This window comes from Enterobacter sp. HSTU-ASh6, assembly GCF_026319105.1.
GTDB classification, from domain to species: Bacteria; Pseudomonadota; Gammaproteobacteria; order Enterobacterales; family Enterobacteriaceae; genus Enterobacter; species Enterobacter sichuanensis.
Map to the genome: position 1 here is coordinate 173,015 of NZ_WSPD01000009.1, position 57,671 is coordinate 230,685.

Genomic DNA, 57,671 nt, shown 5'->3' on the forward strand with positions numbered 1-57,671 from the left:
ATCCGGATAAAAGCCGCTACGCTTTAAAGAAAGATCAACCTCCGGGAGCAGATATGAAAGAAGTGGGTGAAGAAAAAATTGGCGAGAGTAAAGAGGAGATTGAAATTGAAAGCGAGGAGAAAGCGCGCGGCGAAAAGATAGAAATTGATGAAGATCGCCTCCCTTCCCGCGCGATGGCCATCCACGAACATATACGCCAGGATGGCGAAAAAGAGATGGAGCGCGATGCCATGGCCCTCTTCTGGTCGGCTATCGCTGCGGGTCTGTCAATGGGGGCGTCCCTGCTCGCAAAAGGGATATTTCATGTTCAGCTGGAAGGTGTGCCCGGAGGCTTTTTACTGGAGAACCTCGGCTATACCTTTGGTTTTATTATCGTCATTATGGCTCGACAGCAGCTGTTTACCGAAAACACGGTCACCGCCGTTCTGCCGGTGATGCAAAACCCTACCCTCGGCAATTTCGGTCTGTTAATGCGTCTGTGGAGCGTGGTGCTGCTGGGCAACATCATCGGTACCGGCATCGCGGCCTGGGCGTTTGAATATATGCCCATTTTTGACGAACCCACCCGGGACGCATTTGTGAAAATCGGTATGGACGTGATGAAAAACACGCCCGTCGAAATGTTCTCAAACGCCATCATCTCCGGCTGGATTATTGCCACGATGGTCTGGATGTTTCCTTCTGCCGGTAGCGCAAAAATTGTGGTGATCATCCTGATGACCTGGCTGATCGCCCTGGCCGACACCACGCACATTGTGGTCGGTACCGTGGAGATCCTCTATCTGGTCTTTAACGGTACGCTGCACTGGAGCGATTTTTTCTGGCCGTTCGCCCTGCCGACGCTGGCGGGAAATATCTGCGGCGGGACGTTTATCTTCGCGCTGTTAAGCCATGCTCAAATCCGTAACGACATGTCTAACAAACGCAAAGCTGAGCGTAAGGCGCGGGAAAATGATGATAAATCGACAAAAAAATCGACCTGAATGGTGACTCTTTGAGCAGTCAGGCGGCGATGCGCTTAACGCAAAGTGTAAATAACGCTATACTCGTGCCGCCTCGTCCCCTTAGTTAAATGGATATAACGAGCCCCTCCTAAGGGCTAGTTGCAGGTTCGATTCCTGCAGGGGACACCATCTATTCCGCACAACGATAAACCGGCACGCGCCGTGTCGTTGCGGTCAGATTGTCAAATACCTCTGTTTCAGCCGTTGCAATCCTCATCCCCGACTTTCTCAGACGCGACACCTCGGCGGCAATCCTCTGGATGCCAAACCAGAAAAGCGCATCCAGGGCGGTTACGTCCAGCCCGCTCAACAGCGCCCGCTTCAGACGTTCGACGGGAGACTTAATCTCTTTCGCAATAAGTAAAAAAGGTTCCGCGGTCTGCCGGGCCGCCCCCAGTCGCCGGATACGGGTAGACAGACGGTACTGAAAACTTTCCGGAACGTCGCTCAGATCGGTTTTCACGCTCCAGACACAGCCGAAGCGTTTCCCGTTAAACAGGACATTTTTCTGGCTGAGCTGGAGCTCATGACGCAGTCCAGCAATTAACTGGGGCGTGCGAACAAGCAGCAAGCGGAATGGCAGCTCAAAGCTGGTCACGTAATCGACATTGAGCAAAGCAATACGCAAGCGCTCCTCTGCCCCGGCTTTACTCTCCCTGCACTCGCGCAAAACATCACTCCACTGCTCTGTAAGGCGAGGGGATTCATTTACTTCCGTAAAACTGTACTTTTCAATCTGATAATCGATCCGCTCAGTCACCCGGTTATTCCTGTCAGTTACGTTGTCGTCCTAAAACAGACTTTACCAGCCTCCATTGTTACGCTCCAGAGCTGACGCAAGACAATGTTGAGAACGATAAAAACTGCAAAATCAAGCACCTTTCATTCTGCCGCTTTTTTAATCAAAAACGAGTAATAGCACATATCGTATAACGGTGCTACATTACGCCGCCCACCCAAATCAGCAGTGGCCAGGTAACGCCGTAAAGTTCGGTAAAGCCTGCAACCATCACCTTGAAGAACGGTCTTATCGGCACGTCGTATCGCAAACTCTGCGCTACCTTTACAGGCTTCATATAGGTTTCACTATTTTGTCTCAATCCAAATTTCAACGTGCGTTCTTACACCCGCGTTACTGGTTTACCTGGTTTGGTCTTGGCGTTCTCTGGCTGCTGGTTCAGCTTCCCTACCCCGTTCTGCGTTTGCTGGGGTCGAAGCTGGGCAGCGCATCCCGCTATTTCCTGAAACGTCGCGAATCCATCGCGCGTAAAAATATTGAGCTTTGCTTTCCACAGTACAATGCCGAGGAACGCGAGAAGCTCATCGCTGAAAACTTCAAGTCTATCGGCATGGCGCTGCTTGAAACCGGTATGGCCTGGTTCTGGCCGGATGAACGTGTCCGTAAATGGTTTGACGTGGAAGGGCTGGATAACCTTAAACACGCGCAGATGCAAAAACGCGGCGTAATGGTTGTTGGCGTTCATTTTATGTCTCTGGAGCTGGGTGGCCGCGTGATGGGACTTTGTCAGCCCATGATGGCCACTTATCGTCCTCACAACAGTCCGCTGATGGAGTGGGTACAGACGCGTGGCCGCATGCGTTCCAATAAGGCAATGATCAGCCGTAACAACCTGCGCGGTATGGTCGGAGCGCTGAAGAAAGGTGAGGCTGTCTGGTTCGCCCCCGATCAGGATTATGGACGCAAGGGAAGCAGCTTCGCACCGTTCTTTGCGGTTAAAGACGTTGCGACGACCAACGGCACCTTTGTGATTTCGCGTCTGTCGGGCGCCTCCATGCTGACCGTGACCATGGTGAGAAAAGCGGATAATTCAGGCTACCGTCTGCACATCTCTCCTGAAATGGCTAACTATCCACAAAACGAGTGCGAAGCAGCGGCGTTTATCAATAAAGTCATTGAAACTGAAATCATGCGTGCGCCAGAGCAGTATCTCTGGATGCATCGTCGATTCAAAACGCGTCCTCTTGGCGAAGCCTCGCTCTATATTTGATCGCTTTATAAAGGTTAGTTTCGCTAAGAAACTAACCTTTTCAAACACCTGTCATCACACCGCACTCCCCGCGTTCATTGCGTCGCTCAAAGTGATTTTATTGCGCGGCGAAATCAAACTGTCGCCGTTCCACGACACCCGTAACTATCGGAATTTATTTAAAAAAATCCCTCTTGCCACCCTCCATTTTTAGGCGTACATTAGCGCCGTCTGGCATCAGGAAAGCACAGAATTCTGAACTGGAGTTGGCGGCGTAACGGGAAAATTCTCATTTCCGTTTTGACCGGATTTCAGTTCTCTATAATCAGGTGGACTCTGTTTTTAAATGCGTACCACAAGATACGCGGAGCGATGAAACGTGAAATATTTCTTTATGGGCATTTCGGTGATTGTTTTAGTCTGGGCCGGAACCTTCGCCCTGATGATCTAGTGAAGAACATGCTGTCAAAAAAACAGGAGCCATTGGCTCCTGTTTTTTTATGTCATGACGACGCGGGGGTTTCAGCAACGCTCTTTGAGGAGAGTAGACCGTCGGCGCGGAACATACTCTTGATGCCCCTTACCGCCTGACGAATACGGTCGCTGTTTTCAATCAGGGCAAATCGCACATGGGTATCGCCATAATCACCAAAGCCAATGCCCGGTGACACACAGACCTTTGCATCCTGGAGCAGTTTTTTGGCAAACTCCAGCGACCCCATCGCCGCATACGGCTCCGGAATTTTAGCCCAGACGTACATGGACGCTTTCGGCATTTCTACCATCCAGCCCGCTTCATGTAACCCTTTGACCAGCACGTCGCGACGGCGCTTATACTGGGCAGCAATATCATGAACACATTGCTGATCGCCTTCCAGGGCAGCGATAGCCGCAACCTGTAGCGGCGTGAAGGTGCCGTAATCGTGGTAACTCTTAATGCGCGCCAGTGCACTCACCAGCGTTTTGTTACCCACCATAAAGCCAATACGCCAGCCCGCCATGTTGTAGCTTTTCGACAGGGTGAAGAACTCTACCGCCACGTCACGCGCGCCCGGGACCTGCATAATGGATGGCGCTTTCCAGCCATCATAGACGATGTCAGCATAGGCTAAATCGTGCACCACCAGCACGTCATAACGCTTCGCCAGCGCAACCACTTTCTCGAAGAAATCGAGCTCCACGCACTGAGCCGTTGGGTTCGACGGGAAACCGAGGATCATCATCTTTGGTTTCGGATAGCTTTCGCGAATCGCACGTTCCAGTTCGTTAAAGAAATCGACACCTTCCACCAGCGGCACCGAACGGACCTGCGCCCCGGCAATCACCGCGCCGTAGATGTGGATTGGGTAGCTGGGATTCGGTACCAGCACCGTATCGCCATGATCCAGGGTAGCCAGCATCAGGTGTGCCAGCCCCTCTTTCGAGCCGATGGTCACAATGGCTTCACTTTCAGGATCGATATCAACCTGATAGCGATCCTGATACCAGCGCGAGATCGCGCGACGTAAGCGAGGAATACCGCGAGACGTAGAGTACCCATGAGTATCCGGACGCTGCGCTACCGTGCAGAGTTTCTCTACAATGTGCGCTGGCGTTGGGCCATCAGGGTTACCCATACTGAAATCGATAATATCTTCGCCGCGCCGACGTGCAGCCATCTTCAGTTCAGCGGTGATATTGAAAACATAAGGGGGGAGACGATCGATACGCGTAAAACGGCGTTCAGGACTGAATTCAGCCATAGATTCCTCAGATTAACGTTAGCGCCCGGACCGTCCGAGCGACGCTGCCACTGATGTGGCGTGTTTAGAAAATAACCTGAAAAAAATCATGCTGTCGAGAGGGAAATGAAAAAAAAGCGTTCGCACAAAAACCGGAACATTGCTGTGGCTAAAAGCGGAAGCCTTTGTTTCAGGACTGTCTTTCTGATAGCTGTTATTTAACACAATGATATCAAAACAGTTACCTGACGCCTGCCCAACAATCGCAAGTCAGGACGCGTCAATCCTCACCCGATAATCCCCTTTGCAAATTATGGTTTTTCCTCATTTGATAAACCTGACGGATAGCTGGTCAATACGCGCCAGGTTTTTTATCATGGTTCTTTCCCGTTTTCCCAGGTCTGCTCGTGCACGAAATATTCACTATGCTGCTGGCGGTATTTGACCGTGCGGCATTAATGCTGATTTGCCTGTTCTTCCTTATTCGCATTCGCCTGTTCCGCGAGCTGTTGCACAAGTCTGCACACTCGCCTAAGGAGCTGCTGGCCGTTACCGCCATCTTTTCGCTGTTCGCCCTGTTCAGCACCTGGTCCGGCGTGCCGGTAGAGGGCTCGCTGGTTAACGTGCGCATTATCGCCGTGATGTCAGGCGGAATTTTGTTTGGCCCGTGGGTGGGCGTTATCACCGGTCTGATTGCCGGAACCCATCGCTACCTGATTGATATCGGCGGCGTAACGGCGGTGCCGTGCTTTATCACCAGCATTATCGCCGGGATATTGTCCGGCTGGATCAGCCGCAAAATCCCGAAAAAACAGCGCTGGCGCGCCGGGATTGTCGCGGGCATGGTGTGTGAAACGCTGACCATGATCCTGGTGGTTGTCTGGGCCCCCACCACCGCGCTGGGGCTGGATATCGTCTCGAAAATCGGTATTCCTATGATCCTCGGCAGCGTCTGCATCGGTTTTATCGTGCTGCTGGTGCAGAGCGTTGAAGGGGAAAAAGAGGCCAGTGCCGCGCGTCAGGCCAAGCTGGCGCTGGATATTGCCAACAAAACGCTGCCGCTTTTCCGCCACGTGAATGCCCAATCGCTGCGTCAGGTCTGTGAGATTATCCGCCACGACATTCATGCCGATGCCGTCGCCATCACCAATACCGACCATGTGCTGGCCTACGTCGGCGTGGGGGAGCACAACTATCGCGACAATGATGACACCATCAGCCCCACCACCAGGCAGGCGATCAACTACGGTAAAATCATCATTAAAAACAATGATGAAGCCCACCGAACGCCGGAAATACACTCCATGCTGGTGATCCCGCTGTGGGAGAAAGGTGTCGTAACGGGCACGCTGAAAATTTATTACTGTCACGCGCATCAGATCACCTCCTCTCTGCAGGAGATGGCCATTGGCCTGTCGCAGATTATCTCCACCCAACTTGAGGTCTCGCGGGCAGAACAGCTGCGTGAAATGGCAAATAAGGCAGAGCTGCGCGCGTTGCAGAGCAAAATCAATCCTCATTTCCTGTTTAACGCCCTGAATGCCATCTCCTCATCCATACGTCTTAATCCGGACACCGCCCGCCAGCTGATTTTCAACCTGTCGCGCTACCTGCGCTACAACATCGAGTTGAAAGATGACGAGCAGATCGACATCAAAAAAGAGCTGTATCAGATCAAAGACTACATCGCGATTGAGCAGGCACGCTTTGGCGACAAACTCACGGTTATTTACGATATTGATGAAGAGGTCAACTGCGTGATCCCAAGCCTGCTTATTCAGCCACTGGTCGAGAACGCGATTGTTCACGGTATTCAGCCCTGTAAAGGCAAAGGCGTTGTGACCATCAGCGTCACCGAAAGCGGTAACCGCGTGCGCATTGCCGTGCGCGATACCGGCCACGGGATTGATCCAAAGGTCATTGAGCGCGTGGAGTCTAACGAGATGCCCGGAAATAAAATCGGCCTGCTGAATGTGCACCACCGGGTGAAACTGCTTTATGGCGATGGACTGCATATTCACCGTCTTGAACCGGGCACCGAAATTGCTTTTTACGTCCCGAATGAACGCACTCCCGTTCATACATCACCATCACTGTTACCGTTGGGTGAGTAATATGAAAGTCATCATCGTAGAAGATGAAATTCTGGCTCAACAGGAGCTAAGCTGGCTTATCAAAACCCACAGCCGGATGGAGATTGTGGGCACCTTTGATGATGGTCTGGACGTGCTGAAGTTTCTGCAGCATAACCGGGTCGACGCCATTTTCCTGGATATCAATATCCCGTCGCTGGACGGCGTACTGCTGGCGCAGAACATCAATCAGTTTGCCCATAAGCCGTTTATTGTTTTCGTCACCGCCTGGAAAGAGCACGCCGTGGAGGCCTTCGAGCTGGAGGCGTTTGACTATATCCTCAAGCCTTACCAGGAGTCGCGAATAGTCAGCATGCTGCAAAAACTGGAAGCCGCATGGCAGCAGCAGAGCGCCCCCGCCAACGCCAGCCCAACAGTGCGGGAAAACGACACCATCAACCTGGTGAAAGACGAGCGCATCATCGTGACGCCGGTCAACGATATCTATTACGCTGAAGCCCATGAAAAAATGACGTTTGTCTATACGCGGCGGGAATCGTACGTGATGGCGATGAACATCACCGAGTTTTGCAGCAAGCTGCCGGCGGCACACTTTTTCCGCTGTCACCGGTCGTTCTGTGTGAATTTAAACAAGATCCGCGAGATCGAACCGTGGTTTAACAACACCTATATTTTACGCTTAAAGGATCTGGATTTTCAGGTGCCGGTGAGCCGCAGCAAGGTGAAAGAGTTCCGTCAGCTGATGCATCTGTAAAAGCCCCTCTCCCGGGGGAGAGGGCTGTGTCGTCAGAGGATTTGACCGAGAACCTGACGCAGGTGGGCACCCGAGCCAAGCAGGCCTGGGTTGTCATGCACAATAAGATAAACAGGAATGTCCTGTACGTAACTTCTGAAACGCCCTTTATCTTCAAACCCGCCGCGGAAGCCGGATGCTTTGAAGAACTCCAGGAAGCGCGGCACGATGCCGCCGGCAATGTAGACGCCACCAAAGGTGCCCAGCGTCAGCGCCAGGTTGCCGCCGAACCGCCCCATGATCACACAGAACAGCGACAGCGCGCGACGGCAGTCAATGCAGCTATCTGCCAGCGCGCGTTCGGTAACGTCTTTCGGCTGCAGATTTTCCGGCAGACGGCCGTCCGATTTCACGATCGCCCGGTACAGGTTCACCAGCCCCGGACCGGAGAGGACGCGCTCGGCAGAAACGTGGCCGATCTCCGCACGTAACTCTTCGAGGATAATCCCCTCTTCTTCACTGTTTGGCGCAAAGTCCACGTGGCCTCCTTCACCCGGCAGGCTCACCCAGCGCTGGGCAACATGCACCAGATGCGAAACGCCCAGGCCCGTACCAGCCCCGTAAACCGCAATCGGCTTGCCTTCGACCGGTTCAGCGCCGCCAAACTGGATCAGATGCTCAGGCTTCAGCATCGGGATCGCCATGGAGACCGCGGTGAAGTCGTTGATGATTTCAAGATGCGCAAAACCGAGGTTTTTTTTCATCTCAGCGATGGAGAATGCCCAGGTATGGTTGGTCATGGCGACCCAGTCACCGGTTATCGGGCAGGCAATCGCGATGCAGCCATCTTCGACGCTGATCTGATGCTCTTCCAGATAGACGCGGACAACGGCCTCAAGGGAGGGATAATCCAGCCCCGAGTAGGTTTTCGCCCGGGAAATTTCACCGCTACTTACATCGCACAATGCGAGGCGTGCGTTCGTGCCGCCCACATCACCTACCAAAGCATACTTTGTCATTCTTCTACTGCTCCGCTAAAGTCAGAATAAATCTTTTGGGACACTGTAAATTCAAGGCGTGATAACAACAACGACCGGAAGGTGAATGCCCGTGGATTATCGATCTTCGTCACAGAATAACTTTACCGTTTCAGCACCTTTTGCACTATTGCCATAAGGCTTAATGTGCAAAGTAACGTCATTGCGTTTTGTACAAGGAAATCATCATGCTCCACCCGCGAGCCAGAACCATGCTGTTGCTGGCCATTCCGGCGTTAATCATTGGTGTGGTCTCAAGTCTGGTGCTCATTGTCGTGATGAAAGTCGCGTCGGTGCTGCAAACCATGTTATGGACGGCGCTTCCAGTAAAACTGGGGGTCGCCGCCGATTCGCCTGCGTGGATCGTCATCATGCTAACGCTGACCGGTATTGCGGTAGGCCTGGTGATCCGTTTCAGCCCCGGGCATGCCGGGCCTGACCCGGCGCAGGAGCCTCTGATTGGTGCCCCGGTGCCCCCTTCAGCGCTGCCAGGGCTTATTATTGCCTTGATTATGGGTCTGGCAGGCGGCGTCAGCCTGGGCCCTGAACATCCCATCATGGCGGTGAATATTGGGATGGCGGTGTTCCTCGGTGCACGCATTTTGCCCCGCGTAAGCGCGCTGGACTGGACCATTCTCGCCTCCGCAGGCACCATCGGGGCGCTTTTCGGCACGCCTGTTGCCGCTGCGCTGATCTTTTCTCAGACGCTCAGCAGCAATAATGATGTTCCGCTCTGGGATAAACTCTTCGCCCCGCTGATGGCCGCCGCCGCCGGGGCGTTGACGACCAGCCTGTTTTTCCATCCCCATTTTTCACTCTCCCTGCCCCACTATGGCCAGATGCAGATCGCCGATATTTTCAGCGGCGCCATCGTGGTCGCCATTGCCATCGCACTGGGAATGGTGGCGGTATGGTGCCTTCCACGCCTGCACCGTCTGGTGCATAAGCTCAAACACCCGGTGTTGATTCTGGGAACCGGCGGTTTGATTCTCGGTCTTTTAGGTGCCATCGGCGGGACGATAACGCTGTTTAAAGGTCTGGATGAAATGCAGCAACTGGCTTTCAGCCAGGTGTTTAGCGTATCCGATTATCTGCTGTTTGCGCTGATAAAACTCGCCGCGCTGGTGGTGGCTGCTGCCTGTGGTTTCCGCGGTGGACGCATCTTCCCGGCGGTGTTTATCGGCGTTGCGCTGGGGCTGATGCTGCATGAACATGTCGATGCCGTACCGGCGGCGATTACCGTCTCCTGTTCGATTCTGGGGCTGGTGCTGGTGGTGACGCGCGATGCCTGGCTGAGTCTGTTTATGGCCGCCGTGGTGGTGCCGGATACTACCCTTATCCCGTTACTGTGCATCGTGATGTTGCCCGCCTGGCTCCTGCTGGCGGGCAAACCGATGATGATGGCCTGGCGAAACGACAGGTAATCAGGCGCTATTGCGCGCCTCCAGCGCCCTGGTAATCGCCCCCAGCAGCGGCGGGATGTCCGCTTTCGGCAGCATCACTTCAACCAGCGAGAGCCGCTCGTGGTGCGCCACTTTTTCGAGGACGTCCGCCAGTTCCTCCGCTTCACTGACCCGCCAGCACTGGGCCTGAGGATCGAGGCTCAGTGCCTGCGGAATTTGCGTCCAGTTCCAGAGCGCAATGTCGTTATACCGCTGCTCAGGTCCATGGATCGCCCTTTCCACCGTGTACCCTTCGTTGTTAAGCACCAGAATGATGGGGTGCTGTTTATCCCGCAGCATCGAGCCGAGCTCCTGAATGGTGAGCTGCGCCGCGCCATCTCCAGTCAGCACGATTACGCGCCGGTTCGGGCAGGCCGTTTGCGCACCAAATGCCGCCGCCAGCGTGTAGCCAATCGATCCCCACAGCGGCTGAACGATAAAATTCACGTCTGCCGGAAGGCGAAGATCGATCGCGCCGAAGGCCGACGTCCCCTGATCGGCAAGAATGATGTCCCCCGGGCGAATAAACGTCTGTAGCGTTCTCCAGAAATTCTCCTGCGTCAGAGTGCCGTCCGGCTGCGGGTAGGCCATCGCGCTTTGAGACGACGGTGCAGGCGTGCCGTGTACGTGCTGCTTGCACAGGTCCACCAGCGTCTCAATCGCCTGATGCATCGAAATGCCGGTAAACCAGACATCACCGACGCGGGCGGCATGAGGCTGGACTTCAATGGTTTGCGCCGGGGTTAACTGGTGGGTGAAGCCAGCGGTCAGGGTATCGGTAAATCGCGTCCCGATGCACAGCACCGTGTCCGCCCCTTCAATGGCCTCTTTCACCGCGCCGGCGCTCGCCGAACCGCTGTACGTACCGTAAAAACCCGCGTGACGTTCGTCAAAAATGCCCTTACCCATCAGCATGGTGGCGTGCGCCATCGGCACGTCTTTGACCCACTTCTGCAGGGCATGTTTCAGGCCATGGCGCAGGACAAGGAAATCAGCCAGCAGCGCGGTACGCTTGCTCATGGCCAGCTTGTTCTCGGCGGCATCGCGGAACGCCTTCAGGCAGGCACTATCGGCATGCGCATGTCTGAGAGTGAGAGCGTTTACAGGCGGGGTGGCAGCCTTTTTAGCCACATCAGCAGGCAGCATCAGGTAGCCTGGGCGACGCTCCCGGAGCATGGTGGTCAGTACCCGGTCGATCTCATAACAGGCGTTTTGTTCGGTCAGGATCGCCTGGGCGGCCGTGATCGGCTCGCTCATATGGTAAAAGTGACGGAACTCGCCATCACCCAGCGTATGGTGCAGCAGTTCCCCTCGTTGCTGCGACGCCGTCCCCGGCGCGCCCACAATATGTAATACCGGAACGTGCTCAGCATAGCTGCCAGCGATGCCATTCATGGCGCTTAACTCTCCTACGCCGAACGTCGTCAGCAGCGCGGCGAAGCCCTTACATCGGGCATAGCCATCAGCGGCATAAGAGGCGTTTAATTCATTGGCACAGCCCACCCAACAGATATCCGGGCTGTCTATCACGTGGTCGAGAAACTGCAGGTTGTAGTCGCCTGGCACGCCAAACAGATGATCGGCTCCACATTCTGTAAGACGGTCCAGCAGGTAATCGGCGACGCAGTATGGGGTACGCATGAACAGGTATCCTTCTAATGTTGACCTCACTTTGAGTATTAAAGAAGCGTGATGACTGTCCAGAATCGGCAGTAAGAAGAGCATGGAAAGAATGCTTTACAAAAAAGGCTGCGCTATGCTGTTTTTTTTCAGGTAAATGTAAACGCATACACTGATTCTTATCTTCAGCGCCAGAGGTCACCAGAATGGGTTATCAGCCGGACCAAAATCGTTATCAGACAATGGAATATCGCCGCTGCGGACGCAGCGGGCTTTCGTTGCCCGCCATCTCACTTGGGCTGTGGCATAATTTTGGCGACGCCACGCTGTTGGAAAACAGCCGTCAACTTTTACAGCGTGCGTTCGATTTGGGCATTACGCATTTCGACCTTGCCAACAACTATGGTCCGCCACCCGGATCTGCCGAACGTAATTTCGGCCGTATTTTGCAGGAAGATTTCCTGCCCTGGCGTGATGAGCTCATTATCTCAACCAAAGCCGGTTATACGATGTGGGAAGGCCCGTACGGCGACTGGGGGTCACGTAAATATCTGCTGGCAAGCCTCGATCAAAGTCTGAAACGCATGGGGCTGGAGTATGTGGATATCTTCTATCACCACCGTCCAGACCCCCAAACACCGCTGCAGGAAACCATGAAAGCGCTTGACCATGTGGTGCGTCAGGGAAAAGCCTTGTATGTCGGGTTATCCAACTACCCGGCTGTTCTGGCTCGCAAGGCGATTGATATCCTCAACGATCTCGGTACGCCCTGCCTTATCCACCAGCCAAAATACTCCATGTTTGAACGTGCGCCGGAAGCGGGGCTGCTGGAGGTGCTGCAGGAAAAAGGGGTCGGCTGCATTCCCTTCTCGCCGCTCGCCGGCGGGCAACTGACCAACCGCTATCTGAATGGTATTCCCGCAGATTCACGCGCGGCAAGCGACAGTAAGTTCCTTAATCCTGAGCAGATCACCGAAGAGAAACTGGAAACGGTAAGAAAGCTCAATGCCATGGCGGAAGGCCGTGGTCAGAAGCTCTCGCAGATGGCGCTGGCCTGGATATTACGCCACGAGGCGGTCACGTCTGTTCTTATTGGTGCCAGTAAAACCACACAGATAGAGGATGCGGTGGGCATGCTTAAGAATCGCCATTTCAGCGCAGAAGAGCTGGCTACCATTGACGGGATCCTGAACGGCTCAAAATAGATACGCTTTTAGCAAAAAGTGCTATCACTTCTGAATTCGGAGTTGAGGCGATGAAACGAGTCTTTACCAACTCGTAAAATTGCGTTAACAGGCCCCACAAGGCCCCGATCGTGAAGGAGAAAGAGTATGTTCAGGTCACTGATTCTTGCAGCGGTATTACTGGCTTCGGCCCCGCTGGTCGCCACTGCTGGCGAAATCACCCTGTTGCCATCAGTAAAATTACAAATTGGCGATCGTGACGACTACGGCAGATACTGGGACGGTGGCTACTGGCGCGACCGTGATTACTGGCATCGTCACTATGAGTGGCGCGGCGATCGCTGGTGGAAACATGACAACGGCAGACACCGTGGGTGGTATAAAGACAACGCCTATGAGCGCGGCTACCGTGAAGGCTGGAATGACCGTGATGACCGCCGCGGCGGTTGGGGTCGCGGAAAAGGCCATGGTCACGGCCACGGTCATGGCCGTCACTAATCTAAAAAGGAGCCTCCCGGCTCCTTTTTTTATAACCCTAGTGCCGTCCCTATCAACAACCACAGGTTCAGCGCGACCACCACAACCACAATGGCCCACCCGGTCCTTTTCACCAGCGTTGAGTTAACCAGCTCACCCATCAGGGTTTTGTTGCTGGTAAAGATCAGCAGCGGCACCAGCGCCAGCGCAATCCCAAAACTCAGCAGCACCTGGCTCATCACCAGAATTCGCGTGGGATCGAGCCCCATCAGAATCACGATAAATGACGGCAGCATGGTGACAGTACGACGCACCCACAACGGAATATGGAACCGGACAAACCCCTGCATGACCACCTGGCCTGCCAGGGTGCCCACAACAGTGGAAGAGAGACCGGCAGCCACCAGGCTCAGTCCAAATATCGTCGCGGCAGCATGGCTCAGTAACGGCTCCAGGGTGAGATAAGCCTGGTCGAGATCGGCAATGCCGGTATGGCCGTTAAAGTGGAAAGCAGCAGCGGCGGTCGCCATCATCGCCAGATTCACAAACCCGGCGATGGTCATGGCGATGGCCACATCCCATTTTGTCGCAGAGTAACGCTCTTTCCGCGTCCCGCCATGCAGATGCTGCGTTAATGAGGAGTGAAGGTAAATCACATGCGGCATGATGGTCGCGCCCAGCACCCCGGCGGCGAGGAACACTGCTTCCGAGGTTGGCAAATCTGGGATCAACATCCCTTTACCGAGCTGCGCCAGATTCGGCTGGGAGAAAATCAGCTCGACAATGTACGCCGCCGCGACAAACAGCAGCAGACCGCCGATGACCTTCTCCAGCGGTTTTTGACCGCGACGCTGCAGCATCAGGATCAGGAACGTGGCGATCCCGGTCAGCACCGCCCCCTGCAGCAGCGACACGCCCAGAATCAGTTTGAACCCGATAGCCGCGCCGATAAATTCAGCGAGGTCCGTTGCCATGGCGATGATTTCTGCCTGCACCCAGTAAAGCCAGACGGCCGGGCGCGGGTAATGGTCGCGAATTTGCTCCGCCAGGTTTTTACCGGTGGCAATGCCCAGTTTTGCGGAGAGCATTTGAATCAGCATCGCCATCAGGTTCGCCCAGACGACCACCCACAGCAGTTTATAGCCGAAGCTGGCCCCGGCCTGAATATTGGTCGCAAAGTTACCTGGATCGATATAGCCAATGGCAGCAATGAACGCAGGTCCCATTAATGCGAACCGCAACTTGCGCGCTGCTCTGCCACTGCTACCCTCTACGCGACTGTTTGTCATGTCTGCCTCTGAAATATAGCCTTTGCTATGTTTAATGCTACCAAAATGAGAATGATTATCAAGATCATTTATGACGTTAACAGTGATTTCTCTGATAGCTTTGAACGATAGACGGGCGGGTAATCGGGGGCGATCTAACAGAAACTGAAATCGCGCGCTCTTTTGTGAAGACTAGCACACAAACTTAACTTTTCACTCATTTACCTAACATAACGAAAATGTATTGTGGATCACTATTTTTGAGACTCGTCACAGGATGTAACTATAGTGTGCCCTTGATCTCGTTTTCTTTTCCCTTGTTACATAGAATGTGCACGAAAATTAAACCTGCCTCATATTTGGAGCAAATATGGACCGCGTCCTTCATTTTGTCCTGGCACTTGTTGTCGTTACTGCACTCGCATTGCTGGTCAGCACAGACCGCAAAAAAATTCGTATTCGTTATGTTGTCCAACTGCTGGTCATTGAAGTTTTACTTGCGTGGTTCTTCCTGAACTCCAACGTAGGCCTTGGCTTCGTGAAAGGCTTCTCCGAAATGTTCGAAAAACTGCTCGGATTCGCCAATGAAGGAACGAACTTTGTCTTCGGTAAGATGAACGATGAAGGTCTGGCATTCTTCTTCCTGAAGGTACTGTGCCCTATCGTCTTCATCTCTGCGCTGATCGGTATTCTGCAGCACATCCGTGTTCTGCCGTTTGTGATTCGTGGCATTGGTTTCCTGTTATCCAAAGTCAACGGCATGGGTAAGCTGGAATCGTTCAACGCCGTGAGCTCCCTGATCCTCGGTCAGTCTGAGAACTTCATCGCGTATAAAGATATTCTCGGCAAGATGTCCCGCAACCGCATGTACACCATGGCGGCCACCGCAATGTCTACCGTATCCATGTCGATCGTGGGCGCGTATATGACCATGCTGGAGCCAAAATACGTGGTTGCTGCGCTGGTTCTGAACATGTTCAGCACCTTTATTGTTCTGTCGCTGATCAACCCGTACCGCGTTGACGCCAGCGAAGAGAACATCCAGATGTCAAACCTGCACGAAGGTCAGAGCTTCTTCGAAATGCTGGGTGAATATATTCTGGCTGGTTTCAAAGTGGCGATTATCGTTGCCGCCATGCTGATCGGCTTTATTGCACTGATTTCTGCACTGAACGCCCTGTTCGCCGCGGTGCTGGGTATCTCCTTCCAGGGCATTCTGGGCTACATCTTCTACCCGGTTGCATGGGTGATGGGGGTTCCTGCTCACGAAGCGCTGCAGGTGGGCAGTATCATGGCGACCAAACTGGTTTCTAACGAATTCGTTGCGATGATGGATCTGCAGAAAATTGCCAGCACGCTTTCTCCACGCGCGGAAGGCATTCTGTCCGTGTTCCTGGTCTCCTTCGCGAACTTCTCGTCTATCGGTATTATCGCCGGTGCGATTAAAGGTCTGAACGAAGAACAGGGTAACGTGGTTTCTCGCTTCGGCCTGAAACTGGTTTACGGCTCTACCCTGGTGAGCGTTCTGTCTGCGTCTATCGCAGCACTGGTACTATAACCTTCTACTGTTAAACAAAAAACCGGGAGCCTGCTCCCGGTTTTTTTATGCCCGTAACGCTTCCAGCGGTCTGGGTTTACCGATCAGATAGCCCTGCAGATAATCCACACCGCAGCGAAGCAGCATCTCCCGCTGCGCCGGTGTTTCGACGTATTCCGCAACGACGCACAGTGATTTGGTCTTCGCCAGATTACACATTGACTGCACGATCATCGCATCCATGTCATCTGTACAAATATCTTTCACAAAACAGCCGTCAATTTTAATGATGTCCGCCTGCAGACGTCGCAGACGCTCATAGTTAGCGTAGCCGGTACCAAAATCATCAATCGCAATCCGGAAACCGTAATCCCGCAGTTGCTGAATATTGTTGATGCTGCTGCCTGAATTTGAGAAAGCCTGTTCCTCCGTAATTTCAATCACGACAGCCTGCGGCGCGACGCCATACCGTTCAAAGAGCGCACAAATCTCGCCAGCGACCTCTTTTTGCATCAGCGTCAGCGGCATCAGATTGACCGAGAAGCGGGCACCGGCCTGCGTTTCAGGATTGGCGCGCAGCCACATCAGTAGCTTTTCCATAATGCACATATCGAACCGATGGCTCAGGTTAAACTGGGCAATCAATGGAATAAAGCGATCGGGGGTAATGATCTCCCCTTCACTTTCCATGCGCGCCAGGATCTCGTTGTACCCACTACCGTCCGCCTTCTGGATGGGCTGCGCGTATAAATGGAACTGCCCTGCATCCAGCGCATGCTTAATCCGCGCGAGCATGAGTACGCGTTCGGTCGTTTGCCCTGATGCCGCTTCCAGGCTGTTAGTGAGCGCAAGCACGTTGTGCGCGCCACAGGCCTGCTCTGCCAGCCAGCTCAACTGGCCCAGCGTGTGATGCAGCTTTTCGCCGTTTTCGACCATTCCCCAGGATGCGCCAAATTCAATATCCAGCCCGGTGTTGTTCCAGAAAATCTTACTGCTGTTGAGCCGGTCGACCATAGTCTGAAGGCGTTCAGCAATGTCTGACCCGAGCAATACCAGCACCAGCTCGCTTCCGGGCAACTGGAAGATCATCTCATCCTTCTGCAAAAGCGGCTGAAGCGACGTGGCAATCGTTCGTTTGCAATGCACCCGCATGAGGATCCCGTAGTGGCGGCTCAAAAACTCCAGGTTGTCCATGCGCAGAATGCACACTTTAGCAGCCGGGTGGATCTCAAGATAATCCTCCAGCGCACGAATATTGGGCAAACCGGTTAACGGGTCGGTGAGCGCCCTTCCCTGCCAGCCCCGCTTCAGCCACTCGCTGCGCTGGTAAATGCGCGACATATACAGCAGACAGATGGCGAAAGAGATCAACACGGAGAGGATGAAGGAGAGCGAATGGCCCGATTCCACCCCGTTAAGGAAGTTGTAGTTGTAGTTCAACAGCAGGAGCGCTGATGTGGCCCAAAGCAGAGAGATAAGCGCGTAGGTCAGGTGACTTATCGCTAGCGTAAAAAGAATAAAAATCAGCGGCATTAAATAGCCCGCAATGACGGGCGATTCAAAAGGCCCACATAAAATGACGAGAATGAAACTTAACAGTATTAGCCAGACGAAAATATATAATGAATTCTTGTGTAAAAACACCGGCTTCACGCTTCGCCGCCAGAAGGTCACGGCATAACGAGGATTAATTATCATTCTTAATGGGTAATAGAACATCATGGTAAAAATCAGCGCTGCGCATATCAGGCTTTGGATGTCCACTACGTTATAAATTACCGTGCCTTCGCCGAAAAAGGTTGAAATAGTCAGCGGGAAATCAAATAAATAGCCTGCCATATACATCGACAGCTTAATGCCTACCGGCACGATAAAACCGAGCCAGAAGATACGTAATCCGATATGCTTGTTAGGGATGCAGTAGCGCCAGCGCTTACCCAGTATAAGACGCAGCACGCCGCACGCTGCGAACAACGCAAAGGTCTTACAGAACAGTAATACTGAATATTGTAGCGGTGCTAAATTAACGTAAAATAAATTAGTGACAGTAAAACCTAACAATATGGGAAGTATGGCCCTGCGCCCAAATAGCAAAATAATCGCCAGCATAACGCTTAGCGGTAACCATGCTAAATAAACGTCGTGACCATTAACCATTGCGCGGGGAGAAAGATAACGGGAGACAGGTACCGCAATCAGGCATAGCACCAGGGCAATTATAAATATCTTTACGTTATTGTAAGTTTTTCTATTCATTAAGCAGGGACGTATATTATCCGTTCGTATCATTGACCGGATGGATAATATGTTTATTAATTGCGCGAATCAAGTTCAAGTCTATTTATGGACTGGTTTATTGATGTCGATTGAGGCGAGAGACAGAAATACCTCTATTTGATAACAAAAGAAGGTAATGGACATAACAAACAGATAAAAAAAACCCTCGTCATTTGACGAGGGTTTACAATTTTGGTGGAGCTAAGCGGGATCGAACCGCTGACCTCTTGCATGCCATGCAAGCGCTCTCCCAGCTGAGCTATAGCCCCACATGTGACTTTACTGACCGCACTCTGTTGGGTTCAGAGTTTGGTGGAGCTAAGCGGGATCGAACCGCTGACCTCTTGCATGCCATGCAAGCGCTCTCCCAGCTGAGCTATAGCCCCATCGTAAAGCTGTCATGTTGACGGGCGGCATAATATGAATTCCGCTGCGGAGTGTCAACGGCAAAATCAATACCCGCCGTTCAATCGCCGAAAAATCATGCAAATGAATCACTTTGCGAGCCTGCTCGCAGTCATGAGTTAAGCCTGTCACGTTTTCGTCTAAAACGGTGCTATAAAATGAACCGTTAATTGACCCCACAAATATTCAGGAAATTGCATGATCAAGGAACGAATGACGCCAGAAGAGTTAGCCCTCCTCACTGGCTATAGCCGCCAGACCATCAATAAATGGGTACGCAAAGAGGGTTGGATTACATCGCCAAAACCGGGAGTCCAGGGCGGGAAAGCGCGTCTGGTGCATGTGAACGAAAAAGTGCGTGACTTTATTCGCAGTGCACGACGGGCAACTGAAACGCCCGAGCTGCCCGAAGGCACCAGCCACGACAGTTCGCTTCATACCCTGCTCCTGACGCTGGCCAACGAAATGACGCCGGAAGAACAGAAACAGATGACATCGCTGTTACTGCGGGAAGGGATTACCGGATTGCTGCAACGTTTAGGGATTCGCGATCGGAATGAATATTAAAAATTTACCTGGCAAAATGACCACGGAAGAACTGGCGCTAATTTTGGGGGTTGCCAGGCAAACGGTTAATCGCTGGATACGCCAGCAGGCGTGGAAAACCGAAGGGCTCAACGGTGTGAAAGGCGGTCGGGCGAGGCTTATTCATGTTGATGCACGCGTGAAAGACTATATTAAGCGCCTCCCGGCGATCCGGAGCCGTCAGGCGGTTTACCATCTCGCGGAGGCCACCACCGCATATCATAGCTCCCCTACAAGCCTGCGCCCGGGCATTATTGAGACGCTGGAGAATATGACTGAGCTGGAGCAGAAGCGTCTGGAAGACTTTTTGAAACGCGAAGGGATACGCGGCTTTCTTACGCGCCTGGATATTGCTGAACACAATGCATAAAAAAACGGCAGGTTACCCTGCCGTTCTTCTTTTCGGGGACGTCATTACTGCTGGTTTTCACGCTCGGCGATAAAGTCCAGCGCCTTGTTAATGCGCGTCACGCTGCGGGACTTGCCGATAGCATGGACAGTCACATCCAGCGCCGGAGACTGGCCTGCACCGGTCACCGCAACGCGCAGTGGCATACCCACTTTACCCATGCCCACTTCCAGCTCGTCGGCCGTCGCCTGAATGGCATGATGCACATTCTCAGCGGTCCACTCGGTGAGTGCAGCAAGCTTGTCACGTACCACTTCCAGCGGCTGACGCGCAACAGGGCGGAGATGTTTCTTCGCGGCGTCGGCGTCAAACTCATCAAACTCTTCATAGAAGTAGCGGCAGCTTTCAGCAATCTCTTTCAGCGTCTTGCAGCGCTCGCCGAGCAGTCTCACCAGATCTGCCAGTTCAGGGCCGGTGCGGGTATCAATATTTGCCTGCTCAATGTGCCACTGCAGGTACGTCGCCACATATTCTGGCTGCATGGTATTGATGTAATGGTGGTTCAGCCACAGCAGTTTGTCGGTGTTGAACGCGCTCGCCGATTTACTCACAGAACTCAGAGAGAACAGTTCGATCATCTCTTCGCGGCTGAAGATCTCCTGGTCACCGTGAGCCCAGCCGAGACGCACCAGATAGTTCAGCAGTGCTTCCGGCAGGTAGCCGTCATCGCGGTACTGCATAACGCTTACCGCACCGTGACGTTTAGACAGTTTTTTCCCGTCGTCGCCGTTGATCATCGAAACGTGCGCATAGACAGGCACAGGTGCGTTCAGTGCTTTAAGGATGTTGATCTGACGTGGCGTGTTGTTGATATGGTCTTCACCACGAACAACGTGGGTAATTTCCATATCCCAGTCGTCAACCACAACGCAGAAGTTATACGTTGGAGAACCGTCGGTACGGCGGATGATCAGGTCATCCAGCTCCTGGTTGCTGAATTCGATCGGACCACGGATCTGGTCGTCGAAGATCACAGAGCCCTCTTGCGGGTTAGCAAAACGCACCACGCAAGGCTCATCAGCGGCATGTTCGCTGTGGTCGTGACGGCAACGGCCGTCATAGCGTGGCTTTTCACCGTTTGCCATCTGCTCTTCACGCAGCGCATCCAGACGCTCTTTGGAGCAGTAGCATTTATACGCTGTGCCCGCGACCAGCATCTCATCAATGACAGCGTTATAGCGGTCAAAGCGTTTAGTCTGGAAGTAAGGACCTTCATCCCACTCCAGATTCAGCCAGTTCATCCCATCCATAATGGCTTCAATTGCTTCTGGCGTGGAGCGCTCAAGATCGGTGTCTTCAATACGCAGCACGAACTCACCTTTGTTGTGGCGTGCAAAGAGCCAGGAATAGAGAGCAGTACGAGCACCACCGACGTGCAGATAGCCTGTCGGGCTCGGCGCGAAGCGAGTTTTGATTTTCATGAAATGGCCTTACGTTATAAAGATGCCGGTAATCGGCAAATCCCGGGGAAAAAACGATGGGCAATATTCTATCACTGTGGGGGGATTCCTCAATGTTGATCCCTTTATCGGGAAGGAGTTTGCGATTTTTGTTTAGAAATCATGCGCCACTGCCCGTTTCGCGATCGTTTTGTCTAATTTTACGACGAACGAATAAAAACTTTAGAAAATGCGTTGACTCATTTTCAACTCTCCCTATAATGCGACTCCACACAGCGGGGGTGATTAGCTCAGTTGGTAGAGCATCTCCTTTACACGGAGGGGGTCGGCGGTTCGAGCCCGTCATCACCCACCATCTACTTCGCGTAGACTCGCAGTGTAGATAAGCATTGAGATTGGGCGATTAGCTCAGTTGGTAGAGCATCTCCTTTACACGGAGGGGGTCGGCGGTTCGAGCCCGTCATCGCCCACCATTCTCATCTTATCGCAGCAGTTCCGAAATGGGCGATTAGCTCAGTTGGTAGAGCATCTCCTTTACACGGAGGGGGTCGGCGGTTCGAGCCCGTCATCGCCCACCATTTCGGGTCGTTAGCTCAGTTGGTAGAGCAGTTGACTTTTAATCAATTGGTCGCAGGTTCGAATCCTGCACGACCCACCAATGTAAAAAAGCGCCCTAAAGGCGCTTTTTTGCTATCTGCGATATATATGATTCGAACCTGTTGCAGGTTCGAGCCGAACGTAGTGAGGCACCGGAGCCGTTTTCGGCGACGGCCCGAAGGGCGAGGCGAAGCCGAGTCATCCTGCACGACCCACCAATGTAAAAAAGCGCCCTAAAGGCGCTTTTTTGCTATCTGCGATATAAAAAATGTGAACCTGCCGCATTTTCCTCAAGCTAATCCCGTCGGTGCCGATACCTCTGTTTTATAACGCGAGGAAAAAGTATGACGACCATTCAGGCTTCAACCCAACCTATTCAGACCAGCGGCGGGAGCGGTACTTCCAGTAGTAACGATATCGCCGCGCAAATCAGCCGCATTCTCGATAAGATCAAAAAGCTGACTCAGCAGTTAAAAGAGCTGGCGAACAGCCCCGGCAGCACGGATGAGAAGAAAAAGCAGCAGGAACTGATTCAGACCCAGATCAAAGTGCTGCAGGCGCAGCTCGCCGCGCTGCAGCGCCAGCAGGCGGAAGAGGCGCAGAAGAAACAGGATCAAAAGCTCGGCAAAGTGGAAGGTGTGAACAGCCCGTCAGACTCGCATCAGATCGATATCTACATCTAATCTTCTGATGCGTTAAACAGTGGGTCGCGTATGCGGGCCTCGGTTAATCGCTGTGCCTGGATACGCACCACTTCCCAGATGGCCTGGGCAGCCCCCGAGAGGGAACGATTTTTTCGCCGGACCAGCATCAGCTTTCTCTCCACAACGGGCGTGAGTCGCTTCACGGCCAGCCGGCTTCCCTGCGGCAGGGGAAGCGCCAGGGCGGGTAACACGCTGATCCCGATTCCGGCTTCCACCATCGGAAACAGCGTCGCCGGGTGACCAATTTCCTGTACGATCGTTGCCGTTACGCCCTGATTCACCAGCGCGGAGTCAATCAACGGACGGCTGCCCGAGGCATAGTCCTGTAATACCAGGTTCGCGCCCTGCAGGCGCTGCCAGCTGACCTCCGGCAAGATTGCCAGCGGATCGTCGTCCCGACAGAGCAGTAAAAAAGGCTCTGAAAGCACGCTCTCACACGTCAGATCGCTCACCTGGCCGGGATCGATAACAATACCGAAATCCACATCTCCCTGGCGGATGCTTTCCAGCACCCACTGCTGCGGCCTGTCATGCAACACAAAATCGATATCCGGATAACGCTGGTTGCCCTCTGCGATACATTGCGGGATAAGGTGTGCAGAAATTGTCTGGCTGGCTGCGACCCGCACCGTCCCCGAAAGCTGCTGCCCCAGTCTCCCGACGTCTCTGAGCGTGCTGTTCAGTTCATCCAGCAGCCGTTCGAGGCGCAAAGCCAGCTGTTGCCCCGCTTCGGTCAGGACAACCTCGCGCGTGGTACGGTCAAGCAGCCTCACGCCGGTCTGATTCTCCAGCTCTTTCACACTGTGGCTGACCGCCGACTGGCTCAGGCCAATCATCTCCCCTGCCCGACTAAAGCTGCGGGCCTGCGCGACGGTAACGAAAATACGAAGCTGGCGTAACGAGTAATTCATCTGTTTTGTTCATGAATGGATGCAATAAATCAATTTTATTTCTCAAATGGAAAAAAGCACAATAGCGACATCTGTTTTCAGGAGTCATTATGAAACTATTTCGTATTGTTGATCCGTTTACGCTTACCCTGGTCGTTACCGTTTTACTGGCCTCTTTCTTTCCCGCTCGCGGGGGATTCGTCCCGTTCTTTGAAGGGCTAACCACGGCCGCCATCGCCCTGCTGTTCTTTATGCACGGAGCGAAACTCTCCCGCGAAGCCATTATCGCCGGCGGTAGCCACTGGCGACTGCATCTGTGGGTGATGTGCAGCACCTTTATTCTTTTCCCGATCCTCGGCGTGCTGTTTGCCTGGTGGGCGCCGGTTAACGTCGACCCGGCGCTCTACACCGGTTTCCTGTATCTGTGTATTTTGCCGGCCACCGTGCAGTCCGCCATTGCGTTTACCTCTCTGGCGGGAGGGAACGTAGCGGCCGCCGTCTGCTCGGCATCGGCATCCAGTCTGCTGGGGATTTTCGTCTCCCCGCTGCTAGTCGGCCTGCTGATGAACATGCACGGCGCGGAAGGTAACCTTGAGCAGGTGGGCAAAATCTGTCTGCAACTGCTGCTGCCGTTTGTGCTGGGCCATCTCTCCCGACCGTGGACCGGCGCGTTTGTGGCAAAGCACAAGAAATGGATTTCAAAAACCGACCAGTCGTCGATTCTGCTGGTGGTCTATTCCGCCTTCAGTGAAGCGGTCGTGAACGGAATCTGGCACAAGGTGGGCGCAGGCTCGCTGCTGTTTATCGTGGTGGTCAGCCTCATCCTGCTGGCGATTGTGATTGCCGTGAACGTCTTTGTGGCACGCAAGTGCGGATTCAACAAAGCGGATGAGATCACCATTGTCTTCTGCGGTTCGAAGAAGAGCCTGGCAAACGGTATCCCGATGGCCAACATTTTGTTCCCGACCTCGGTGATTGGGATGATGGTGCTACCGCTGATGATTTTCCATCAGATCCAGCTGATGGTCTGCGCGGTGCTGGCGCGTCGCTATAAGCGCCAGACGGAAAAACTGGCGCAGGAAGAGACCCGCGCCGCGAAGGCTTAAGGACGTTTCAGGGGCTGGACCAGCTGGGTCAGCCCCTCCGTTTTGATCAGTAACGTGATAGCCATCAGCTCGCCCAGTCGCCCGGCCGGGAATTCATCCTTGCGGGCAAACCACAGGAGATACTCCTCCGGCAGGTCAATCAGCCTGCGGCCCTTATATTTACCGAACGGCATCTCCATATTGGCGATCTCGACGAGCTGCTCTTTCTCCACCTTACTCTCCTAACAGACGCATCATTTCCGCTTCGTCGATAACCTCTATCCCCAGCTCCTGGGCTTTCGCCAGCTTGGAACCGGCGGCTTCCCCGGCGATCACCAGGTCGGTTTTCTTCGACACGCTGCCCGCCACTTTAGCTCCCAGCGCGACCAGACGTGCTTTTGCATCATCACGTGATAGCTGGCTCAGGCTGCCCGTCAGCACCACCGTTTTACCGGCGAACGGGCTGTCGATCTCTTCGGCATTGACAACGACCGGCGCAGGCCATTTGATGCCCTCTGCCAGCAGTTTGCCGATGACCTCGCGGTTGCTCTCTTCAGCAAAGAAGTTAAAGACATGCGTAGCGACGACGATGCCGACATCCGGGACTTTCTGCAGCTCGTCGATGCTCGCGTTTTCCAGCGCCTCCAGCGTACCAAAATACGCCGCCAGCCCTGCTGCCGTCGCTTCACCCACTTCACGAATGCCGAGCGCATAAAGGAAACGGGCGAAGGTGGTCTCTTTAGCCGCTTCCAGGGCGTTAACCACATTTTGGGCTGACTTTGGCCCCATGCGGTCAAGACCTGTCAGCTTGCCCGCGGTCAGTTTGAAGAGATCCGCGGGGGTATGGACATACTCTTTCTCAACCAGCTGGTCGATAATCTTGTCGCCCATGCCGTCGACGTCCATCGCCCGACGGGAAACAAAGTGCTTCAGTGACTCTTTACGCTGCGCGCCACAGATTAAACCGCCCGTGCAGCGCGCCACCGCTTCACCTTCCACACGCTCAACGTCAGAGCCACACACCGGGCAATGGGTCGGGAAGACAACCTCGCGCGTATCGTCAGGACGTTCTGACTCAACGACGTTAACCACCTGCGGAATCACATCGCCCGCGCGGCGGATCACCACTTTGTCACCGATACGCAGACCAAGGCGCTCGATCTCATCGGCATTATGCAGCGTGGCGTTACTCACCAGCACACCCGCAACCTGCACGGGCTCCAGACGGGCGACCGGGGTGATGGCGCCCGTCCGTCCCACCTGGAACTCCACGTCGCGCACAAAGGTCATCTGCTCCTGGGCCGGGAACTTAAACGCCACCGCCCAGCGCGGCGCACGCGCCACAAAGCCCAGCTGCTCCTGCAGCGCCAGCGAGTTTACCTTAATGACCACACCATCAATGTCGAAACCGAGTGTCGGACGGTCCTCTTCAACCTTGTGATAGAACGCAAGCACCGCCTCCGGTGAGTCGCAAAGCTGGACGCGGTTGCTTACCGGCAGCCCCCATGCCTTAAACTGCAGCAGACGGCCAAGATGCGTATCCGGCAGCTCGCCGCCTTCCAGAATACCGACACCGTAGCAGAAGAAAGTAAGCGGTCGCTTCGCGGTGATGCGCGGATCCAGCTGACGCAGAGAGCCTGCCGCCGCATTACGCGGGTTTGCAAACACCTTCCCACCGGTGCGGCGCGCTTCCTCGTTGATTTTCTCGAAGCCCGCCTGCGGGAGGAACACTTCGCCACGCACTTCCAGACGCGCTGGAATGTTGTCACCCTGCAGCTTCAGCGGGATCGCGCGAATGGTTCGCACGTTGGTGGTAATGTCTTCCCCCGTGGTGCCATCCCCTCGGGTCGCGGCACGCACCAGTACACCGTTTTCGTAGAGAAGGCTGACTGCCAGGCCATCCAGCTTCAGCTCGCAGCACCAGGTCAGAGAGTCGTTGCTTTTCAGGCGATCCTGTACGCGCTTGTTAAACGCCAGGAAGCTCTCTTCATCGAAGACGTTATCCAGCGACAGCATCGGTACTTCATGACGTACCTGGCTGAATGCCCCCAGTGGCTCGGCGCCAACGCGCTGGGTGGGGGAATCAGGGGTGATAAGTTCCGGGTGCTGCGCCTCTAATTCACGCAGCTCGCGCATCAGGCGGTCATACTCCGCATCCGGGACTTCCGGCGCGTCCATAACATGATAGAGATATTCATGATGGCGAAGCGTGGTTCGCAGTTCAGTGAGTTGTTGTTCGATTGAGTCCATATCACACCATCAATGAGAAAAAACCCCCGACATGCGGGGGTTGAGGAGGAGTTGAAGTAAACGCGACGATTACGCGTTGGCTTCCTTCACTTCGCGGATGCGGTCCTGATACTCGCGCAATTTCTGCGGCGTCATCATGCGACGCTGGTCGTCGAGTACCACACCACCGACTTCGTCGGCGATATGCTGAGCGGACTGCAGCATCAGCTTAAAGTTTTGCAGTTCATCACCGTAGGACGGCACCTGCATAAAGATAGTGACGCCCGGGGTCACGAAATCACGGGTCATTTCCGGATCAAAAGTGCCAGGGTTGACCATATTGGCCAGGCTGAACAGCGCCGGGCCACTACCGTCAGGACTCAGATGGCGATGGAAAATATTCATATCACCAAACTTGAAACCTGCCTGTTGAATACTGTTAAGCAGCACATCACCATTGAGATGGCTGCCCTGATGTGCGGCCACGTTCATAATGATCACCGCTTCTTTACGCTGCGGTTTTTCAACAACCGGTTCAGGCTCTGCAACGGGCTCAGGCTCAACATGCGGGGCCGGGGCAGGCTGCGGCGCAGGCTGCACATGAACAGGCTGCTGCGGCTGTTGTACCGGCTGTGCAGGCTGTTGTTGCACGGGCTGCTGCACAGGCTGCTGTTGAACCGGCTGCGGTGCAGCAGGCTGCTGATGGACAGGCTGTTGCGGCGGCTGGCGCACCGGCTCTTCTACCGGCTGCGGCGCGTGCTGGCGCGGCTGAGCAGAAGCATACGGCGGTTGATACTGGTGCTGCGCTGGACGGGGGGCTTCATGCTCCCCATGAGCCGCGCCGGGCGCAGTATTGACCCGATGAACACGAACTTCACCCACGCCGTCGTCGTCGATGCCATCGATGTCATCTTCACTGTCATCGTCGTCACGACTGGACTTCATGCGCTTCAGTGGGCGATCGCGAAACATAGAGGAACGCTCTTTACGGCTGGTCCAGAAACCATGTACCAGTAAAGCGATTATGGCGATCGCGCCAACAATGATTAATATCAGACGCAAATCCTGCATCATTATATTCTCTGTTGTTCTAACACCTTGCCACCACGGCAAACATTTACTCACTAAGAGTATTTGCCGTTTACGTCAAGTGCAAGTGCGTGCAGAGCATTCGCAGCATAAAGATGAAGGAAATCGTGCTTTTTGCTGGTTTTTCGAACATTTCCGAACTGGTCATTGGTCCGTAAGTGGATAATATAGGCGGGCAATTCCACTGGTTGTGAAAAAAGGAGTACAGCCTGGTTATGGTTTCAACATCTTCTTCTCCCCCGCGCAGCGGTGTCTGGTATTTTTCTCAGGGCTGGAAACTGGTCTCCCTGCCGGGTATTCGACGCTTCGTCATTCTGCCACTGTTCATCAACATTATCCTGATGGGTGGCGCGTTCTGGTGGCTGTTCACAAAGCTGGAGAGCTGGATCCCGTCGCTGATGAGCCATGTGCCAGACTGGCTGCAGTGGCTTAACTACCTGCTCTGGCCGGTGGCGGTGATCTCCGTGCTGCTGGTGTTTGGGTACTTCTTCTCAACGATTGCGAACTGGATAGCCGCCCCGTTTAACGGCCTGCTGGCGGAACAGCTGGAAGCACGTCTGACCGGAGCGACGCCACCGGATACCGGCATACTGGGGATCATGAAAGATCTTCCCCGTATCATGAAGCGCGAGTGGCAGAAATTTGTCTGGTACCTGCCCCGGGCGATTGTGCTGCTTATCCTCTATTTTGTGCCCGGCATTGGCCAGACGGTGGCGCCGGTGCTGTGGTTCCTCTTCAGCGCCTGGATGCTGGCTATTCAGTACTGCGATTACCCGTTCGATAACCATAAGGTACCGTTTAAAGAGATGCGCACCGCCCTGCGCACCCGCAAGGTCGCTAATATGCAGTTCGGCGCCCTGACCAGCCTGTTCACGATGATCCCCTTCCTCAATCTGTTCATTATGCCGGTGGCGGTATGTGGTGCGACGGCGATGTGGGTGGATTGCTACCGTGCTAAGCACGCGTTATGGAAATAATGCAAAAATGTGTAAAGCAGGGGTGGCTTATGCCGCCCCTTATTCCATACTGATCCCCATTATTTCCTTGCAGTATATAGATATGCGAATTCCTTACTTCCCCCTACCTGCTCAACAGGTATGCTGGGTCGGTATCCCAATTTCATACAGTTAAGGACAGGCCATGAGTAAGATTTATGAAGACAACTCGCTGACTATCGGTCATACGCCCCTGGTTCGACTGAACCGTATCGGTAATGGACGCATTCTGGCGAAGGTCGAATCACGTAACCCGAGCTTCAGCGTAAAATGCCGTATCGGTGCAAACATGATTTGGGATGCTGAAAAACGTGGCGTACTGAAGCCTGGCGTTGAGCTGGTAGAACCAACCAGCGGCAACACCGGTATCGCACTGGCCTATGTGGCGGCGGCACGTGGCTATAAGCTGACGCTGACCATGCCTGAAACCATGAGCATTGAGCGCCGCAAGCTGCTCAAAGCGCTGGGCGCGAATCTGGTCCTGACCGAAGGCGCGAAAGGCATGAAAGGTGCCATTCAGAAAGCCGAAGAGATTGTGGCCAGCGATCCGGCGAAATACCTGCTGCTTCAGCAGTTCAGCAACCCGGCTAACCCGGAAATTCACGAAAAGACTACCGGCCCGGAAATCTGGGAAGACACAGACGGCCAGGTAGATGTCTTTATCTCCGGCGTGGGTACCGGCGGTACGCTGACCGGCGTGTCACGCTATATTAAAGGCACAAAAGGTAAAAAAGACCTGATCACCGTTGCGGTTGAACCCACTGACTCCCCGGTTATCACCCAGGCGCTGGCGGGCGAAGAGCTTAAACCAGGCCCGCACAAAATCCAGGGTATTGGCGCAGGCTTCATTCCGGGCAACCTGGATCTGAAGCTTATTGATAAAGTGGTGACCATCACTAACGAAGAAGCCATCTCTACCGCGCGTCGCCTGATGGATGAAGAAGGCATTCTCGCGGGTATCTCTTCCGGTGCGGCCGTTGCGGCAGCGCTCAAACTTCAGGAAGACGAAGCCTTTACCAACAAGAATATTGTGGTTATCCTTCCTTCTTCGGGTGAGCGTTACTTGAGCACCGCACTGTTTGCCGATCTCTTCACGGAAAAAGAGCTGCAACAGTAATGCCAGCATGTTAATAACGCGTAAAAAAGCACCTTTCCAGGTGCTTTTTTGTGGCCTGCTTCAAACTTTTACCCCTCCTGGCATTGCTTCACCCCGTAGGGTCTGGTATTTAAACCAGCAATTATTTTGATGCGTGAAATTAATCAGTGAACGAAATAGCCTTGCTGAATCGATTTTATGATTTGGTTCAAGTCTTGCTTTCGCTGCATAATGTTTAATGACGATCGAAACGTCAGCGCTAACAATACAGGCTAAAGTTCAGTCGCCAGGCTAGACTTTAGTTCCACAACACTAAACCTATAAGTTGGGGAAATACAATGTTCCAGCAAGAAGTTACCATTACCGCTCCGAACGGTCTGCACACCCGACCTGCTGCTCAGTTTGTTAAAGAAGCGAAAGGCTTCACTTCTGAAATCACTGTGACTTCCAACGGCAAAAGCGCCAGCGCAAAAAGCCTGTTCAAACTGCAGACTCTGGGCCTGACTCAGGGCACCGTCGTCACCATCTCTGCGGAAGGTGAAGACGAGCAGAAAGCAGTTGAGCATCTGGTAAAACTGATGGCTGAGCTCGAGTAAGTTTCCGGGTTCTTTTAAATATCAGTCACAAGTAAGGTAGGGTTATGATTTCAGGCATTTTAGCATCCCCGGGTATCGCTTTCGGCAAAGCACTGCTGCTGAAAGAAGACGAGATCGTCATCGACCGGAAAAAAATTTCTGCCGACAAGGTTGATCAGGAAGTTGAACGTTTTCTGAGCGGTCGTGCCAAGGCATCTGCGCAACTGGAAGCAATCAAAACTAAAGCTGGCGAAACTTTCGGTGAAGAAAAAGAAGCCATCTTCGAAGGGCACATCATGCTGCTCGAAGATGAGGAGCTGGAGCAGGAAATCATAGCCCTGATTAAAGATAAAGGCATGACGGCCGACGCGGCTGCCCATGAAGTTATCGAAGGTCAGGCAACTGCCCTGGAAGAACTGGATGATGAATACCTGAAAGAGCGTGCGGCTGACGTACGTGACATAGGTAAGCGCCTGCTGCGCAACATCCTGGGCCTGGCCATTATCGACCTGAGCGCGATTCAGGATGAAGTGATCCTGGTTGCCGCTGACCTCACCCCGTCTGAAACCGCACAGCTGAACCTGAAAAAGGTCCTCGGTTTCATCACCGATGCGGGCGGCCGTACCTCCCACACCTCTATCATGGCACGTTCTCTTGAACTGCCTGCTATCGTGGGTACCGGTAGCGTCACCTCTCAGGTGAAAAACGGTGACTATCTGATTCTGGATGCCGTAAACAATCTGGTTTACGTCAACCCAACTAACGAAGAGATCGAGAAACTGCGCGCAGTTCAGGAGCAAGTTGCGACTGAAAAAGCGGAACTCGCTAAGCTGAAAGACCTGCCAGCCATTACCCTGGACGGCCATCAGGTAGAAGTGTGCGCAAACATCGGTACCGTCCGCGACGTTGATGGCGCTGAGCGTAACGGTGCGGAAGGCGTAGGTCTCTATCGTACTGAATTCCTGTTCATGGACCGTGACGCCCTGCCGACTGAAGAAGAGCAGTTCGCAGCGTACAAAGCGGTGGCTGAAGCCTGTGGCTCTCAGGCCGTTATCGTCCGTACCATGGACATCGGTGGCGACAAAGAGCTGCCGTACATGAACTTCCCGAAAGAAGAGAACCCGTTCCTGGGCTGGCGTGCAGTGCGTATCGCCATGGATCGTAAAGAGATCCTGCGCGACCAGGTTCGTGCAATCCTGCGTGCCTCCGCTTTCGGTAAGCTGCGCATTATGTTCCCGATGATCATCTCTGTTGAAGAAGTGCGTGCACTGAAGAAAGAGATCGAAATCTACAAACAGGAACTGCGTGACGAAGGTAAAGCGTTTGACGAGTCAATTGAGATCGGCGTGATGGTGGAAACACCAGCGGCGGCAACGATTGCGCGTCATTTAGCCAAAGAAGTTGATTTCTTTAGTATCGGCACCAATGATTTAACGCAGTACACCCTGGCAGTTGACCGTGGTAATGATATGATTTCACATCTCTACCAGCCAATGTCACCGTCCGTACTGAACTTGATCAAGCAAGTTATTGATGCTTCTCATGCAGAAGGTAAATGGACTGGCATGTGTGGTGAGCTTGCAGGCGACGAACGTGCTACACTTCTGTTGCTGGGTATGGGTCTGGACGAATTCTCTATGAGCGCCATTTCCATCCCGCGCATTAAGAAGATTATCCGTAACACGAACTTCGAAGATGCGAAGGTGTTAGCAGAGCAGGCTCTTGCTCAACCGACAACGGACGAGTTAATGACGCTGGTTAACAAGTTCATTGAAGAAAAAACAATCTGCTAATCCACGAGATGCGGCCCAAATTACTGCTTAGGAGAAGATCATGGGTTTGTTCGATAAACTGAAATCTCTGGTTTCTGATGATAAGAAAGACTCCGGAACTATTGAGATTGTTGCTCCGCTCTCCGGCGAGATCGTCAACATCGAAGACGTGCCGGATGTAGTGTTTGCTGAGAAAATCGTTGGTGATGGCATTGCTATCAAACCAACTGGCAACAAAATGGTTGCTCCAGTTGACGGCACCATCGGTAAAATTTTTGAAACCAACCATGCGTTCTCTATCGAATCTGATAGCGGTATCGAACTGTTCGTTCACTTCGGTATCGACACCGTTGAACTGAAAGGCGAAGGCTTCAAACGTATCGCGGAAGAAGGCCAGCGTGTGAAAGTTGGCGACCCGGTCATTGAATTCGATCTGCCACTGCTGGAAGAAAAAGCCAAGTCTACCCTGACGCCGGTTGTTATCTCCAACATGGACGAAATCAAAGAACTGATCAAACTGTCTGGCAGCGTCACCGTGGGTGAAACCCCGGTTATCCGCATCAAGAAGTAATTCTTGCCGCACAGTAAAATGGCGCCTTCGGGCGCCATTTTTGTTTATGCGGGGAGGATTAGCTCGTCATACCCTTTCGACTGCGTATACAGCATCACGTCAGTCACCCGATCGCCGGCCATACGGATGGCATCGGCAACGGTTTTCCCCTCAACAATGCCGCTCACCAGTTCCGAGCAGAACAGATCGCCCGTTCCTTTCAGATCGGTTTCCACGCGCGGATGCGCGCTGACGGTAACCCCCTCACGCGTGACCAGCACCACGTGGATGTTTTGCGGATCGTCAGCCACCGGCGCGCTGGTGATGGCCACCCATTTCAGGGTATCGGAGAGCAATCCCTGCGCTGCTGCAATCGCGCTTTCCGGCGTACGACACGGTTTGCCGCTTAAGACTTCCAGTTCGTAGACGTTTGGCGTAATCCCCTGCGCCAGCGGCAGCAGGTGCTCCCTATACGCTTCGGGAATATCGGGCTTCACGTACATCCCGCTGTCGATATCGCCGATAACCGGGTCGACCAGCACCAGCAGGTCTGGATGCTGCGCTTTAACCGCCTTCAGCCACTGCGCCAGCAGGACAATCTGGCTGGCGCTGCCCATATAGCCGGTTGTGACCGCTTTAAGCTCGCGCAGGATCTCGCGCTCTTCCAGCGCCTTCAGATAGCCGCTGAACCACTCATCGGGGATTACCCCGCCGTAAAAGGTGTCATAGTGCGGTGTGTTGCTAAACAGCACCGTCGGTACGGCGGTGACGTTCAGCCTGTGGGTACGAATATTCGGTACCGCGATACTGTTCCCGACGCTGCCGTAAACCACCTGCGACTGCACCGCGACAATGTCGGTTTGCTGCGCCCGGGTGTTATCCCGGAATAGAATCATCTCCATGACGCTTAAATCCCCGCCCCCTGCGAATAACTCTCTTCACCAAAAACGCCGGTCGACAGATAGCGATCGCCGCGGTCGCAGATAATCGCCACCACAACGGCACCGGGATTCTCCTGCGCTACCCGAATCGCGCCTGCCACCGCGCCACCCGAACTAACCCCGCAAAAGATGCCTTCACGCACGGCCAGTTCACGCATGGTATTCTCCGCCTCGCGCTGATGAATATCCAGCACCTGATCCACCAGCTGCGCATTAAAAATGCCCGGCATATATTGCGCGGGCCAGCGGCGAATACCCGGAATGCTGCTCCCCTCTTCCGGCTGCAGCCCAACGATGGTGACGGCTTTCGCCTGCTCGCGCAGAAAACGCGACACGCCGGTAATGGTGCCGGTGGTACCCATGCTGGAGACAAAATGGGTGATTCGTCCGTCGGTTTGCTGCCAGATCTCCGGGCCGGTGGTGGTGTAGTGGGCGTAAGGGTTGTCCGGGTTGTTGAACTGATCGAGCAGTTTACCCTCGCCGCGCTCGGCCATGGCTAATGCTAAATCCCGCGCGCCTTCCATTCCCTGCTCTTTGGTCACCAGAATCAGTTCGGCCCCGTATGCACGCATCGCGGCGCGGCGCTCCTGGCTCATGTTGTCCGGCATCAGCAGCTTCATACGGTAGCCTTTCAGCGCCGCAATCATCGCCAGAGCGATACCGGTGTTGCCGCTGGTGGCTTCGATCAGCACATCGCCGGGTTTGATTTCACCGCGCTTTTCGGCCTGGACGATCATCGACAGCGCCGCACGATCTTTTACCGACCCGGCCGGGTTATTGCCTTCGAGTTTGACCCAGATTTCACTGCCGTTAGCTGGCCCCATGCGCTGAAGCTTGACCAGAGGGGTGTTGCCGATGGTGTGTTCGAGTGTGTTCACGATTTTTACTCAATAAAAAAGCCGGGTGGCGCGCAGCGATCCCGGCCTACAAGACGCAGTTTTAGCTGTAGGCCCGGTCAGCGCAGCGCCACCGGGCGATAAACATCCTAATAACCTATCAGGCTGACTCCGCCAGAGCAATATCCTCGCGCGTCTCGATGCGCTCATTTCCGTGATAAATACGGGCATGCTGCAGACCGACAAACAGGCGCTCTCCGCGGTGCGGCGGGACATCGTCGCGCATCACGACGGTCAGCGGCTCGGTATACCAGCCCAGCGGTTGTACCACCAGTTGGGTGTAATGTCCTTTAGGGCTCGCTTCCAGCACCTGCACCGGCAGCGGTGAATCCAGGCTGGTTCGGCGGCTTACGTCCACTTCCCACGGACGCAGGAACAGATCGACCGGGCCCTGGTGCGCGGAGGTATAGCCCAGCGGCCAGCGGTGCGCCCCGACATGGAATTGACCGCCGCGAATGGTGCCCTGCAGACGGTTGACCTCGCCCATAAATTCCAGCACGAAACGGGTCGCCGGTTCACGCCACAGCTGTTCTGGCTCGTCAACCTGTTCAATGTTGCCCTGGCTCATGACCACCACGCGATCCGCGACTTCCATCGCCTCTTCCTGATCGTGGGTCACGAACACGCTGGTAAACTTCAGCTCTTCATGGAGCTGACGCAGCCAGCGGCGCAGCTCTTTACGCACCTGCGCATCCAGCGCGCCGAAGGGTTCATCCAGCAGCAGAATTTGCGGTTCAACGGCTAACGCACGCGCCAGCGCCACGCGCTGTTTCTGCCCGCCGGACAGCTGCGCCGGGAAACGGTCCGCCAGGTGAGCCAGCTGTACCATCTCGAGCAATTTAGTCACTTTCGCCTTAATGGTTGCCGCATCCGGGCGCTCGCGGCGCGGCAGCACGGTCAGGCCAAAGGCGATGTTGTCAAACACGGTCATGTGGCGGAACAGCGCGTAGTGCTGGAACACAAAACCGACCTTACGGTCGCGGGCATGCAGACGGCTCACGTCGGTGCCGTGGAAGCGGATATGTCCGCTGGTCTGATGCTCAAGCCCGGCGATAATGCGCAGCAGCGTGGTTTTACCCGAGCCAGACGGCCCCAGCAGCGCCACCATTTGTCCGGAAGGGATATCCAGCGAGATATCATTCAGCACCTGGGTGCGACCAAAAGACTTCTTAATATTGGCAATCTCAATGCTCATGATTTCCCTCCTGATGCTGACGTTTTTCCTGATTTTCTAAACGCCACTGCACCACACTCTTCAAAAACAGGGTCAAAATGGCCATCAGCGTCAGCAACGCTGCGGCAGTAAAGGCGCCGATGGTGTTGTAGTCCTGCTGCAGCAACTCAATCTGCAGCGGCAGCGACAGGGTTTCACCGCGAATGGAGCCGGAGACGACGGAAACGGCACCGAACTCGCCAATTGCGCGGGCGTTGGTCAACACCACGCCGTAAAGCAGCGCCCAGCGGATATTCGGCAGCGTCACGCGGCGGAACATCTGCCAGCCTGACGCGCCCAGCAGCACCGCCGCTTCATCTTCGTTGCTCCCCTGGCTTAACATCACCGGTACCAGCTCACGCACCACAAATGGACAGGTGACGAAGATGGTGACCAGCACCATGCCTGGCCAGGCAAACATGATCTGCAGGTTATGCGCATCCAGCCAGCCGCCCAGCGGACCGTTGGAGCCGTAAAAGAGCAGATACACCAGACCCGCCACCACCGGCGAGACGGCAAAAGGAATATCCAGCAGGGTGAGCAGCAGCTGACGTCCCGGGAAGTTAAAGCGCGTCACCAGCCACGCCAGCAGAGTACCGAACACCAGGTTCACCGGCACGGTGATCAATGCAATCAGCACGGTCAGCCAGATGGCATGGAGCATATCCGGGTTCGCCAGGTTTTCCAGCGCGGGCATCAGTCCCTTACTGAACGCCTGAACGAAGATATAAATCGTCGGCACGACGAGAATGAGGGCGGACACCAGCACGCCCGCCCCAATCAGAAACCATTTCCCCCAGTTAATACGGGGCACATCGTATCGCTTCAATTGCGTAACTTCCGCCATCAGTGACCTACCACACGTCGACCAAAGCGACTTTGCAGAGTGTTAATCGAGTACAGCAGCAGCAGCGAGGCCGCCAGGATCACCGAAGCAATCGCACTCGCCGCCGGATAATCAAACTCCTGCAGACGGATGAAAATCATCAGCGAGGTCACTTCCGTTTTCCAGGCGATGTTCCCGGCGATAAAAATCACTGCGCCGAACTCACCGAGGCTGCGGGTAAACGACAGCGCAATACCCGCCATCAGCGCCGGGGAGAGCTCCGGCAGAACCACCTTGCGGAAACTCTGCCAGCGCGTGGCACCGAGCGTTTCCGCCGCTTCTTCATATTCCGGCCCCAACTCTTCCAGCACCGGCTGCACGGTACGCACCACAAACGGAATACTGGTAAAGGCCATCGCTACTGCGATACCGAGCCAGGTATAGGTCACCTTGATGTCAAACTTCGCCAGCCACTCACCGTACAACCCGTTCACGGAGAAGAGCGACGCGAGGGTTAAGCCAGCAACCGCCGTTGGCAGCGCAAACGGCAGATCCATCAGTGCGTCAAGCAGCGTACGGCCCGGGAAGCGATAGCGGGTTAAGATCCACGCCATCAGCAGGCCAAACACGCCGTTAAAAATGGAGGCGACAAACGCTGACAGGAGCGTCACCTTATAGGCCGCCACCACCTGCGGGTTGGTGACGACTTCCCAGTACTGCGCCCAGCTCATCTGAGCCAGCTGCATCACCAGCGCGCTGAGCGGCAACAACAGGATCAGGCAGACGAACAGCAGGCTGGTCCCGAGGCTTAAGGTAAAGCCCGGCAGCACGCGTTTAGTCGATACTGCAAACATTACTTACGCCCCGCCGCCAGCAATTTGTCTAACTCACCGCCGCTGGCAAAGTGCGTTTTCATTACATCAGGCCAGGAGCCGAAATGGTCTTCCACGCGGAACAGCGTGGTCTGCGGGAATTTATCTTTCAGTTTGTTCATCACGTCCGGGTTATTCACGCGGTAGTAGTAATCGGTGATGATGGTCTGCGCCTGCGGGCTGTACAGGTAGTTGAGATAGGCTTTTGCCGCTTTCTCGGTGCCGTTTGCCTGCACGTTTTTATCCACCCACGCTACCGGGAACTCGGCCAGGATGTTGGTTTTTGGGATAATCACCTCAAAGCCCTGCGCCTCATACTGTTTGCGGATGTTGTTCACTTCCGATTCAAAGCTAATCAACACGTCGCCCAGACCGCGCTCTGCGAAAGTCGTGGTTGCGCCGCGTCCGCCGGTATCAAACACTTCGACGTTTTTCAGGAACTGGGTCATGAACTGCTCGGTTTTCGCTTTGTCGTTACCGTCAGCCTTGTCCGCCGCGCCCCACGCCGCTAAATAGGTGTAACGCGCGTTACCGGAGGTTTTTGGGTTTGGGAAGATCAGCTTCACGTCAGAACGCACCAGGTCGCTCCAGTCGTGGATATTCTTCGGGTTGCCCTTGCGCACCAGGAAGCCCATGGTGGAATAGAACGGCGAGCTGTTGTTCGGCAGACGGCTCTGCCAGTCCGCCGGGATCAGCTTGCCTTTGTCGTGCAGGATCTGCACATCAGTGACCTGGTTGTAGGTCACCACGTCCGCTTTCAGCCCCTGGAGGATCGCCAGCGCCTGCTTGGACGAACCGGCATGGGACTGCTTGATGGTCAGCTTATCGCCGTTATTGTCTTTTGCCCACTGCTGCTCAAACGGGGGATTAAGGGCGGCGAACAGCTCGCGGGAGACATCGTATGAACTGTTCAGCAGCTCAGTCGCCTGCGCCTGTGCCACCAGCAGTAAACCTGCCAGCGCCAGAGTTCCTTTTTTCAGTACAGTAACGGCCATTGCGCACCCTTATAAATGTGATGACTATCTTATAGTCATAATATTTATAACGGGGATGAAAGGAGTAACGGTTTTATATACCGTTTGGTGATTTACAAGCAGAAAAGGGAATAAGGGTGCGGGGAAAATTGCCGGGTGGCGCTAACGCTTACCCGGCTTACGTATGGAGAGCGGTTTTACAGCGCCAGCAAACGCTCCACGGACGGCGCGAAGTAATAGCCGCCGGTCACGGGTTTGGTGAAGCGCAGCATGGCGTCACGCTTGCCGTCGGTATCGCCGAACATGCTCAGCAGCTGCTGCTCAATGTTGTGCAGGCGCGCGCAGTAGGCGCAGAAGTAAAGGCCGTGCGTGCCGCTTGCTGTGCCGTACGGCAGGCTCTGGCGGACAATCTTCAGCCCTTTGCCGTCTTCCTTGAGGTCAACGCGGCTCAGGTGCGAGGTGACCGGACGCTCATCGCCGTCGATCTCTTCGTTGGCTTCTTTGGTACGGCCAATCATCATCTCCTGGTCATGCACGCTCATGCGGTTAAGCTGCTTGAGGTTGTGCTCCCAGCGCTGCACGAACACATAGCTGCCGCCCGCGTCCACGCCGTCTTTGATCACCGCCACTTCACGACGCGTCTCTTCACCCGCCGGGTTTTCGGTTCCGTCGACAAAGCCGCTCAGATCGCGCTCTTCGACCCAACGGAAACCGTGCACTTCTTCCTGCACGTCGATGCTGTCGCCAAAGGCCGCTATCGCCGCCTGCGCAACGGAGAAGTTAACGTCATGACGCAGAGAGAGGATGTGGATCAGCACGTCGTACTGCGTTGCGGGCGCAAGGCCTTTGCCGTAGGGAATGAAGTCTTTCAGCTCTTCCGCCCCTTCGCCACCGCTCAGCTGACGCCAGACGTTATTGCCAAAGGCGACAACGGCGCCGAGGTGGGCTTCCGGGAACGTAGCCTGGAAGGTCGCCAGCTTATCAATGAACGCTTTACTGGCCGCACGCAGGGCATCCACGTCCCCTTTTACATTGGCTTCAATCCAAATCGCCGCGCGGCAATGTTCTGGCAAAATGCCACTCTGAACCTGAGACATCGCTCCTCCTGAAATAAAGATGCCACGTCAGCGTGGCATGGATGGCGGGTATTATACCCGGATTTCAGCGAGGCGGTTTGTTCCGGCGCAAATTACTGCTGCCAGATAATTTTGCTCACTTTCCAGTTCTTCAGCGTGTCGTCCGACGGCATCAATCCTTCCGGACCGCTCCAGGTGCCGGTAAAGACATAGCTGATGTGCTGGCTGCCTTGCGCCTTACAGGCCACCGCCACACCATCGTCAGAAGGGGCGCTGGCGCAGTTGCCAAAGGCCTGTTTATAGAGATCGCTAAACGGCGTTCCTATCTTCACGCCGCTGGCGGTCGGAATGGCCTCATCCAGCACCGTAACGCGGTTTACCGTGCCTTTGTCACCGTTGATCACCAGCGCCAGCGTGTCGCCCTTCAGCGCTTCGTAATAGCGAACAATGTTACCATTCTCGGTTTTCATGCCGCTGCGCAGGCGATAATCACTGCTCAGGGCGTCCTGAATAGCACCCTGATCCAGCGCCGTCGCGGCGGTAATGTTCCCCACGCCCTGCTCAGTCACTTCCGTTGATGAGCCAAACCAGTTCCACGGATACGCAGCGGACCAGTTAATGGAGGAGAGCGTAGAACAGCCTGTCAGGGCCAGCGGGAGAGCGCATAAAAGTAAACGCAGCGATTTCATTGAAACGTCCTTACGTGTTAAATCAACGCTTGTTGGAGTGCGACTTCTGCAAAAAGTGCCGTATTAATCATCCTGATGGGCGAAACAGGCGCGAAGACGCGGATTGGTCAGCAGCCACAGCAGTGCCACAATATCCGCCACCACCAGCGCAATGCCAATGCCCGTAAGCGGCTCACCGTACCACCAGAGTACCGGCTGCCAGAAGAGCAGCGCAATCTGAGCGAGGATCAGCAGCCAGCGCAGCGTCCGCCACAAGCGTGGGATCGTCTGGCGTCGGCCGCTGCACAAAAAAGCCACCACCGCCGGTACGCCCGGCAGTAAGCCGAGCCAGAACGCATCGTGATCGGGATAGAAGAGATTCAGCAGCGTATCGCCCTGCCCGCGCGACGCGGCGGCCATCACAAACAGCACCCAGGTACGGGCCTGAAGCAGCAGAACGCACCAGAATAAAAAGGGCAACCTGACGCGACCCTGCGCGTCATAATCTGCCGGATGGATCTCAGTACTCTTCATCTTCGATCAGACGCTTACCTAAACTCAGCACGTCAGAATGTTCATAGCCCAGACGCTCGTACATGCCCAGCACCACGTCGTTATCTTCCCGTACCATGATCTGGATTTTCGGACAGCCGCGGGCGATCAGCTTCTTCTCGAGACGATTGAGCAGCGCGTTGGCAATACCGCGCCCCCGGTATTCCGGGTGAACGCCCAGATAATAGGCCGAGCCGCGATGACCGTCATAACCGCCCATTACCGTGCCTACGACTTCGCCGTTGACTTCCGCAACCAGAAACAGACTGACGTCGTGATTCACCTTCCGCTCTATGTCCATTTCCGGATCGTTCCACGGACGCAGCAGATCGCAGCGCTCCCAAAGGGTGATCACCTCTTCGAAATCTTCCTGGCGAAAAATGCGTATCTCCATGGTATTAACCGCCTTTTCGGGTTTAAAAACAGTGATTATGGCGTGAACCGTGCCTTTAGCCAATAACCGGGGAAAATCTCGCCAAAATTTGGCATAATGTCACTTTGTCACGTATTGAAATGAAAAGTAAAACAATTCTCAATAAGGACTGTCGTAACGCTAAACGCGATACGATATAACACCAGGACCCCATTTTTTAGTATTCAGGCCGCATGAGCACATTCAAACCATTAAAAGCACTCACATCGCGTCGTCAGGTTCTCAAAGCGGGGCTGGCGGCCTTAACGTTAACGGGCATCGCAAAGCAGGCTCAGGCAAAAGACGAGAGCACGCTCAAAACCAGTAACGGGCACAGCAAACCCAAAACCAAAAAACCCGGTGCGAAGCGTCTGGTGATGCTTGACCCGGGCCACGGCGGAATTGATACCGGCGCCATCGGCAAAAACGGTTCGAAAGAAAAACACGTCGTGCTGGCGATTGCAAAAAATGTGCGCGCAATTTTACGCAGCAACGGCATTGACGCCCGTCTGACGCGCTCTGGCGACACCTTTATTCCGCTGTATGACCGGGTGGAGATCGCCCACCAGCACGGCGCGGATCTGTTTATGTCGATTCACGCCGACGGCTTTACCAACCCTTCAGCGGCGGGCGCCTCGGTGTTTGCGCTGTCCAACCGTGGCGCCAGTAGCGCCATGGCGAAATACCTCTCCGACCGTGAAAACCGGGCGGATGAAGTCGCCGGGAAAAAAGCCACCGACAAAGACCATCTGTTACAGCAGGTGCTGTTCGACCTCGTACAGACGGATACGATCAAAAACAGCCTGACGCTCGGCTCGCACATCCTGAAGAAAATTAAGCCGGTGCATCGTCTGCACAGTAAAAGCACCGAACAGGCGGCATTTGTGGTGCTGAAATCACCGTCTATTCCGTCCGTGCTGGTGGAAACCTCGTTTATCACCAACCCGGATGAAGAGCGTCTTCTCGGCACCACGGCGTTTCGCCAGAAGATCGCCAACGCCATCGCCTCCGGCATTATCAGTTACTTCAACTGGTTCGATAACCAAAAAGCGCACTCCAGGAAACGTTGATGAAACCCAATGCTCAACTGGTTAAAACCTTCCTGCTGCAGCTGCAGGATGAGATTTGCCGCAAACTGGCCGCCGCGGACGGCGGTGAATTCCAGGAAGATAACTGGCAGCGTGAAGCCGGCGGCGGCGGGCGCAGCCGGGTGCTGCGCAATGGCGGTATCTTTGAACAGGCGGGCGTGAATTTCTCCCACGTCCACGGAGATGCCATGCCCGCGTCTGCGACCGCGCATCGTCCTGAACTTGCGGGCCGCAGTTTTGAAGCGATGGGGGTCTCGCTGGTGGTGCATCCACACAACCCGTTTGTGCCGACCAGCCACGCTAACGTCCGCTTTTTCATTGCGGAAAAACCGGGGGCCGATCCGGTCTGGTGGTTTGGCGGCGGTTTCGACCTTACGCCCTACTACGGTTTTGAAGAGGATGCCGTGCACTGGCACACCACCGCGCGGAACCTCTGCCTGCCGTTTGGCGAAGACATCTACCCGAAGTTTAAAAAATGGTGCGACGACTACTTCTACCTGAAGCATCGCGACGAGCAGCGCGGCATTGGCGGGCTGTTCTTTGACGATCTGAACACGCCTGATTTTGATACCGCGTTCCGCTTTATGCGCGCGGTGGGCGAAGGGTATACCGACGCTTATCTGCCCATCGTCGAACGCCGTAAAGACACTAACTACGGCGTGCGCGAGCGCGAATTCCAGCTCTATCGTCGCGGGCGCTACGTGGAGTTTAATCTGGTGTGGGATCGCGGGACGCTGTTTGGCCTGCAGACCGGCGGGCGCACGGAATCGATTTTGATGTCGATGCCGCCGCTGGTGCGCTGGGAGTACTGCTACGAGCCAAAAGAAGGCAGCCCGGAGGCTGCCTTGCGTGAGTTCCTGAAAGTACGCGACTGGGTTTAACTGCCGGATGGCGCTGCGCTTATCCGTCCTGGTCAACCCGTAGGTCGGGTAAGCGAACGCGCCACCCGACACCACGCGCTTACAGCGGCTGGGTCTGCGCCTCAACCACCGCCAGGGCCACCATATTCACGATACGGCGCACAGAAGCAATTGGCGTTAACACGTGCACCGGTTTCGCCACGCCCATCAGCACCGGCCCTACGGTCACCCCTTCAGAGCTGGAGACGCGCAGCAGGTTGTAGCTGATACGCGCCGCTTCCACGTTCGGCATAATCAGGATATTCGCCGATCCTTTCAGCGGGCTGTCCGGCATACGTTCGTTGCGGATGCTTTCCACCAGTGCCGCATCACCGTGCATTTCCCCGTCAATCATCAGCTCCGGCGCGCGCTCGCGCACCAGCGCCAGCGTCTCACGCATTTTGCAGGCCGCCGCAGATTTAGACGAACCAAAGTTAGAGTGCGACAGCAGCGCCACCTTCGGCTCGATACCAAAGCGGCGCACGGTCTCTGCGGCCATCACGGTGATTTCCGCCAGCTCGTCCGGGCTCGGATCGTCGTTAACGTAGGTGTCAGCGATAAAGGTGTTGCCGCTCGGCAGCAGCAGGGCATTCATCGCCCCGGCGGTATGAACCCCGTCACGATAGCCGAAGATCTCCTGCACCACGCTAAAGTGCTCGTGATAATCGCCGATGGTGCCGCAGATCAATGCGTCCGCTTCACCGCGATGGACCATAATCGCGCCGATCACCGTCGTGTTGCTGATGACGGCTTTCTGCGCCTGCTCCTGGGTGATCCCCCGACGCTTCATGATCGCGTAGTATTCGCTCCAGTACTCTTTAAAGCGCGGATCGGATTCGTTGTTGACGATTTCGAAGTCGACGCCCGGCTTAATCTGCAGACCCAGCTTCTGAATGCGCATCTCAATCACGCTCGGACGACCAATCAGGATCGGCTTCGCCAGACCTAAGGTGATCAGCTCCTGGGTAGCGTGCAGCACGCGCGCCTCTTCCCCTTCCGCCAGCACCACGCGCTTCGCGTCAGCACGCGCCTGCGAGAAGATCGGCTTCATGAACAGGTTAGTTTTATAGACAAACTCGGTGAGCTTATCGATGTAAGCGTCAAAATCCTGAATCGGACGCGTCGCCACGCCGGAATCCATCGCCGCTTTGGCCACCGCTGGCGCAATTTTGACAATCAGGCGCGGGTCAAACGGTTTAGGAATGATGTAGTCCGGGCCAAAGCTCAGATCCTGATCGCCGTAGGCGGAGGCCACCACTTCGCTCTGCTCGGCGTGGGCCAGTTCCGCAATGGCGTGCACGGCGGCAAGCTTCATCTCTTCGTTGATCGCCGTTGCGCCAACGTCCAGTGCGCCGCGGAAGATGAACGGGAAGCAGAGCACGTTGTTGACCTGGTTCGGGTAGTCGGAACGGCCGGTACAGATAATGGCATCTTCACGCACCGCTTTCGCCAGCGGCGGCAGAATTTCCGGCTCCGGGTTCGCCAGGGCCAGGATCATTGGCGCGCGCGCCATCTTCTTCACCATCTCCTGGGTCAGCACTTTCGGGCCCGAGCAGCCGAGGAAGATATCCGCGCCGTCAATGACGTCCTCGAGCGTGCGCTTGCCGTCGTCTTCGACCGCATACGCCGCTTTGGTTTCCGCCATGTTGGGCTCGCGGTCTTTATAGATAACGCCTTTAGAATCACAGACCACGATGTTGTGCTTCTGCATACCCAGCGCCACCAGCAGGTTCATACAGGCGATGGCCGCCGCACCTGCGCCAGAAACCACCATGCGCACGTCAGAGAGATTTTTTTCTACCACGCGCAGGCCGTTCAGAATCGCGGCGGTGCTGATAATCGCGGTGCCGTGCTGGTCATCATGGAACACGGGAATGTTCATACGCTCGCGCAGCTTCTGCTCGATATAGAAACATTCCGGCGCTTTGATGTCTTCCAGGTTAATCCCGCCGAAGGTCGGCTCCAGCGCGGCCACCACGTTAATGAATTTGTCAGGATCAAGCTCGTCCACCTCGATATCAAACACGTCGATACCGGCGAATTTCTTGAACAGCACGCCTTTCCCTTCCATCACCGGTTTACCCGCCAGGGCACCGATGTTACCGAGACCGAGTACCGCCGTACCGTTAGAGATAACGGCCACGAGGTTGCCGCGCGCGGTGTATTTGTAGGCCGCCAGCGGGTCTTTTTCGATTTCCAGACACGGTGCCGCAACGCCTGGCGAATAGGCCAGCGCCAGATCGCGTTGGGTTGCCAGCGGCTTGGTTGGGGAGACCTGGATTTTGCCCGGGACAGGGAACTCGTGAAAATCGAGGGCACTCTGTTTTAACTGATCGTCCATCTTGTTATTCCTTTTACGTATCGGTCAGATAGTATCGCCTCAGGACAGCACATAAACTTTGAAGGCTGCCAAACTCTCACCATCACACATTAAAAATTGTTATCAATTTATAACAGCCATGTTACCCGTCTCAAAAGCAATGCCTCCCCCGTCTGCTATGCTTTTTTGTTAAGTCCATCATGATTTTCTCAGAAGTGTGAACTAACGCACTCATCTAACTCTTTTATTTCCAAGGAGTAATCATTTATGAACCAGCTAGACGGCATCAAACAATTCACTACCGTGGTTGCAGACAGCGGCGATATCGAGTCGATTCGCCACTATCAGCCGGAAGATGCGACCACCAACCCTTCGCTTCTGCTCAAGGCTGCCGGGCTTGCCCATTTTAGTCATCTGATTGATGACGCCATTGCCTATGGTAAACAGCGCGGGAAAACGCAGGAGCAGCAGGTCGCCGAAGCCAGCGACAAGCTGGCGGTTAATTTCGGTGCGGAAATTCTGAAAAGCATCCCGGGACGCGTCTCCACCGAAGTGGACGCCCGCCTCTCGTTCGATAAAGAAAAGAGCATCAATAAGGCCCGCCGCCTGGTCGAACTCTACCAGGAACAGGGGATCGATAAATCACGCATTCTGATCAAACTGGCGTCGACCTGGGAAGGCATCCGCGCGGCAGAGGTGCTGGAAAAAGAGGGGATCCACTGCAACCTGACGCTGCTGTTCTCCTTTGCTCAGGCACGCGCCTGTGCCGAAGCCGGCGTGTTCCTGGTCTCACCGTTTGTCGGCCGCATCTACGACTGGTATCAGGCGAAACAGCCGATGGATCCGTACGTGGTGGATGAGGATCCGGGCGTGAAATCGGTCCGTAATATCTACGACTATTACAAGCAGCACCGCTATGAAACCATCGTGATGGGGGCCAGCTTCCGCCGTACCGAGCAGATCCTCGCCCTGGCCGGCTGCGACCGTCTGACCATCTCCCCTAACCTGCTGAAAGAGCTACAGGACAAAGAAGAGACGGTTATCCGCAAGCTGATCCCCACCTCTACCGTGCTGCCAAAACCGAAAGCCATGACCGAAGCCGAATTCCGCTGGGAGCACAATCAGGACGCCATGGCCGTGGAAAAACTGGCGGAAGGTATCCGCCTGTTCGCCGTTGACCAGCGCAAACTTGAAGATCTTCTCGCCGCCAAACTTTAACCTTGCCACGGAGTGAACTATGTCCCGTAAAGAGCTAGCCAATGCCATTCGCGCCCTCAGCATGGATGCCGTGCAAAAAGCCAATTCCGGCCACCCCGGCGCGCCAATGGGCATGGCTGATATTGCCGAAGTGTTGTGGAACGACTTTCTGAAACACAACCCCAATGACCCCACCTGGTACGACCGCGACCGTTTTATTCTCTCCAACGGCCACGCCTCGATGCTGCTCTACAGCCTGCTGCATCTTTCCGGCTATGATCTGCCGCTCGAGGAGCTGAAAAACTTCCGCCAGCTGCACTCAAAAACGCCGGGTCACCCGGAAATTGGCTATACGCCTGGGGTAGAAACGACCACCGGGCCGCTCGGTCAGGGGCTGGCTAATGCGGTCGGGCTGGCGATTGCCGAGCGCACGCTGGCGGCGCAGTTTAACCAGCCGGGGCACGACATTGTCGATCACTACACGTACGTGTTTATGGGTGACGGCTGTCTGATGGAGGGGATTTCCCATGAAGTCTGTTCCCTGGCGGGCACCCTGGGGCTGGGTAAGTTGATTGGCTTCTACGATCACAACGGTATCTCCATCGACGGGGAAACCGAGGGCTGGTTCACCGACGACACGGCAAAACGCTTCGAAGCCTACCACTGGCACGTGGTGCATGAGATCGACGGCCACGATCCTGAGGCGGTGAAAAAAGCGATTCAGGAAGCGCAAAGCGTGAAGGACAAACCGTCGCTGATTATCTGCCGCACGGTTATCGGCTTTGGTTCACCGAACAAGGCCGGCAAGGAAGAGGCGCACGGCGCGGCGCTGGGTGAAGAGGAAGTGGCGCTGACCCGGCAAAAACTGGGCTGGAAACATCCGCCGTTTGAGATCCCGAAAGAGATTTACCGGGCGTGGGACGCCCGTGAAGCGGGTGAAAAAGCCCAGCAGGCCTGGAACGAGAAGTTTGCCGCATACAAAAAAGGACACCCGGAACTGGCCGCCGAATTCTCTCGCCGCATGAGTGGTGGCCTGCCGGAAGACTGGGACGATAAAACCCAGGCGCTTATTGAAAACCTGCAGTCCAACCCGGCGAAAATCGCCACCCGTAAGGCTTCGCAAAACACGCTGAATGCCATTGGTCCGCTGCTGCCCGAACTGCTTGGCGGCTCGGCGGATCTGGCCCCAAGTAACCTGACCATCTGGTCCGGCTCGAAATCGCTGAAAGAGGACATTGCCGGGAACTACATCCACTACGGCGTGCGCGAATTCGGGATGACCGCCATTGCCAACGGCATCGCTCATCACGGTGGTTTCGTGCCCTACACCGCCACCTTCCTGATGTTTGTCGAATATGCCCGTAACGCAGCGCGCATGGCGGCCTTAATGAAGGCGCGACAGATTATGGTCTATACCCATGACTCCATTGGTCTCGGGGAAGATGGCCCCACGCACCAGGCGGTTGAACAACTGGCGAGCCTGCGCTTAACGCCAAACTTCAGCACCTGGCGTCCGTGCGATCAGGTTGAAGCAGCGGTCGGCTGGAAACTGGCGGTGGAGCGCCACAATGGCCCAACGGCATTAATTCTGTCACGCCAGAACCTGACGCAGATTGAACGCACCCCGGAGCAGGTGAAAAATATCGCCCGCGGCGGCTACATCCTGAAAGACAGCGGCGGCAAGCCGGACGTGATCCTGATTGCGACCGGTTCAGAGGTGGAAATCACGGTGAAAGCGGCGGAAAAACTGACCGCCGAAGGTCACGCGGTGCGCGTGGTATCCCTGCCCTCAACGGATATTTTTGACGCCCAGGATGAGGCGTACCGTGAGTCGGTGCTGCCCTCTAACGTCGCGGCGCGCGTGGCGGTTGAAGCCGGTATTGCCGACTACTGGTACAAATATGTCGGCCTTAAAGGGGCGATTGTGGGCATGCGCGGCTACGGTGAGTCCGCCCCTGCCGACAAGCTGTTCCCGTATTTTGGTTTCACCGTTGAGAACGTGGTAGAGAAGGCGCTGAGCGTGCTGTAGTGCGGTATGTTTATTGTCGGGTGGCGCTATCGCTTACCCGGCAAAGCTAACGCGTGATCCACAACGTGGGCCAGGCATCTGGCCCATTCCAGTTATCGCAGCTGGGCTCCTCGGCATAACGCACCAGGCGGAAACGCTGGCCGTCAAAACGCCAACGCGTCTGGATGCCACAATCTCCCAAACCGCGCCCGAGCGCCAGCGTGGTCAGTTCGCGCGTCTTCTCATCGAAGCTGGCGTTCATTAACTCCATTTCACTGCTGCCACTCGACGGCGTAAACGGCAGACGTAGCCTGACGCTGCGGGCAGAGAACGGTTTTTTACGTGACACCAGCCATGCCAGATCGACGGTGTTATAGGCCCCCGCCTCGCAGCTGACGATCAACAGCGCTTTTTCATCGGTTAATGCGGTGACGCGCACTTCGCGGCGGTTAGGATCCAGCGAGCACTGGCTGCTGTTCATCCGCCCGGTGCCATAATCCAGCAGGTCATTCAGTTCGGCGTGGGAAAGCGGTGTTGGAGTAGGATTAACGGTCGCCACCTTTTTCAGGGCGGGTGCGGGCGGCACGCTTAACGGCGGATCGTCACCTTTCTTAATCCACGCGGTTTCACTGCCGACACGCTTTTGCTGGGCATCAATAAACAGCAGCGCGGCTTTCAGACCGCTCAGGGAAATCACCTGCTTACCGCCGCGCAGGGTCAGGGCCTTCCCTTCCTGAATATTTTTCAGAAAGGCGGTGATGGTGGCCGCGTCGTCCGTTTTCAGGTGCCATGGCGTGAGCTGCCAGCGCTGCTTGTCCAGCTTCAGAGGCACATTGTCCAGCAGCAGCCGGGTGGCAATCTCCGGCTCTTTGACGGAGGGCGTATCCAGCCCGCCGAGATCGATACGCAGCGTGGCATCCGTTTTCGCGCCGGCGCTTCGGGTGAGCGTCATGACCAGCCCCCGGTGTTCGCCGGTGTTGCGGGCCAGGCAAAAGTTCTGGTTATTGCAGGTCACCTGCCAGTCAGAGAAAGCTTGCTGAGCAGGCGCAGCCCGCACCTGAGGCGCGAGGAGCAGACAAAACAGGGAAAATAAAAAGACGCTATAGCGCATGAATGACACAATCCCGGAACGAAAACGCGTAACTGGGCAGTATCTTCGTGTTCCGGCCGGGTCGTCTCAATCGGATTTATCGGATAGATTTATCCGAAAAACACTCTACATCCGTTCGAAAGTGGTATTCATTAAGCCGGTACTCTGCAAATACTGCAGCAATATCACTGCTTTACCATCCCTGATTTCGCCTGAACGCATCATTTCCAGCGCCCGGGAGAAAGGCAACTCCAGCACCTCGATATCTTCATCCTCCACGCCACCGCCCCGGTGCGTACGCTGGGCGTCGCTGTATTCCGCAATGAAGAAATGGATAAGTTCCGTGACGCCGCCTGGGGACATGTACAGCTCAAAGACCTTTTTGACCTCGCCCACTTCAAAGCCGGTTTCTTCTACGGCCTCTTTGCGGATGCAGACTTCCGGCTCATCGTCATCAAGCAGGCCCGCGCAGGTTTCAATCAGACGTCCGTCAGGGTTGCCGTTTACCCACGTCGCCACCCTGAACTGACGGATCAGCACCACGCTCTGCTTTTCACGGTTATAGAGCAGAATTGTCGCCCCGTTACCCCGGTCGTAAACCTCGCGCTTATGGCGGATCACTTCACCGTTATTACGCGTAAGATCGTAGGTGATGTTACGCAGGACAAAGTAGTTTTCTGAGAGAATTTTGTCTTTGATAACGTCAATTTTCAGGGTCATACGGGCTCCACGACATAATGAGTGGTCCTATACTACGCCGTGAATCCCGCTTTGTCGCCCGCCGCTTCAATGATGTTTCGGAGCGCTAACCCCAAGCCAGTCGAGTATCCCTTGCGCCGCATGACGCCCTTCCGCCATCGCGGTCACCACCAGATCCGCGCCGCGAACCGCATCACCGCCGGCGAAAATATGTGGGTTGCTCGTCTGGTAACGGTAGCGGCTTTCGACCGAGGCCACGATGCGTCCCCACTCATCCGTTTCAACACCCTGCGCTTGCAGCCACGGCATCGCGTGCGGGTTAAAACCAAACGCCATGATCACCGCATCAGCCTCCATTACAAACTCGCTGCCGGGCACCGGAACGGGCCGACGCCGTCCCTGCGCATCCGGCTCACCGAGCCGGGTTCGCAGCATCCGGATACCGTTGACCTTCCCGTCAGGAGCCTGCGTCAGCTCAACCGGCTGGACGTTAAATTCAAATGCCGCCCCCTCTTCTCTGGCATTCTTCACCTCTTTCTTCGACCCCGGCATGTTGGCCTCATCCCGGCGATAGGCGCAGGTCACCTTCGCGGCGCCATGGCGTAGCGCGGTACGTACGCAGTCCATGGCGGTATCGCCCCCACCAAGCACCACCACGTTCAGCCCACGGGTATCGATGAACGGTTCGCTGGCCGTTGCGTCCAGCCCCATCACATGCCGCGTGTTACCCACCAGGAAAGGCAGCGCGTCATAGACCCCTGGCGCATCTTCATGCGGGATACCGGCCTTCATCGAGCGATAGGTGCCCACGCCAATGAACAGGGCGTCGTACTCGTCCTTTAACTGTGAAATCGACACGTCCTTGCCCACCTCGCAGTTCAGCGCAAAGCGGATCCCCATCGCGGTAAATATCTCCCTGCGCCGCGCAAGCAGCGATTTGTCCAGCTTGAATGCCGGAATGCCAAAGGTGAGTAAACCGCCGATTTCCGGATGCCGGTCATAGACCGTCACGCTCACCCCGCTGCGCGCCAGCACGTCGGCGCAAGCCAGCCCGGCAGGACCGGCGCCGACGATCGCGACACGTTTACCCGTCGGCGTGACGGCGGACATGTCCGGCTGCCAGCCCATCGTCAGCGCCCTGTCGGCGATATAGCGCTCGATGTTGCCGATGGTGACGGCCCCCGCCTCATCACGAAGCGTGCAGGCCCCTTCGCATAACCGGTCCTGCGGGCAGACGCGGCCGGTTATTTCAGGCAAGCAATTGGTCTGATGAGAAAGTTCGACCGCGCCGGCAATATCCCCCGCATTCAGACGCTCAATCCACTGCGGAATGTGGTTGTGCAGCGGGCAGGTCCATTCGCAAATGCTGTGCTCTCCGCACTTCAGGCAGCGCGACGCCTCGCGGGCGGCCTGTTCGGCCCGAAACGGCAGGTAAATTTCGTGAAAATGGCACACGCGTTCCGCAGCGGGCAGTTTGTCTGGCTCGCCGCGTGGCAGGGACATCTGCATCTGCTGCAGTTTGCTGCGCGGAAGATCGTCTCTGCCGACCTCCCCATGCCAGGGCTGGACCGCCAGGCAGGCCGCACGCTGGCGGCGCGATTTGACTAGCGTGTTCAGCACGGCAGGTGTCGCAAGGGAGAGGACATCAGCCGGGCAGTTTTCGATACAGGCCGGGCCCTGTGGACGCGTCAGGCAGAGATCGCATTTATTCGCCGAGGCCTTCACGCCGCCGTGGTCGAGCGGGGTGACGATGATCTCCATCGTGCCAAACGGGCAAGCCACCGCGCAGGCCTTACAGCCGATGCATTTTTGTTGATTCACCTGTACGCTGTCATCGCGTTTGCTGATGGCGCCGTTCGGGCAGCTCTGCGCGCAGGGCGCATTTTCACAATGATGACATGTGACGGGGCTTCGCTTCCCGCCGGACCTCAGGACCGTAATACGGGGATGAAAATGGCGCTCGCTCAGAACGTGTTGCTCACCGTTGTGCGCCATGACGCAGGCCACTTCGCAGGCGCGACACCCAATGCATTGCTGGCTGTTAGCCATAATAAAACGATTCATAACCACACCTGTTTTTGCTTCAATATCCTTATTCTTTATAAGAGTATGGTATTTACGCATCACGGCGCGTTCGGGCAATGTGCAAATGCCCGGAAGACCCAATTATTTCCAGTGAACCTGTGGCAGATCAATTTTATTCAGAGAGCCGTTCTGTGACCGTTAAACGACCCGTTTCCGCAAGCCTTGCCTGGGCTTTCTTTTCGATCATTGTCTTATCCGTGCTGACCAGTACCGTCGCACTGCTGACGCTGGCCAGCAGCCAGCGTGATGCCGAGGCGATTAATATTGCGGGTTCGCTGCGCATGCAGAGTTATCGACTGGGCTATGAGATGCAGCGCAACAGCCCTTCCCTTGCCGCGCACCGCGAGCACTGGCAACAGACGTTGCGCGCGCCGGCACTGCAGAAGCTGGACCGCTGGTACGTCCCGGACAATGTTAACGCCCGCTATCAGCAGCTGCAGGTGGCCTGGCTGGAGATGGATAAACGTATCGCCCGCGGCGACAGCGCCTGGTATCAGACCCACATTGAGGATTTTGTCGGCCGCATTGATGCCTTTGTGCTCGCCCTGCAGCACTACACCGAGCATAAAATCCAGACGGTGACCCTGCTCTCCCTGGCCGGCGCGCTGGGGATCCTGTTGCTGACGCTGTTTACCCTGCGCCGCATTCGTCGTCAGGTCGTGTTACCGCTTAACAATCTGGTGGCCGCCAGCGAACGGATTGAGCGCGGTGAATTTGCCACCCCTGCGCCGGATACCGCCCTGCCGAACGAACTGGGCCAGCTTTCGCGCGCCTTCAACCACATGTCCGGCGAGTTAGCGACGCTCTACCGCTCGCTTGAAGCCTCGGTGGCGGAAAAAACGCGGCATTTGCATGACGCCCACCAGCAGCTCGACATGCTGTTCAAGTGCTCTCAGGCGCTGAATACCGGCCAGATAGACAGCCACTGTTTCCGGCATATCCTGCAGATTGTCCATGACTATACGCAGATGAACTATCTGGAACTGCGCACCAGCGACGACTGGCGGCTGTGTGAAGGGACGGCGTCACGCGACATCCCACTGCAAAACCTGCCGGTAGTGATGCAGGACACGCTCTACGGCGAGCTGCGCTGGCAAAGCGAGACGGACAGCGTCCCTCTCCCTCTGATGAGAAGCGTGGCGACCATGCTCGGGCGTGGACTGTACTTTAACCAGGCGCAGAAGCATTACCAGCAGCTGCTGCTGATGGAAGAGCGCGCCACCATTGCCCGCGAACTGCATGACTCGCTGGCGCAGGTGTTGTCGTATCTGCGCATTCAGCTTACGCTGCTGAAACGCGCCGTGCCGGAGGAGAACACCCCGGCGCAGACCATCATTACCGATTTCTCCCGCGAGCTGAACAACGCCTGGCAGCAGTTGCGCGAGTTGCTCACCACCTTCCGCCTGACGCTGAATCACGCGAATTTACCCGCGGCGTTGCAGGAGTCTCTTGACGCGCTGCAGAGCCAGACGCAGGCGAAGCTGCACCTTGACTGTCGCCTCTCCTCGCTGGCGCTCGACGCGCAAAAGCAGGTTCATCTGTTACAGATCGTGCGTGAGGCGGTGTTGAACGCCATTAAGCACGCGCAGGCCAGCGAGATCACCGTGAGCTGCGTGACGGCTGTGGACGGTACGCACCGCGTTAGCATTCGTGACAACGGCATCGGAATTGGCGAAGCCAGCGAGCCGCCGGGACACTACGGTCTGAACATTATGCGTGAACGCGCGCAACGGCTTGGGGGAGCACTGCACTTTTCGCAGCCACAAAACGGGGGCACGCTGGTCAGCGTCACGTTCCCCGTGCCGCAGGCACCGGCGGGTAAATAACGGTAAAGGAGGAAGCGCAGGGAAAAGCGCATGATAATTTACACTATCTCCTTTTTTTCTCCACGTTTGACCTGAGCCTTACCGCTAAAGTTATGCGGGCAATAAACAATAATGACGAGCAGCAAAACGAGGTCACTTTTTCATGGCGAATTTTTTTATCGATCGCCCCATTTTTGCCTGGGTAATTGCCATTCTGTTGTGTCTGACAGGTGTCCTGGCAATTACGTCACTTCCCGTTGAGCAATATCCCGATCTGGCCCCGCCTAACGTGCGTGTCACCGCAAACTACCCCGGCGCGTCCGCACAAACGCTGGAAAATACCGTGACGCAGGTTATCGAGCAGAACATGACGGGTCTGGATAACCTGATGTACATGTCCTCGCAAAGTAGCGCCACCGGTCAGGCAACGGTGACCCTGAGTTTCAAGGCAGGCACTGACCCGGATGAAGCGGTGCAGCAGGTACAAAACCAGCTGCAGTCGGCCATGCGCAAACTGCCCCAGGCGGTACAGAACCAGGGCGTGACCGTGCGTAAAACCGGCGACACCAATATTTTGACCATCGCGTTTGTCTCGACAGATGGCTCGATGGATAAACAGGATATCGCGGACTACGTCGCCAGTAATATTCAGGATCCGCTCAGCCGTATTAACGGCGTCGGGGATATCGACGCTTACGGTTCACAATATTCAATGCGCATCTGGCTCGATCCCAACAAGCTCAACAGCTACCAGATGACGGCAACCGACGTAACGGATGCCATCAAAGCCCAAAACGCCCAGATTGCCGTAGGGCAGCTCGGGGGAACCCCTTCCGTTGATAAACAGGCCCTGAACGCCACCATTAATTCGCAATCCCTGCTGCAGACGCCGGAGCAGTTCCGCAACATCACCCTGCGGGTGAATCAGGATGGGTCGGAAGTGCGTCTGGGCGATGTCGCCACGGTGGAAATGGGCGCAGAAAAGTACGACTACCTGAGCCGCTTTAATGGCAACCAGGCCTCCGGTCTGGGGATTAAGCTGGCCTCCGGCGCGAACGAAATGGCCACGGCGAAACTGGTGTTAGACCGTCTGGATGAGCTGTCGCAGTATTTCCCGCACGGGCTGGAGTACAAAGTCGCCTATGAAACCACCTCCTTCGTTAAAGCGTCGATTGAGGACGTGGTGAAAACCCTGCTGGAAGCCATCGCGTTGGTGTTCCTGGTCATGTACCTGTTCCTGCAAAACTTCCGCGCGACGCTGATCCCAACCATTGCCGTTCCTGTGGTGCTGCTCGGGACCTTTTCGGTGCTTTACGCGTTCGGCTATAGCATTAACACCCTGACAATGTTTGCGATGGTGCTGGCGATTGGCCTGCTGGTGGACGATGCCATCGTGGTGGTTGAAAACGTCGAGCGCATCATGAGCGAAGAAGGACTCTCTCCGCGCCAGGCGACGCGCAAATCGATGGGTCAAATTCAGGGGGCGTTAGTCGGTATTGCGATGGTGCTCTCGGCGGTCTTTATCCCGATGGCCTTCTTTGGCGGCACCACCGGCGCGATTTACCGTCAGTTCTCCATTACCATCGTCTCGGCAATGGTGCTCTCCGTGCTGGTGGCGCTGATCCTCACCCCTGCGCTGTGCGCCACCATCCTGAAACCGCTGCATAAAGGGGAGCATCACGGTCAGAAAGGTTTCTTCGGCTGGTTTAACCGGATGTTCAACCGCAATGCCGCCCGGTATGAATCTGCCGTCGGGCGCGTGCTGCACCGCAGCCTGCGCTGGATGATGATTTACGTTGTGCTGCTGGGCGGGATGGTCTGGCTGTTCCTGCACCTGCCCACCTCATTCCTGCCGATGGAAGACCGGGGCATGTTCACCACCTCGGTGCAGCTCCCGAGTGGCGCAACGCAGCAGCAAACGCTGAAAGTGGTGCAGAAAGTGGAGCAGTACTTCTTCACCAAAGAGAAGGATAACGTGGTCTCCGTCTTCTCCACCGTCGGGTCCGGCCCGGGCGGGAACGGGCAAAACGTCGCCCGCATGTTCGTTCGCCTGAAGGACTGGGACGCGCGCGATAGCAAAACGGGAACATCATTTGCCATTATTGAGCGTGCGACAAAAGCCTTTGCGCACATTAAAGAAGCCCGCGTCTTTGCCAGCAGCCCACCGGCCATCAGCGGGCTGGGCAGTTCCGCCGGGTTTGATATGGAGCTCCAGGATCACGCCGGTGCGGGCCATACGGCGCTGATGGCGGCGCGCGATAAGCTGTTGGCGCTCGCAGGCAACGATCCGGGCCTGACCCGCGTTCGCCATAACGGTCTGGATGACAGCCCGCAGCTTCAGGTGGATATCGATCAGCGCAAGGCGCAGGCGCTGGGCGTGTCGATCAACGATATCAACGACACCCTGCAAACGGCGTGGGGCTCGAGCTATGTGAATGACTTTATGGATCGCGGCCGCGTAAAAAAAGTGTATGTCCAGTCCGCGGCGCCATTCCGTATGCTGCCGGATGATATTAACCGCTGGTTTGTCAGAAACAGTGCCGGGGGAATGGTGCCGTTCTCTGCCTTTGCGACTTCACACTGGGAGAGCGGTTCGCCGCGTCTGGAGCGCTATAACGGCTATTCCGCGGTTGAAATCGTCGGGGAAGCCGCGCCAGGCGTGAGTACCGGTACGGCCATGGACATCATGGAAAAACTGGTGCAACAGCTGCCTGCCGGTTTTGGTCTGGAGTGGACGGCCATGTCTTATCAGGAGCGCCTCTCCGGAGCGCAGGCACCGGCACTTTACGCGCTCTCTCTGCTGGTGGTCTTCCTCTGTCTTGCCGCACTGTATGAAAGCTGGTCAGTGCCGTTCTCGGTCATGCTGGTGGTGCCCCTTGGTGTCATTGGCGCCCTGCTCGCCACCTGGATGCGTGGTCTGGAAAACGATGTCTACTTCCAGGTCGGGCTGCTCACCGTGATTGGGCTGTCGGCGAAAAACGCCATTCTGATCGTTGAGTTTGCCAACGAGATGAATGCCAAAGGCCACGAGCTGATGGCCGCCACGCTGCACGCCTGCCGTCAGCGCCTGCGCCCGATCCTGATGACCTCGCTGGCGTTTGTTTTTGGCGTACTGCCGATGGCAACCAGCACCGGCGCAGGCTCCAGCAGCCAGCATGCGGTCGGCACAGGGGTCATGGGCGGTATGATTTCGGCGACCGTCCTGGCCATCTATTTTGTTCCGCTGTTCTTTGTGCTGGTGCGTCGCCGCTTCCCGCTAAAGGAACGTCCGGAGTAAGTGGTTGAAAT

50 protein-coding genes, 7 tRNA genes and 1 other RNA gene are annotated in these 57,671 nt (G+C 55.5%); 30 read left to right on the top strand and 28 right to left on the bottom strand.

Annotated elements, in window-relative coordinates:
* The first annotated feature begins 53 nt into the window (after positions 1-53).
* Entirely contained in the window at positions 54-983 is a 930-nt protein-coding gene (locus GM298_RS13330) for a formate/nitrite transporter family protein (RefSeq protein WP_045285804.1), read from the top strand.
* 75 nt (positions 984-1,058) lie between these two features.
* Positions 1,059-1,133 (top strand) — tRNA-Arg (locus GM298_RS13335).
* 1 nt (position 1,134) lies between these two features.
* On the opposite strand, the gene GM298_RS13340 is transcribed toward GM298_RS13335, so the two are convergent.
* Both GM298_RS13340 and GM298_RS13345 read right to left on the bottom strand, forming a co-directional pair.
* The gene (locus GM298_RS13340; RefSeq protein WP_266154239.1) at positions 1,135-1,764 is read right to left on the bottom strand and encodes a helix-turn-helix domain-containing protein; all 630 of its coding nucleotides are present in this window, start codon (positions 1,762-1,764) and stop codon (positions 1,135-1,137) included.
* Between the two features lie 178 nt (positions 1,765-1,942).
* A complete protein-coding gene (locus GM298_RS13345) occupies positions 1,943-2,080 on the bottom strand; it encodes a hypothetical protein (protein WP_154219997.1) in 138 nt (45 codons plus the stop codon).
* A gap of 12 nt (positions 2,081-2,092) precedes the next feature.
* Here GM298_RS13345 and lpxP point away from each other — a divergent pair, with 12 nt between their 5' ends.
* Together lpxP and ypdK are read left to right on the top strand one after the other, a co-directional pair.
* Positions 2,093-3,013: a kdo(2)-lipid IV(A) palmitoleoyltransferase gene (gene lpxP / locus GM298_RS13350; protein WP_025757136.1), complete on the top strand. Its 921-nt coding sequence runs from the start codon at positions 2,093-2,095 to the stop codon at positions 3,011-3,013.
* Between the two features lie 358 nt (positions 3,014-3,371).
* Positions 3,372-3,443, top strand: a complete 72-nt coding sequence (ypdK, locus tag GM298_RS13355) for a membrane protein YpdK (RefSeq protein WP_099458937.1) — start codon at positions 3,372-3,374, stop codon at positions 3,441-3,443.
* 52 nt (positions 3,444-3,495) lie between these two features.
* Here ypdK and alaC read toward each other — a convergent pair whose 3' ends face one another.
* On the bottom strand, positions 3,496-4,734 hold the full coding sequence (gene alaC / locus GM298_RS13360) for an alanine transaminase (protein ID WP_025757135.1): 1,239 nt from the start codon (positions 4,732-4,734) through the stop codon (positions 3,496-3,498).
* Between the two features lie 386 nt (positions 4,735-5,120).
* On the opposite strand from alaC, the gene GM298_RS13365 reads away from it, so the two are divergent.
* Together GM298_RS13365 and GM298_RS13370 are read left to right on the top strand one after the other, a co-directional pair.
* Positions 5,121-6,827, top strand: a complete 1,707-nt coding sequence (locus GM298_RS13365) for a sensor histidine kinase (protein ID WP_045285805.1) — start codon at positions 5,121-5,123, stop codon at positions 6,825-6,827.
* 1 nt (position 6,828) lies between these two features.
* Positions 6,829-7,560 carry a LytR/AlgR family response regulator transcription factor gene (locus GM298_RS13370; RefSeq protein WP_025758755.1) on the top strand — a complete coding sequence of 244 codons (732 nt, stop codon included), beginning with the start codon at positions 6,829-6,831 and terminating at the stop codon, positions 7,558-7,560.
* 32 nt (positions 7,561-7,592) lie between these two features.
* Here the strand turns inward: GM298_RS13370 and glk are convergent, their stop codons facing one another.
* Positions 7,593-8,558: a glucokinase gene (glk, locus tag GM298_RS13375; protein WP_266154241.1), complete on the bottom strand. Its 966-nt coding sequence runs from the start codon at positions 8,556-8,558 to the stop codon at positions 7,593-7,595.
* 206 nt (positions 8,559-8,764) lie between these two features.
* On the opposite strand from glk, the gene GM298_RS13380 reads away from it, so the two are divergent.
* Positions 8,765-10,000 carry an ion channel protein gene (locus GM298_RS13380; RefSeq protein WP_266154243.1) on the top strand — a complete coding sequence of 412 codons (1,236 nt, stop codon included), beginning with the start codon at positions 8,765-8,767 and terminating at the stop codon, positions 9,998-10,000.
* Here the strand turns inward: GM298_RS13380 and ipdC are convergent, their stop codons facing one another.
* Positions 10,001-11,659 carry an indolepyruvate decarboxylase gene (gene ipdC, locus GM298_RS13385; protein WP_252087557.1) on the bottom strand — a complete coding sequence of 553 codons (1,659 nt, stop codon included), beginning with the start codon at positions 11,657-11,659 and terminating at the stop codon, positions 10,001-10,003. It abuts the gene before it with no gap.
* A 185-nt stretch (positions 11,660-11,844) separates the two neighbouring features.
* Between ipdC and mgrA the strand changes: the two genes are divergently transcribed.
* Both mgrA and GM298_RS13395 read left to right on the top strand, forming a co-directional pair.
* The gene (gene mgrA, locus GM298_RS13390) at positions 11,845-12,843 is read left to right on the top strand and encodes an L-glyceraldehyde 3-phosphate reductase (protein ID WP_025758758.1); all 999 of its coding nucleotides are present in this window, start codon (positions 11,845-11,847) and stop codon (positions 12,841-12,843) included.
* Between the two features lie 126 nt (positions 12,844-12,969).
* Entirely contained in the window at positions 12,970-13,320 is a 351-nt protein-coding gene (locus GM298_RS13395) for a DUF2502 domain-containing protein (protein ID WP_025758759.1), read from the top strand.
* 29 nt (positions 13,321-13,349) lie between these two features.
* Here the strand turns inward: GM298_RS13395 and GM298_RS13400 are convergent, their stop codons facing one another.
* On the bottom strand, positions 13,350-14,588 hold the full coding sequence (locus GM298_RS13400; RefSeq protein ID WP_025758760.1) for an Nramp family divalent metal transporter: 1,239 nt from the start codon (positions 14,586-14,588) through the stop codon (positions 13,350-13,352).
* Between the two features lie 349 nt (positions 14,589-14,937).
* On the opposite strand from GM298_RS13400, the gene GM298_RS13405 reads away from it, so the two are divergent.
* Positions 14,938-16,125 carry a NupC/NupG family nucleoside CNT transporter gene (locus GM298_RS13405; RefSeq protein ID WP_008501591.1) on the top strand — a complete coding sequence of 396 codons (1,188 nt, stop codon included), beginning with the start codon at positions 14,938-14,940 and terminating at the stop codon, positions 16,123-16,125.
* Positions 16,126-16,170: 45 nt separating this feature from the next.
* Here GM298_RS13405 and GM298_RS13410 read toward each other — a convergent pair whose 3' ends face one another.
* From GM298_RS13410 to GM298_RS13420, 3 genes are all read right to left on the bottom strand, one after another.
* On the bottom strand, positions 16,171-18,360 hold the full coding sequence (locus tag GM298_RS13410) for an EAL domain-containing protein (protein ID WP_266154245.1): 2,190 nt from the start codon (positions 18,358-18,360) through the stop codon (positions 16,171-16,173).
* A gap of 214 nt (positions 18,361-18,574) precedes the next feature.
* A tRNA-Ala gene (locus GM298_RS13415) sits at positions 18,575-18,650 on the bottom strand.
* A gap of 41 nt (positions 18,651-18,691) precedes the next feature.
* Positions 18,692-18,767: transfer RNA gene (locus tag GM298_RS13420), tRNA-Ala, on the bottom strand.
* A 217-nt stretch (positions 18,768-18,984) separates the two neighbouring features.
* On the opposite strand from GM298_RS13420, the gene GM298_RS13425 reads away from it, so the two are divergent.
* Together GM298_RS13425 and GM298_RS13430 are read left to right on the top strand one after the other, a co-directional pair.
* Positions 18,985-19,353, top strand: coding sequence for a YfeC-like transcriptional regulator (locus GM298_RS13425; protein WP_094918427.1), 369 nt, complete (start codon positions 18,985-18,987; stop codon positions 19,351-19,353).
* On the top strand, positions 19,349-19,741 hold the full coding sequence (locus GM298_RS13430; RefSeq protein WP_200895911.1) for a YfeC-like transcriptional regulator: 393 nt from the start codon (positions 19,349-19,351) through the stop codon (positions 19,739-19,741). Before GM298_RS13425 ends, GM298_RS13430 begins: the two co-directional genes overlap by 5 nt.
* Positions 19,742-19,785: 44 nt before the next feature.
* On the opposite strand, the gene gltX is transcribed toward GM298_RS13430, so the two are convergent.
* A complete protein-coding gene (gene gltX / locus GM298_RS13435; protein ID WP_266154246.1) occupies positions 19,786-21,201 on the bottom strand; it encodes a glutamate--tRNA ligase in 1,416 nt (471 codons plus the stop codon).
* Positions 21,202-21,459: 258 nt separating this feature from the next.
* Here gltX and GM298_RS13440 point away from each other — a divergent pair.
* The 6 genes from GM298_RS13440 to GM298_RS13465 all read left to right on the top strand — a co-directional run bounded on the left by GM298_RS13440 (position 21,460) and on the right by GM298_RS13465 (position 22,460).
* Positions 21,460-21,535 (top strand) — tRNA-Val (locus tag GM298_RS13440).
* Positions 21,536-21,577: 42 nt separating this feature from the next.
* A tRNA-Val gene (locus GM298_RS13445) sits at positions 21,578-21,653 on the top strand.
* 29 nt (positions 21,654-21,682) lie between these two features.
* A tRNA-Val gene (locus tag GM298_RS13450) sits at positions 21,683-21,758 on the top strand.
* Between the two features lie 4 nt (positions 21,759-21,762).
* Positions 21,763-21,838, top strand: a tRNA-Lys gene (locus tag GM298_RS13455).
* A gap of 29 nt (positions 21,839-21,867) precedes the next feature.
* A non-coding RNA gene (locus tag GM298_RS13460) (RtT sRNA) lies at positions 21,868-21,995 on the top strand.
* A gap of 126 nt (positions 21,996-22,121) precedes the next feature.
* A complete protein-coding gene (locus GM298_RS13465) occupies positions 22,122-22,460 on the top strand; it encodes a FlxA-like family protein (protein WP_025758767.1) in 339 nt (112 codons plus the stop codon).
* Here the strand turns inward: GM298_RS13465 and GM298_RS13470 are convergent.
* Positions 22,457-23,392: a LysR family transcriptional regulator gene (locus tag GM298_RS13470; RefSeq protein ID WP_045286553.1), complete on the bottom strand. Its 936-nt coding sequence runs from the start codon at positions 23,390-23,392 to the stop codon at positions 22,457-22,459. The two genes, GM298_RS13465 and GM298_RS13470, sit on opposite strands and share 4 nt — an antisense overlap.
* Positions 23,393-23,481: 89 nt before the next feature.
* Here GM298_RS13470 and GM298_RS13475 point away from each other — a divergent pair, with 89 nt between their 5' ends.
* Positions 23,482-24,477, top strand: a complete 996-nt coding sequence (locus GM298_RS13475) for a bile acid:sodium symporter family protein (protein ID WP_023325832.1) — start codon at positions 23,482-23,484, stop codon at positions 24,475-24,477.
* Here GM298_RS13475 and GM298_RS13480 read toward each other — a convergent pair.
* From GM298_RS13480 to zipA, 3 genes are all read right to left on the bottom strand, one after another.
* A complete protein-coding gene (locus GM298_RS13480; protein ID WP_266154247.1) occupies positions 24,474-24,689 on the bottom strand; it encodes a DUF3820 family protein in 216 nt (71 codons plus the stop codon). The two genes, GM298_RS13475 and GM298_RS13480, sit on opposite strands and share 4 nt — an antisense overlap.
* Position 24,690: 1 nt before the next feature.
* A complete protein-coding gene (ligA, locus tag GM298_RS13485; RefSeq protein ID WP_047959181.1) occupies positions 24,691-26,706 on the bottom strand; it encodes an NAD-dependent DNA ligase LigA in 2,016 nt (671 codons plus the stop codon).
* A gap of 69 nt (positions 26,707-26,775) precedes the next feature.
* Positions 26,776-27,759, bottom strand: a complete 984-nt coding sequence (gene zipA / locus GM298_RS13490; RefSeq protein ID WP_266154248.1) for a cell division protein ZipA — start codon at positions 27,757-27,759, stop codon at positions 26,776-26,778.
* A gap of 230 nt (positions 27,760-27,989) precedes the next feature.
* On the opposite strand from zipA, the gene cysZ reads away from it, so the two are divergent.
* The 5 genes from cysZ to crr all read left to right on the top strand — a co-directional run bounded on the left by cysZ (position 27,990) and on the right by crr (position 32,783).
* Positions 27,990-28,751: a sulfate transporter CysZ gene (gene cysZ / locus GM298_RS13495; protein WP_025758773.1), complete on the top strand. Its 762-nt coding sequence runs from the start codon at positions 27,990-27,992 to the stop codon at positions 28,749-28,751.
* A gap of 163 nt (positions 28,752-28,914) precedes the next feature.
* On the top strand, positions 28,915-29,886 hold the full coding sequence (gene cysK / locus GM298_RS13500; protein ID WP_014884739.1) for a cysteine synthase A: 972 nt from the start codon (positions 28,915-28,917) through the stop codon (positions 29,884-29,886).
* Between the two features lie 317 nt (positions 29,887-30,203).
* Entirely contained in the window at positions 30,204-30,461 is a 258-nt protein-coding gene (gene ptsH, locus GM298_RS13505) for a phosphocarrier protein Hpr (protein ID WP_000487600.1), read from the top strand.
* Between the two features lie 44 nt (positions 30,462-30,505).
* On the top strand, positions 30,506-32,233 hold the full coding sequence (ptsI, locus tag GM298_RS13510; RefSeq protein WP_008501604.1) for a phosphoenolpyruvate-protein phosphotransferase PtsI: 1,728 nt from the start codon (positions 30,506-30,508) through the stop codon (positions 32,231-32,233).
* A gap of 40 nt (positions 32,234-32,273) precedes the next feature.
* On the top strand, positions 32,274-32,783 hold the full coding sequence (gene crr, locus GM298_RS13515) for a PTS glucose transporter subunit IIA (protein ID WP_003861316.1): 510 nt from the start codon (positions 32,274-32,276) through the stop codon (positions 32,781-32,783).
* A gap of 44 nt (positions 32,784-32,827) precedes the next feature.
* On the opposite strand, the gene pdxK is transcribed toward crr, so the two are convergent.
* The 10 genes from pdxK to GM298_RS13565 form a co-directional block, all read right to left on the bottom strand.
* Positions 32,828-33,664, bottom strand: coding sequence for a pyridoxine/pyridoxal/pyridoxamine kinase (gene pdxK / locus GM298_RS13520; RefSeq protein ID WP_095449844.1), 837 nt, complete (start codon positions 33,662-33,664; stop codon positions 32,828-32,830).
* Positions 33,665-33,669: 5 nt separating this feature from the next.
* Complete coding sequence (cysM, locus tag GM298_RS13525) at positions 33,670-34,581, bottom strand: cysteine synthase CysM (protein ID WP_266154249.1); 912 nt, start codon at positions 34,579-34,581, stop codon at positions 33,670-33,672.
* A 118-nt stretch (positions 34,582-34,699) separates the two neighbouring features.
* Positions 34,700-35,794, bottom strand: a complete 1,095-nt coding sequence (gene cysA / locus GM298_RS13530) for a sulfate/thiosulfate ABC transporter ATP-binding protein CysA (RefSeq protein WP_023615695.1) — start codon at positions 35,792-35,794, stop codon at positions 34,700-34,702.
* Positions 35,784-36,659, bottom strand: a complete 876-nt coding sequence (gene cysW / locus GM298_RS13535) for a sulfate/thiosulfate ABC transporter permease CysW (protein WP_025758780.1) — start codon at positions 36,657-36,659, stop codon at positions 35,784-35,786. Before cysW ends, cysA begins: the two co-directional genes overlap by 11 nt.
* Entirely contained in the window at positions 36,659-37,492 is an 834-nt protein-coding gene (cysT, locus tag GM298_RS13540; RefSeq protein ID WP_025758782.1) for a sulfate/thiosulfate ABC transporter permease CysT, read from the bottom strand. Before cysT ends, cysW begins: the two co-directional genes overlap by 1 nt.
* Positions 37,492-38,505 carry a sulfate ABC transporter substrate-binding protein gene (locus GM298_RS13545; protein WP_025758783.1) on the bottom strand — a complete coding sequence of 338 codons (1,014 nt, stop codon included), beginning with the start codon at positions 38,503-38,505 and terminating at the stop codon, positions 37,492-37,494. The genes cysT and GM298_RS13545 overlap by 1 nt, the downstream gene beginning before the upstream one ends.
* Positions 38,506-38,681: 176 nt before the next feature.
* The gene (locus tag GM298_RS13550) at positions 38,682-39,581 is read right to left on the bottom strand and encodes a Dyp-type peroxidase (protein ID WP_045286559.1); all 900 of its coding nucleotides are present in this window, start codon (positions 39,579-39,581) and stop codon (positions 38,682-38,684) included.
* A 92-nt stretch (positions 39,582-39,673) separates the two neighbouring features.
* Positions 39,674-40,249: an RpoE-regulated lipoprotein gene (locus GM298_RS13555; protein WP_252087562.1), complete on the bottom strand. Its 576-nt coding sequence runs from the start codon at positions 40,247-40,249 to the stop codon at positions 39,674-39,676.
* 63 nt (positions 40,250-40,312) lie between these two features.
* Complete coding sequence (locus GM298_RS13560) at positions 40,313-40,762, bottom strand: DUF2919 domain-containing protein (protein WP_126800248.1); 450 nt, start codon at positions 40,760-40,762, stop codon at positions 40,313-40,315.
* Positions 40,749-41,174 (bottom strand): GNAT family acetyltransferase, encoded by a 426-nt coding sequence (locus GM298_RS13565; RefSeq protein ID WP_025758789.1) that lies wholly within the window; start codon positions 41,172-41,174, stop codon positions 40,749-40,751. Before GM298_RS13565 ends, GM298_RS13560 begins: the two co-directional genes overlap by 14 nt.
* Before the next feature lie 212 nt (positions 41,175-41,386).
* Here GM298_RS13565 and amiA point away from each other — a divergent pair, with 212 nt between their 5' ends.
* Together amiA and hemF are read left to right on the top strand one after the other, a co-directional pair.
* Complete coding sequence (gene amiA / locus GM298_RS13570) at positions 41,387-42,262, top strand: N-acetylmuramoyl-L-alanine amidase AmiA (protein WP_045286561.1); 876 nt, start codon at positions 41,387-41,389, stop codon at positions 42,260-42,262.
* Positions 42,262-43,161 (top strand): oxygen-dependent coproporphyrinogen oxidase, encoded by a 900-nt coding sequence (gene hemF, locus GM298_RS13575; RefSeq protein ID WP_095449846.1) that lies wholly within the window; start codon positions 42,262-42,264, stop codon positions 43,159-43,161. Before amiA ends, hemF begins: the two co-directional genes overlap by 1 nt.
* Before the next feature lie 79 nt (positions 43,162-43,240).
* Here hemF and maeB read toward each other — a convergent pair whose 3' ends face one another.
* Positions 43,241-45,520: an NADP-dependent oxaloacetate-decarboxylating malate dehydrogenase gene (maeB, locus tag GM298_RS13580; RefSeq protein WP_025758794.1), complete on the bottom strand. Its 2,280-nt coding sequence runs from the start codon at positions 45,518-45,520 to the stop codon at positions 43,241-43,243.
* Positions 45,521-45,766: 246 nt separating this feature from the next.
* On the opposite strand from maeB, the gene tal reads away from it, so the two are divergent.
* Positions 45,767-46,717 carry a transaldolase gene (tal, locus tag GM298_RS13585; RefSeq protein ID WP_025758795.1) on the top strand — a complete coding sequence of 317 codons (951 nt, stop codon included), beginning with the start codon at positions 45,767-45,769 and terminating at the stop codon, positions 46,715-46,717.
* A 19-nt stretch (positions 46,718-46,736) separates the two neighbouring features.
* Positions 46,737-48,725 carry a transketolase gene (gene tkt / locus GM298_RS13590; protein ID WP_266154251.1) on the top strand — a complete coding sequence of 663 codons (1,989 nt, stop codon included), beginning with the start codon at positions 46,737-46,739 and terminating at the stop codon, positions 48,723-48,725.
* A 46-nt stretch (positions 48,726-48,771) separates the two neighbouring features.
* Here tkt and GM298_RS13595 read toward each other — a convergent pair whose 3' ends face one another.
* From GM298_RS13595 to aegA, 3 genes are all read right to left on the bottom strand, one after another.
* Complete coding sequence (locus GM298_RS13595) at positions 48,772-49,815, bottom strand: DUF1176 domain-containing protein (RefSeq protein ID WP_095452161.1); 1,044 nt, start codon at positions 49,813-49,815, stop codon at positions 48,772-48,774.
* 105 nt (positions 49,816-49,920) lie between these two features.
* Positions 49,921-50,514, bottom strand: a complete 594-nt coding sequence (gene nudK / locus GM298_RS13600; RefSeq protein ID WP_025758800.1) for a GDP-mannose pyrophosphatase NudK — start codon at positions 50,512-50,514, stop codon at positions 49,921-49,923.
* Between the two features lie 66 nt (positions 50,515-50,580).
* Positions 50,581-52,557, bottom strand: a complete 1,977-nt coding sequence (gene aegA, locus GM298_RS13605) for a formate-dependent uric acid utilization protein AegA (RefSeq protein WP_266154253.1) — start codon at positions 52,555-52,557, stop codon at positions 50,581-50,583.
* A 152-nt stretch (positions 52,558-52,709) separates the two neighbouring features.
* On the opposite strand from aegA, the gene narQ reads away from it, so the two are divergent.
* Positions 52,710-54,404 carry a nitrate/nitrite two-component system sensor histidine kinase NarQ gene (gene narQ, locus GM298_RS13610; RefSeq protein WP_095449850.1) on the top strand — a complete coding sequence of 565 codons (1,695 nt, stop codon included), beginning with the start codon at positions 52,710-52,712 and terminating at the stop codon, positions 54,402-54,404.
* Positions 54,405-54,546: 142 nt separating this feature from the next.
* On the top strand, positions 54,547-57,660 hold the full coding sequence (gene acrD, locus GM298_RS13615) for a multidrug efflux RND transporter permease AcrD (protein WP_045286569.1): 3,114 nt from the start codon (positions 54,547-54,549) through the stop codon (positions 57,658-57,660).
* Positions 57,661-57,671: the final 11 nt, after the last annotated feature.

What these genes read in the sequence shown, in the direction of transcription:
- GM298_RS13330 (WP_045285804.1), top strand. Translation starts at nt 54, where the DNA reads ATGAAAGAAGTGGGTGAAGAAAAAATTGGCGAGAGTAAAGAGGAGATT.
- GM298_RS13345 (WP_154219997.1), bottom strand. Translation starts at nt 2,080, where the DNA reads ATGAAGCCTGTAAAGGTAGCGCAGAGTTTGCGATACGACGTGCCGATA.
- alaC (WP_025757135.1), bottom strand. Translation starts at nt 4,734, where the DNA reads ATGGCTGAATTCAGTCCTGAACGCCGTTTTACGCGTATCGATCGTCTC.
- GM298_RS13370 (WP_025758755.1), top strand. Translation starts at nt 6,829, where the DNA reads ATGAAAGTCATCATCGTAGAAGATGAAATTCTGGCTCAACAGGAGCTA.
- glk (WP_266154241.1), bottom strand. Translation starts at nt 8,558, where the DNA reads ATGACAAAGTATGCTTTGGTAGGTGATGTGGGCGGCACGAACGCACGC.
- GM298_RS13380 (WP_266154243.1), top strand. Translation starts at nt 8,765, where the DNA reads ATGCTCCACCCGCGAGCCAGAACCATGCTGTTGCTGGCCATTCCGGCG.
- ipdC (WP_252087557.1), bottom strand. Translation starts at nt 11,659, where the DNA reads ATGCGTACCCCATACTGCGTCGCCGATTACCTGCTGGACCGTCTTACA.
- mgrA (WP_025758758.1), top strand. Translation starts at nt 11,845, where the DNA reads ATGGGTTATCAGCCGGACCAAAATCGTTATCAGACAATGGAATATCGC.
- GM298_RS13395 (WP_025758759.1), top strand. Translation starts at nt 12,970, where the DNA reads ATGTTCAGGTCACTGATTCTTGCAGCGGTATTACTGGCTTCGGCCCCG.
- GM298_RS13400 (WP_025758760.1), bottom strand. Translation starts at nt 14,588, where the DNA reads ATGACAAACAGTCGCGTAGAGGGTAGCAGTGGCAGAGCAGCGCGCAAG.
- GM298_RS13405 (WP_008501591.1), top strand. Translation starts at nt 14,938, where the DNA reads ATGGACCGCGTCCTTCATTTTGTCCTGGCACTTGTTGTCGTTACTGCA.
- GM298_RS13410 (WP_266154245.1), bottom strand. Translation starts at nt 18,360, where the DNA reads ATGAATAGAAAAACTTACAATAACGTAAAGATATTTATAATTGCCCTG.
- GM298_RS13425 (WP_094918427.1), top strand. Translation starts at nt 18,985, where the DNA reads ATGATCAAGGAACGAATGACGCCAGAAGAGTTAGCCCTCCTCACTGGC.
- gltX (WP_266154246.1), bottom strand. Translation starts at nt 21,201, where the DNA reads ATGAAAATCAAAACTCGCTTCGCGCCGAGCCCGACAGGCTATCTGCAC.
- GM298_RS13465 (WP_025758767.1), top strand. Translation starts at nt 22,122, where the DNA reads ATGACGACCATTCAGGCTTCAACCCAACCTATTCAGACCAGCGGCGGG.
- GM298_RS13470 (WP_045286553.1), bottom strand. Translation starts at nt 23,392, where the DNA reads ATGAATTACTCGTTACGCCAGCTTCGTATTTTCGTTACCGTCGCGCAG.
- GM298_RS13475 (WP_023325832.1), top strand. Translation starts at nt 23,482, where the DNA reads ATGAAACTATTTCGTATTGTTGATCCGTTTACGCTTACCCTGGTCGTT.
- ligA (WP_047959181.1), bottom strand. Translation starts at nt 26,706, where the DNA reads ATGGACTCAATCGAACAACAACTCACTGAACTGCGAACCACGCTTCGC.
- zipA (WP_266154248.1), bottom strand. Translation starts at nt 27,759, where the DNA reads ATGATGCAGGATTTGCGTCTGATATTAATCATTGTTGGCGCGATCGCC.
- cysZ (WP_025758773.1), top strand. Translation starts at nt 27,990, where the DNA reads ATGGTTTCAACATCTTCTTCTCCCCCGCGCAGCGGTGTCTGGTATTTT.
- cysK (WP_014884739.1), top strand. Translation starts at nt 28,915, where the DNA reads ATGAGTAAGATTTATGAAGACAACTCGCTGACTATCGGTCATACGCCC.
- ptsH (WP_000487600.1), top strand. Translation starts at nt 30,204, where the DNA reads ATGTTCCAGCAAGAAGTTACCATTACCGCTCCGAACGGTCTGCACACC.
- ptsI (WP_008501604.1), top strand. Translation starts at nt 30,506, where the DNA reads ATGATTTCAGGCATTTTAGCATCCCCGGGTATCGCTTTCGGCAAAGCA.
- crr (WP_003861316.1), top strand. Translation starts at nt 32,274, where the DNA reads ATGGGTTTGTTCGATAAACTGAAATCTCTGGTTTCTGATGATAAGAAA.
- pdxK (WP_095449844.1), bottom strand. Translation starts at nt 33,664, where the DNA reads ATGGAGATGATTCTATTCCGGGATAACACCCGGGCGCAGCAAACCGAC.
- cysA (WP_023615695.1), bottom strand. Translation starts at nt 35,794, where the DNA reads ATGAGCATTGAGATTGCCAATATTAAGAAGTCTTTTGGTCGCACCCAG.
- cysW (WP_025758780.1), bottom strand. Translation starts at nt 36,659, where the DNA reads ATGGCGGAAGTTACGCAATTGAAGCGATACGATGTGCCCCGTATTAAC.
- cysT (WP_025758782.1), bottom strand. Translation starts at nt 37,492, where the DNA reads ATGTTTGCAGTATCGACTAAACGCGTGCTGCCGGGCTTTACCTTAAGC.
- GM298_RS13545 (WP_025758783.1), bottom strand. Translation starts at nt 38,505, where the DNA reads ATGGCCGTTACTGTACTGAAAAAAGGAACTCTGGCGCTGGCAGGTTTA.
- GM298_RS13550 (WP_045286559.1), bottom strand. Translation starts at nt 39,581, where the DNA reads ATGTCTCAGGTTCAGAGTGGCATTTTGCCAGAACATTGCCGCGCGGCG.
- GM298_RS13555 (WP_252087562.1), bottom strand. Translation starts at nt 40,249, where the DNA reads ATGAAATCGCTGCGTTTACTTTTATGCGCTCTCCCGCTGGCCCTGACA.
- GM298_RS13560 (WP_126800248.1), bottom strand. Translation starts at nt 40,762, where the DNA reads ATGAAGAGTACTGAGATCCATCCGGCAGATTATGACGCGCAGGGTCGC.
- GM298_RS13565 (WP_025758789.1), bottom strand. Translation starts at nt 41,174, where the DNA reads ATGGAGATACGCATTTTTCGCCAGGAAGATTTCGAAGAGGTGATCACC.
- amiA (WP_045286561.1), top strand. Translation starts at nt 41,387, where the DNA reads ATGAGCACATTCAAACCATTAAAAGCACTCACATCGCGTCGTCAGGTT.
- hemF (WP_095449846.1), top strand. Translation starts at nt 42,262, where the DNA reads ATGAAACCCAATGCTCAACTGGTTAAAACCTTCCTGCTGCAGCTGCAG.
- maeB (WP_025758794.1), bottom strand. Translation starts at nt 45,520, where the DNA reads ATGGACGATCAGTTAAAACAGAGTGCCCTCGATTTTCACGAGTTCCCT.
- tal (WP_025758795.1), top strand. Translation starts at nt 45,767, where the DNA reads ATGAACCAGCTAGACGGCATCAAACAATTCACTACCGTGGTTGCAGAC.
- tkt (WP_266154251.1), top strand. Translation starts at nt 46,737, where the DNA reads ATGTCCCGTAAAGAGCTAGCCAATGCCATTCGCGCCCTCAGCATGGAT.
- GM298_RS13595 (WP_095452161.1), bottom strand. Translation starts at nt 49,815, where the DNA reads ATGCGCTATAGCGTCTTTTTATTTTCCCTGTTTTGTCTGCTCCTCGCG.
- nudK (WP_025758800.1), bottom strand. Translation starts at nt 50,514, where the DNA reads ATGACCCTGAAAATTGACGTTATCAAAGACAAAATTCTCTCAGAAAAC.
- aegA (WP_266154253.1), bottom strand. Translation starts at nt 52,557, where the DNA reads ATGAATCGTTTTATTATGGCTAACAGCCAGCAATGCATTGGGTGTCGC.
- acrD (WP_045286569.1), top strand. Translation starts at nt 54,547, where the DNA reads ATGGCGAATTTTTTTATCGATCGCCCCATTTTTGCCTGGGTAATTGCC.